The sequence below is a fragment of the Pseudomonas sp. Irchel s3h17 genome (assembly GCF_900187505.1).
Classification (GTDB): domain Bacteria; phylum Pseudomonadota; class Gammaproteobacteria; order Pseudomonadales; family Pseudomonadaceae; genus Aquipseudomonas.
Map to the genome: position 1 here is coordinate 57,672 of NZ_FYDL01000004.1, position 56,390 is coordinate 114,061.

Sequence of the window (56,390 nt, forward strand, 5' to 3'; positions counted from 1 at the left end):
CTTTGCCGATCAGCTGTTGGCCCAATACGTTGCCATCCACCAGGGCTTTCAGCGCCTGGTGCTGGACAACGGCCGGGTCACGCTGACGCTGTTGATCGGCGACGCACTGGAACAGTTGCCGCAACTCGACGCCCGGATTGACGCCTGGTTCCTCGACGGTTTTGCCCCGGCGAAAAACCCGGACATGTGGACCGCCGAACTGTTCGCCGAACTGGCACGCCTGGCCGCACCCGACTCGACCATCAGCACCTTTACCAGCACTGGCTGGGTACGGCGCCTGCTCAATGCCGCGGGCTTCAAGATGCGCCGCACGCCGGGCATCGGCCACAAATGGGAAATCCTGCGCGGTGGGTTCGTGGCCTGGCCCGAGGATACTCCCGCACCGGTGGCCGCCAAGCCGTGGTTTGCTCGCCCCACCCAGGTTGTCGATGAGCGCCGTGCCCTGGTGATCGGCGGCGGACTGGCCGGTTGCGCCACGGCATCCAGCCTCGCCGCGCGCGGCTGGCAGGTCAGTCTGCTGGAGCGTCACGAGGCTCTGGCACAGGAAGCCTCGGGCAATCCGCAGGGTGTGCTCTATCTGAAACTGTCGGCTCACGGCACCGCCCTCTCGCAATTGATCGTCAGCGGGTTCGGCCACACCCGACGCTTGCTCGAACACTTGCAGCGTGGTGTTGACTGGGCGGACTGCGGCGTACTGCAACTGGCGTTCAACGCCAAAGAGGCCGAGCGACAGGCGCAATTGGCCGCCGCGTTTCCCGCCGACCTGGTCCATCTGCTGGATTTGCCTGACGCCCAGGCTCGAGCGGGCATCGCTCTGGAACACGGCGGCCTGTATTACCCCGAAGGCGGCTGGGTGCATCCGCCGGCCTTGTGCCGATGGCAAGCCTCTCACCCCAATGTGCAAGTACTGACCCACCGCGACGCGTTGGAACTGCGCAAGGTCGATGACCACTGGCAAGCCTGGGACAACGCGTCACTGCTGGCCAGTGCACCGGTGGTGATCCTGGCCGGTGCCGCAGAGATCAAGCGCTTTGCCCAAAGTGCCGACTTGCCGCTCAAGCGCATTCGCGGGCAAATCACCCGCCTGCCACAAACGGCTGAAAGCCAGTGCCTGGCCACGGTGGTGTGCGCCGAAGGTTACGTCGCCCCGGCGCGGCTGGGCGAACACACCCTGGGCGCCAGCTTCGACTTCAACAGTGACGACCTGACACCCAGCACCGCCGAACACCTGGGCAACCTGGACATGCTCAGGGAAATCTCCGGTGACCTGGTCGGTCGCCTGCATGCCGACCAACTGGACCCGGAGCAACTCCAGGGCCGCGCGGCGTTCCGTTGCACCAGCCCCGACTACCTGCCCATCGTCGGCCCGCTGGCAGACAGCCAAGCCTTTAGCCGGGCCTATGCGGCCCTGGGCAAGGATGCCCGGCAAGTACCGGACGTACCTTGCCCATGGCTCGATGGCTTGTACGTCAACAGTGGCCACGGCTCTCGCGGGTTGATCACCGCGCCGCTGTCCGGTGAATTGCTCGCAGCCTGGCTGGACAATGAACCGCTGCCGCTGCCAAGAAGTGTTGCCGAGGCCTGCCACCCGAACCGCTTCGCCTTGCGCCGACTGATTCGCGGTACCTGAGCCGACCCAAGCGTTGCCCCATTGATAACCCGAGGCCCCTATGCTGATTCCCCACGACCAACTTGAAGTCGACACCCTGACCCGCCTGATCGAAGACTTCGTCACCCGTGACGGCACCGACAATGGCGACGACACCCCGCTGCAAACCCGTGTGCTACGGGTGCGTCATGCACTCAGCAAAGGCCAGGCCCTGATTGTCTTCGACCCTGAGAGCGAGCAATGCCAATTGATGCTCAAGCACGATGTGCCCAAGCACCTGTTTGACTGACACTCAGTCACGCTTGCCCTGGGCACGCTTGGCTTGCATCCGCTCGTAGATTTCGCAGCGGTGTACGTTGACGTGCCTGGGCGCCTCCACGCCGAATCGCACCGTGCCTCCGTTCACGGCGAGGACGCGCACAGAAATGGTGTCGCCAATGGAGATCAATTCGCCCACAACGCGGCTGAGTACAAGCATGGCTCTAGTCCTTGAGATGATCGGACAGTGAAGATGGCCGGCTGACGACCGCTCTTCAATGCCGAGGCCAGAAAACAGCTCACTCCTACACGTCGAGACGAATCACCCTACAGACACCCCCTGCACCGCCACGCGATCGACTCAAGGCGAAGTGAAGCGCGGGCCAAACAAAATGATGCTCGCGCCCAACACACAGAGCGCAACCCCCAGCCAGTCCGAGCCCAGCGGTCGAACCCGCTCGACCATGCCCAGCCAGCCAATCGAGGCGACGATGTATATCCCGCCATACGCCGCGTAGGCACGGCCGGCATAGGTCGACTCGACCTTGGTCAACAGCAGGGCAAACAGGGTCAGGCTGAGCAGCGCCGGGACGATCCACCAGGCGCTTTTACCCTGGCGCAGCCACATCCAGAAGGCGAAGCAACCGGCGATTTCAAACAGTGCGGCAAGGAAAAACCACAGGTAATTGAGCATGTACGTGTCTCATCGGGGTTGCCAGTTGCGGCAACCCTAACCACCCGGCCCCTGCCCTGCAAGCTCAGCTGACGCTCTGCCTGGCCTTAGGGTCTGTTGACGTTTGGTGGCGGCCGCGACGGATGCCCGCTTGGTGCAGGGCAAGGCGCGAGGAACGCGGTTTGGTTGTTCCAAATAAGTTCCGAGCAACGCAGCCCTGCACCAAGCGGGCCCCGTCCCTTCGGGTTGCGTGCCAACGTGGGCGAGGCTGCGTTGCGGGATTTGCCAAGGGAGCAACCATTGGCGGCATCCCGCGCCTTGCCTCGCCCACGTTGGCCCAGCAACGCGGCTCGCCACCAAACGTCAACAGACCCTAGTGCGCATCTTGTCGGCCATCTGGGTCATTTCGTTGTAGAGCAGCTGTGGGTTCTTCTGCTTGATCGCCCAGGCCATACGGCCCTGCTCATGCGGGAGGATCATGAACTCGCCCGCGGCCACGTGCTGATAGATGTAGTCGGCAATATCGCTGGCGGTGATGGGCGAACTTTCCAGCAACTTGCCCACCTGGGCCTTCATGGCCGGCGTCGGACCGCGGAAGGAGTCCAGCAGGTTGGTCTGGAAGAACGACGGGCAGACCACGTGCACACCGATCTCCTGCTGCGCCAGCTCGATCAGCAGGCTCTCGGACAACGCCACGACGCCCGCCTTGGCGACGTTGTAGTTACTCATGGCCGGACCTTGCATCAGTGCCGCCATCGAGGCGATGTTGATGATCTTGCCTTTGCTTTTTTCCAGCAGCGGCAAGAAGGCCTTGCAGCCCTTGACCACGCCCATCAGGTTGATCGCGATCTGCCAGTCCCAGTCCTCCAGGGACAGCTCGCTGAAAAAGCCGCCGGAGGCCACGCCCGCATTGTTGACGATCACATCGATGCCACCGAACCTGACTTCGCAGGCTTGGGCGAAGGCCGTCAACTGACTGTAGTCACGCACGTCGCAGCGCTGGATGAAACCATCACCACCGGCCTCGCGGACCAGCCTCAGGGTTTCTTGCAGGCCCGGCTCACTGACATCGGACAAGGCCAGCTGCCAACCTTCACGCGCCCAGCGCAGAGCGATTTCGCGACCCAGGCCGGACCCGGCGCCAGTGATCATCATGCGATTTTGCATAGGAAGTAGCCTTGTTGTTCTGGGAGAGATGCTCGCAGTGTAGCGAAGGATTTTCCTACACCCATGACCATCAAACTGCTGAATGCCCCAGGCAAACCTTGGCCATTGAATGTTGACGCCGAAGAAGGTTACGCGCGCCACTGACGGCCCATCCCGCAAAAATAGAAATAAGCGTTCGAACCAAAAGCAGTAAAGAAACTTTGAATTTTCACTAACCCGCGAAACTCGAAACAGTTAAGACACTCGGTTCAACCCCAATGACGGTCACAACTGGCCAATGAGGAACTCGACATGGGCACAATTCTTCTCATTATTCTGATCTTGCTATTGATTGGTGGTCTGCCGGTCTTTCCGCACTCCAGAAGCTGGGGATATGGTCCGTCCGGTGTCCTCGGCGTCGTCGTGGTCGTCCTGCTGGTGTTGCTATTGCTCGGTAGGATTTGACCGCCGACTCTATTCACAAGAGCAAAAAAAAGAGGCCCTTACGGGCTAATGCTAGTCAGTTAAGAGAAATAAAGCCGAACACGAAACCCGTGGCGAGGGAGCTTGCTCCCGCTGGGGCGCAAAGCGGCCCTGTTTTTGGGCTGCTACGCAGCCCAGCGGGAGCAAGCTCCCTCGCCACGGGTACTATGTTCGGCTGGTCTTTGGCTTAACTGATCGGCATTAGCCCTTACGGGCCTCTTTTTCAGTGCGGCTTACGCTTACTCAGGCGTGCCATCGACCACACCGGCGGTGTTATCGATCAGGCTCTTGGTCGCCGTCTGCAGGAACGCTTCCAGCTTTTGCTTCATCTGGGCGGTTGCCGGTGCATCCGGTACGACCTGGGCACCAGGATTGGCTCCGAGCTGGTACTGGTACATCTTCGGCGCCATGTCTTTTTCCTTCGGCAGCACCAGTACCTGATCGACGGTGATGATCGCCGTGGTCTGTTCGCTGCCCGACGGCTTGATCACGCCAAAACCGGTGTCGCCTTCAGGCAGGTTCAGCAGGTCACGTCCCCAGCACTGATGACGCACTTCGCCACCCAGGCGACCCATGATGGTCGGCACGATGTCGACTTGAGTACCGACGGTGTGGTCGAGCTTGCCGAACTTTTCCTGGATGCCGGGAGCAATCATCAGCATCGGCACGTTGAAACGTCCCAGGTCCATTTCGGTGATTTGACGCTCGTTGCCAAAACCGTGGTCGCCGACGATGACGAACAGGGTTTCCTTGAAGTACGGCTCTTTACGGGCCTTCTCAAAGAACTGACCCAGCGCCCAGTCGGAGTAGCGCATGGCGGTCAAGTGCTCGTCGAGGTTGCCACGGCCCGTGACTTTCTCCACCGGCAACGGGGTCGGCAACGCGTACGGGGTGTGGTTGGACAGGGTTTGCAGCAGCGCATAGAAGGGTTTGCCGCCTTCACGCGCCTTGAGCTCCACCAGGCCACGGTCGAACATGTCCTGGTCGGACACACCCCACGTCGGGTCGGAGAACACCGGGTTGATGTAATCGTTACGACCGACGAAGTTGGTCATGCCCTGGTTGCTGAAGAAGCCCGACTGGTTATCCCAGGCGAAATCACCGTTGTACACGTAGACGTCGTCGAACTTGCGCGCACTGAGCAGCTGCGGCAGGCCGGACAGCTTGTGGCTGCCTTCCGGCGTCTGCATCAGGTATTCGAAGCCTGGCAGGTTCGGGAAGCAGGCCATGGTGGCGAACATGCCCTGGTGGGTGTGGGTACCGTTGGAGAAGAAGCGGTCGAACAGCAGGCCTTCCTTGGACAGCTTGTCCAGGTACGGCGTGATATTGCCAGGCGCGCCCAGGGCACCGACCGAGTGACCGGCCATGCTTTCCATCAGGATCACCACGACGTTCTTGATCGGCAGGGTCTTGTCGGCAGGCGGCATGAAATCACGGCGCACAGCGGCGGTATCGGCATCCACCAGTTTTTCGTCCGGCATCACCAGCATGCCGCGGACAATCTCCTGGGCTTCAGGCTGTGGCAGGGTTGCCTTCCAGATGTTGTCGCGGTCTTCGGACATGCGGCTTTTCGCCGCCGCGACCAGTTGCAGCGTGCCATTGAGGCCCAGCTGGTTGGCGAAGTTCGAGTCGGTGGTGTACACGTCACCCCAACGCATCGGCGGGCCTTGACGCAGCGTGCCACGAGCGGCCGCAACGCAGATCAGCAGGCACACCATGAACACGGCAACGCGGGTGTACCACGGTGCCACCTGACGGGTGCTGACATTGCCACCGCTGAACGGGCCACGCGGACGGGTTGCACGGTCGGCGCCCTTGAACGCCAGGCTCAACAGCCAGGTGCCAATGACCCACGCCAGCAGGTAGCGCACCACCGGGAAGCCGTACCAGAGCATGCTCATCACGGTTTTCGGGTCTTCCTTCACATACTGGAAGACCAGGCCGTTGAGGCGCTGGTGGAACTCGCGGTAGAAGTCCATCTCCATCAGGCCGAGGAACAGCGCGATGCTGGAGACAATCGTCAGCCATGAGCGGAACAGGCCACGAGCGGCCATCGCCCGGGCACTGAACAGTGACAGCAACAGCGGAATGCAGAGGTAAATCACCAGACGCAGGTCGAAACGCAGGCCGTTGGCGAAGGCTTCGAGAAAGGTCGAAGCCGGTGTGTCCAGCATCATCTCCCGGTTGTAGACCAGCAGCGCCAGGCGCAGCAGGGAGAGCATCACCATCATGACCAGGGCGCAGAGCAGCGTATAAGCCAGATGGGATTTGACGGTCGGTTGCAGCAAGCGATTCGAAGCTCGCTGCTGACTCAGGGCGTCCGGGTTTGCCATGTCGTTTCAGGACCCATTGGAGGTTGAAGTTACAAAAAAGTAGTGGCGCCCAGCCCTCTCATTGCCATGCATAGCAGCAACTGGCCGGGACCTTGCGCGGAGTGCAAATGTTGCACGATCACCCACGGCTTTGCCATTTTTAACTGGCACACGCCCCAAAGTCCGGCCACGGAGGCCTTGAACCTAGGACAAGCTGAGTGTTTAACGTGAAAACGGCGCGGGCGAATTGTCTTGGAGCGATTGTGAAAATTTCGTGCAACGCATATCTGGAAACACAAAAAAGGGCCGCAAGGCTAATGCCAGTCAGTCAAGAGAAATAAAGCCGAACACGAAACCCGTGGCGAGTACTATGTTCGGCTGGTCTTTGGCTTAACTGATCGGCATTAGCCTCAAGGCCCTTTTTCATCATTACCGCTTAATCATTGCTTGGCTTGTTCACCGCTTGCAGCACGTATTGCGGCAAGGCGAAGGCGCCGATGTGGATTTCCGGGTTGTAGTAACGGGTGACGATGCCGCTGCCCGCGAAGCGCTGCTGCAAGGTTTCGCGGGACAGTTTGCGGTAGGCGGTGTTTTTCGCGCCCCAGGCAAAAGTCATGGCGCCGCCGATGTAGGTCGGGACGGCCGCCTGATAGAAGTGCCAGTCCGCAAACAGGCTACGCAAGCGACCGGCGGTGGTCTGGACTTCGCCCAGTTGCATGAATGGCGTGCCGTTCTGGGTCACCAGAATGCCGCCGTCGTTCAGGCAACGGTGGCAGGCCTGGTAGAAGTTCTCCGAGAACAGGACTTCACCCGGACCGATCGGGTCGGTGGAGTCGGAGATGATCACGTCGAACTTTTCCTGGGTGGTGGCCACAAACCGCATGCCGTCGTCGATCACCAGGTTCAAGCGCGGGTCATCGTAGGCGCCCTTGGAGTGGTTCGGCAGGAACTCCTTGCACATATCGACCACGGTACCGTCGATTTCGACCATGGTGATGTGCTCGACGCTGCGGTGCTTGGCCACTTCGCGCAGCATGCCACCGTCGCCACCGCCAATGATCAGCACGCGCTTGGCAGTGCCGTGGGCGAGGATCGGGACGTGGGTGAGCATCTCGTGGTAGATGAACTCATCGGCTTCGGTGGTCTGGATCACACCGTCCAGCGCCATCACCCGACCCATGCGCGGGTTTTCGAAAATGACCAGGTGCTGGTGCTCGGTACGCACTTCGTGCAGCAGCTTGTCCATGCGAAAACGCTGGCCGTAGCCTTCGTAGAGGGTTTCCAGGTACTCGTTGGTCGTGTTGGTGCTCATGGGAAGTCCCCCGGTGAATGCTGGTGGCAACGGACGGTTACCCGCCCATGATGGCCGATCGATCAGCTCGATTGGCCAGCAAAGGCGCGCATTCTACGACGCGGAACATGACAGGTCGAACCTTAGTCAGGCAGAAGACCATTCCAATGTGCAAACGGCCAAGGCGGGTGCCGGTTTGCTCGCGATGCAGACACTGCGGTTTATCTGTGGAACCGCGTTATCGCTCTTCGTGGGCACGCCCGCTCTCACAGGAAAAATGGGCGCCGTCAGATCCTCACGTTGCCTCTTGGCCCCGCGATAGCCCAGATGATCAAGCCCAGCACTGGCAGCACCAGAATCACCACGACCCAGATGATTTTCGTCCCGGCCCCGACGTTGCTTTTGAACACGTTGAGGATCGCCCAGATATCCAGCGCCAGGATAATCAGGCCAACCAGGCTATTGAAGGTGGAACCCATGGTGTCGCTCCCGAAAGAAGGCATTCCCCCTCAGGATAGCCGGGTCCTGCGAGGGCTCCGCTTTATTGCGCGTTAAACGTGGATCGCGACCTTCAATGCTTCCAGGGACGGCGCCGCGCTGATGCCGGCCTCGGCACACAGTTCCAGTACCCGCTCCACGTCTCGGCCGAAGACCAGCACGGCCTGGATCTCGTCATCGAGCGGCTGACTGAGGTTCACCAGGGTGTAGCCACCGTTTTCCGGGTTCATGCTGCCCATCTGAATCTGGATACGGTTGAGCGCCGTCAGCGCTTCGGTCTTGGCCAGTTGCTTGGGCTTGATGTTGAACGCCACATCGGGGCCGAACGAAGCGACGATCTGGGCGAATAGGTCCATGTAGGTGTCGGCCTGGAACAGCACGGTGTCCGGCAAACTGCCCACCACCACCCACTCACCCAGTGGAATCGGGAACGTGTCGTCGTAGTTGATATCCGGATTGGCCGTCAGGAAGGCGTCTGGATCGGCGTAAGCCTGGGTGGCTTCGTCGGCGATCTGCACAATCTGCGCCTCGCTCATGCAGCCGGAGCTGATTTTGCTGATGAGTTCGATGAGTGCGGCTTTCATGGCGGATCCTGTAGCGAGGGGAATGTCAGGGCGCGAAGGATAACGCACTCCAAGGCAGATACCGAGACCAGAAGTCAGGGCACCTACCCGTGGCGAAGGAGCTTGCTCCCGCTCGGGTGCGTAGCAGCCGTAAACGGGAACACTCGGAGTGTCAGATACCACCGGGTTTCAGAACTCAGGGTAGCTTCGCGCTGGAGCGCCAGCCCGGCCCAGCGGGAGCAGGCTCCCTCACCACAAAATCTCACTCACGCCAGTAAAGTGATCAGCCCAGCAGTTTCTGCAACTGCGCCGTGGTGTCGGTCGCGCCCATGGTCCTGGCCGCTTCCAGTGCGGTGATGCCGTTGGCGTCCTTGGCCTTGGGGTCGGCCCCCTGGCTGATCAGGTAGTCGACGATGGCCGGGCGGTTGAACATCGCCGCCATCATCAACGCCGTGCGCCCGTCAAAGGACGAACCTTCTACCTCGGCACCGCCTTCGACCAGCACCTTGACCATGTCCAGGTCGCCCTTGAAGGCAGCCCCGGCAATCGGGCTTTGGCCATTGTCGTTACGAACTTCCGGATCGGCCTTGTGCTCCAGCAACACTTTCACGGCATCGACATGACCGTGATAGGCGGCCAGCATCAGCAAGGTGTCACCCTTGTGGTTGCGCAGATTCGGTGGCAGGCCCTTGCTCAGCAGTGCGGCGAGCATCGCCGCGTCGCCGTCGCGGGCCTTGTTGAATACCTGTTCGGCAAACTCCGCGGCTTCTTCCGGGGTCATCTGGCGGGATTTGTCTGACATTGAGGGCTCCACATTCGGTCAATCGTAAAGCCGCTAGTGTCCTCAAGCGGCCTTGCACCTGTCACCCCTTTTTTCTCTCCCGCGACCATAGCCAGAATCAATAACGAAACTTGCCGCCATGGATATCCGCCAACACCTGTTCGGTGACTTGCACGTAGGTGTCAGAGCCCGGCAACCAGGCGTAGATCGGATCGTCGCCGGTTTTCCCCGGATCGAAGGCTTCGTCCTTGAGGCGGGTCTTCTGGTACTTGAAGGTCCCGGTGGTTTCCATTTTCACTTTCACCCGCAAAAACAACGGCACGGCATACGCCGGCATTTGCGCCCGGGCAAAACTCAACAACTCGCCAAAATCCAGGGTGGCCAGGGATTCGGCCGGCGTGATGGCGGCCATGCCGGCCCGACCGTTGGTGTTGTGGATTTCTACGCCGTAGGCCACCGCTTCGGCGATATGCGGATGCTGCAGCAGGATGTTTTCGACCTCGGTGGTCGAGACGTTCTCCCCCTTCCAACGGTAGGTATCGCCAAGACGGTCGACGAACTGAGCATGGCCGAAGCCGATGTTCCTCAGCAGATCGCCGGTGTTGAAGTAGCGGTCGCCTTTTTCAAACACATCATGGAGCACGACCTTCTCGGTTTTCTGCGGGTCGGTGTAACCGTCCAGCGGCGCCTTGTCATCGATCCTTGCCAGCAACAGGCCTTGCTGGCCCTTGCCGACCTTCTGCATGAAGCCCTTGCTGTTGCGGATCGGCGCGCAACCGTCGTGGGCGTATTCGACCAACTCCCAGGACATCAGCGAAAAACCGATGGTGTTGTCAAAATTCAGGATGTTGGTGAAGCCGATGTTGCCGTCACTGGCGGCATACAGCTCACAAATGTGGTTGATCCCGAAGCGCTGCTTGAACTCGCTCCAGACGCCGGGGCGCAGGCCGTTGCCGACCATCTTGACCACCTGGTTGTCACGGTCGTCGGCGCTGGCCGGTTGATCGATCAGATAACGGCACAACTCACCGACGTAACCGATGGTGGTCGCCCGGTATTTACGTACATCGTTCCAGAACTGACTGGCGCTGAATTTGCGCCGAATGGCAAAGCCCGACGCGCCGTTGATCGCCGACCCCCAACACACGCACAGCCCCGTGGCGTGGTACAGCGGCAAGGTGCAATAGACGATGTCCCCGGGACCCATGTCCAGCGCGATCATGCCGAAGCTGGCGGACGAGCGCATCCAGCGACCGTGCTTGAACACGCCGGCCTTGGGCAACCCGGTCGTGCCGGAGGTGTAGATATAGAAGCACGGGTCGTCGAGGTACACCTGTTGGCTGCTGAGCGGGTTTTCGCTTGAGCCATCGGCACTGACGCGCATCAGGTTGATGAAGCCGGCTGGCGCCTGGCCGGGGTCCCGGGACGTATCCTGGTCAGCCACCCACCAGGTCCTGGCGGCATCGATCGACACCCGGTCACGAATCGCCGAATAGGCCTCGACCAATTCCCCGCCGACCACGATGGCCACCGGGTTGACCAGATTCACGCTGTGCACCAGCGCCTGCTGGGTTTGCGAAGTATTGAGCATGGCACTGATGGCGCCGAGCTTGGCGACGGCCAGTACCGTGACCAGCAGTTCCGGACGGTTCTCGATGAAGATCCCGACCACGTCGCCCTTGCCGATACCCTGGGCATGCAAGTGATGGGCGATCCGGTTGGCCCACTGGTTGGCCTGGGCATAACTGAGGGTGACCGTGCCGTGCAGCAACGCCGCCCCCCCGGGATTGCGCTGCGTCGCCTGCTCAAAGGTAAACGCCAGGCCGCAGGGCTGGTCCGGCTGCTTGACGTTGGCGACTTTGAGCCCCTTGACCACCCGTGGCAGGGCTTTGACGATGGACGGTAGCTTACGGAGCATCATGCCCCAGGTAATCATGTCCTTGTGCGTGCTGCTCATGGTTGCTCCCGTATGACCCACTGCGTCGGGCCTGTTTTGTTATTGTCGGGCGAACATGCATGACGGGGTGTTCGGGCAACTTCATCCCGGTACGGAAAACGACAGGAAAACCCTCGGACACCTGGCTGCAGGCCAAAAAGTACGCCAGCGGTTCTGTCGCTGTACACGCGGTTTTTGAAATGTTTTGTATCCGGGAGAGTGTCACCGGCAATCACGCGGGAATGAATCACAGCGCCCGCCGCGCTCCGCGCAAAATGCAGGATGCACGATGGCCACTCATGCAAAATGCACGAAACCAAAAATCAGAGACTTTATTAACCTATTGATTTATATAGGTTTTATAAAAACAGAATGCTGGCACAATCGGTGCAGCTATCACTCCACGTGGCCCTTCATGCACACACGGAGCTGATAGACATGGACCTGATCCAAGAGAAGTTTTCCTCGCTGTTTTCCCACTTCGACGTCACGACGCAGGAGCGTCCCGACGGCGGCATATTGCTGACCTTGCGCAGCAGCGACGGCAGAGAGTTCAAGCGTTCGATTTCCTATGCGCAGTTGCATGCCGGCGATCAACTGTCCTGGGCGATCAGCGCCATACGTCGCGACCTGGCCGAACAGGCCAGCGAACTGCCGCAGATTTCCATGCTGCAGAGCCAGCAGCGCTTCGCCTTGCCGACCTATTATTCGGCCTGAGCAGTACCGCTTCCCGTTGGGTGGCCAGGCGTTGCGCCTGGCCGCCCTTTTTACGTCACAGGTGCGCCGGATCGATCTGGGCAAAGGTCGTGACGCTCACATGCCCCGCCAGCTCCCCCCCTTCGCGCACCAGGCCGCGGGTGGCCATGCCGGCCTCGCGGGCGGCGTCGAGTTCCTGCACGATGTCGGACAGGAACAGGATCTGCGCCGCTTCACAACCGATGGCCTGGGCAATGCGCTGGTAGGACTGCGCTTCACGCTTGGGGCCGGACGTGGTGTCGAAGTAACCGCTGAACAGCGGTGTCAGGTCGCCCGCCTCCGAACAGCCGAAGATCAGCTTCTGCGCCTGGATCGATCCCGAGGAATAAACAAACAGTTGATACCCTGCGTCGTGCCAGCGTTTCAGCGCGTCCACGGCGTCCGGGTACACATGCCCCTTCAACTGCCCGGCCTGGTAACCCTGCTCCCAGACCATGCCTTGCAACGCCTTGAGCGGCGTGGCCTTGCGGTCTTCGGCGATCCAGCCCAACAGAATCTCGATGACGCGCTCCACATCGGCATCGGGCTCGGCACTGTCCTGGCGCACCGCGTCCAGCTGGAGGGCCACGTCCGCGCGTTGCGCCTGCTGGCGGACAAACGCCGGCAGGTGCTGGGCGGCATAGGGGAACAACACATCGAACACAAAGCTCACCGCGCTGGTGGTGCCTTCGATGTCAGTCAGAATGGCTTTGATGGTCATGTGCTCAATCCTCCAGGCGCGGGAAGCGGCCGGCGATGTCGTCGCCGGTGAAGTTGGCCACCCAGCCTTCGGGATTGTTGAACAGGCGGATCGCCACGAAGTGCGGGTGCTCGCCCATGTCGAACCAGTGCCGGGTGCCAGCCGGGACCGAGATTAGGTCGTTTTTCTCGCACAGCACCGCGTACACGTAGTCATCGATGTGCAGGGTGAACAGGCCACGTCCGGCCACGAAAAACCGCACTTCGTCTTCACCATGCCGGTGCTCCTCAAGGAACTTGGCCCGCAGTTCGGCTTTTTGCGGGTGATCACTGTTCAGGCTGATCACGTCGACGGTGACGTAGCCGCCCTCGGTCATCAACTGGTCGATCTGCACCTGGTAGGCCGCAATCACCTCTTCCTGGCTGGCGCCGGGCTGGATCTTCGCCGCCGCTTGCCAACGGTCAAAGCGCACACCCTGCCCGGCCAGGGTCGAGGCGATGTCGTCAAAGTGGGTCAGGACCTTGTTTGGCAGGTCCGGGCTTGAGACGTGGTAAACAGACAAGCTGCTCATGCTGGCAATTCCTCGTTAGCGGCGCTGCCGTCCGTTTTTCTACAGACCGGTTGGGCAGCGCGGTTCATCAGGCGGTGGGCGACTTCAGTGAAGTCAGCCTTGACGGTGGGTCAGCGAGCGCACTTTCAGCTCGCACTCGAACAGAAATTCAAAGGCCTCGATCTGGCGCAAGGCATCGCTCATGCCGGCACCCCAGGTATAGAGGCCATGCCCGCGAATCAGGTAGCCGACACACTCAGGGTGAGCGTCCAGCCAAGGCTGCACCTTGGCCGCCAGGCGGGCAATGTCCTGATCGTTGTCGAAGATCGGCACCCGCACGCGCGACTCGTGGGTTGAAACGCCGCTGAAGGCTTTTTGCAGTTCGTAGTCTTCAAACTCGATGCAGTCCTGGGGCGTCAGGCGCGACAGTACCGTGGCATTCACCGAGTGGGTGTGCAGCACCGCGCCGATCTCCGGGCGCCAGCTGTACAGCTGAGTGTGCAACAGGGTTTCAGCGGATGGCTTCTTGCCCGGCTCCAGGCTGTTGCCCGCCAGATCGGTGGCCAGCATGTCATCCAGGCCCAGTTGGCCTTTATGCTTGCCGGAAACGGTCAACAGCGCTTCGTTGGCCGACAGCCGCGTCGAGTAGTTGCTGCTGGTGGCCGGCGACCAGCCGCGGCCATAGAGAAAACGCCCGGCGTCGATGATTTGCCGGGCGAGGTGTTCACGGGTAAGGCTCATGGCCTGTCCTCTTGCATGCGTGTGGCAATGATAACGGCTGCAGCCAGGGCTGCGAGACTGGCAATACTAAAGGTCAAGGTGGCGCCCAGGGCGTTCCAGCTGTAACCCGAATACAACGCGCCCAATGCACCGCCGGTGCCGGCCAGTGCCGCGTACAACGCCTGGCCCTGCCCTTGCTGGCGGGCGCCGAAACTACGTTGCACGAAATGGATGGCAGCGGCGTGAAAGCTGCCAAAGGTCGCCGCGTGCAGTATTTGCGCGAACAGCAGCACCCACAAAAATTCCGCGAATGAACCCAGCAACACCCAGCGCAAGGCCGCCAGCAGGAAACTGGCCATCAGCACCCGGCGCACCGAGAACCGCGCCAGGATCCTGCTCATGAACAAGAACACCAAGACTTCGGCCACTACGCCCAGGGCCCAGAGCAGGCCGATCACGCCGCGGCTATAGCCCAGATGTTCCAGGTGCAGGGTCAGGAAAGTGTAATAGGGCCCATGGCTCATCTGCATCAGCGCCACGCACCCGTAAAACGCCAATACGCCGGGGCTGCGCAGTTGCTTGAGGAAACCCTCCCCGGCCGGGCGATTGCCTTGCGCCGGCTGCGCGTTCGGCACCCACAGGCTGCTGACGACGATCCCGGCCATGATCAGCACCAGCGCCACCGGGTAGATGTCCAGGCTCAGCCACTGGAACAGCCGCCCCAACGCCACCACGGTGATGATGAAGCCAATCGAGCCCCACAAACGGATCTGGCTGTAGCGCGCGGCCTGGCCCTGCAAATGCGCCAGGGTGATGACTTCGAACTGCGGCAACACCGCGTGCCAGAAAAACGCATGCAGGGCCATGACCATCGCCAGCCAGGCGTAGCTTTTGCTGATGAAGATCAGCGAGAACGTCAGCAGCGTACAGACCGCACCGAAGCGCACGATGGCCAGGCGCCGGCCGGTGTAGTCACCGAGCCAGCCCCAGATATTGGGCGCGACGCAGCGCATGAGCATCGGAATCGCCACCAGCTCGCCAATGCGCGCAGCGGAAAAACCCAGGTGATCGAAATACAGCGCCAGGAACGGCGCGGTCGAACCGAGCAAGGCGAAATAGAACAGATAAAAGCTGGAGAGCCGCCAGTACGGGAGTGCCGCCACGGCCATCAGACCGCAGCGACGTCAGGGCATGGCTTCACAGCTGGCCCAGCACCGGAGTGCTGACGCGCACGTCGGCGTTTTGCCCGCGATGACGCAGCAGGTGGTCCATCAGCACGATCGCCATCATGGCCTCGGCAATGGGGGTAGCACGAATGCCGACGCACGGGTCGTGACGGCCCTTGGTGATCACCTCCACCGGGTTGCCGTGGATATCGATCGAACGGCCCGGCGTGGTGATGCTCGACGTCGGCTTGAGGGCCAGGTGCGCAACGATCGGCTGGCCAGACGAAATGCCGCCCAGGATGCCGCCGGCGTTGTTGCTGAGGAACCCTTCAGGGGTCATCTCGTCGCGGTGCTCGGTGCCGCGCTGGGCCACGCTGGCGAAACCGGCGCCGATTTCCACGCCCTTGACCGCGTTGATGCTCATCAGCGCGTGAGCCAGTTCGGCATCGAGGCGGTCGAAGATCGGCTCGCCCAGACCCGGCTTCACGCCTTCGGCCACCACGGTGATCTTCGCGCCGACCGAATCCTGGTCGCGGCGCAGCTGATCCATGTACGCCTCAAGCTCGGGCACTTTGTCCGGATCCGGGCTGAAAAACGCGTTCTGCTCGACCGAGTCCCAGGTCTTGAACGGGATTTCGATCGGGCCAAGCTGGCTCATGTAGCCACGGATCACGATGCCCTGGGTGGCCAGGTATTTCTTGGCAATCGCCCCGGCGGCCACGCGCATGGCGGTTTCGCGGGCGGAGCTGCGGCCGCCACCGCGATAGTCGCGCTCGCCGTATTTGTGCTGATAGGTGTAATCGGCGTGGGCCGGGCGGAACAGGTCCTTGATCGCCGAGTAGTCCTTGGACTTCTGGTCGGTGTTGCGGATCAACAGGCCAATGGAACACCCGGTGGTGCGACCTTCGAACACGCCGGAGAGGATTTCGACTTCGTCGGCTTCCTGACGCTGGGTGGTGTGGCGGCTGGTGCCCGGCTTGCGCCGGTCCAGGTCGCGCTGCAGGTCATCCAGGGACAACTCGAGGCCCGGCGGGCAGCCGTCGACAATGGCGACCAACGCCGGACCATGGCTTTCGCCCGCGGTGGTGACAGTGAACAGCTTGCCGTAGGTATTGCCGGACATGCAGGGCGCTCCGTGAAATCGCTGAACTAAGTGCGCGCCAGTATACGCAGGCTCACCAAGTAGTTCATCCTCGAACCTTATCGGTGCCCGTGAGTCCAACCGACACCTTGTGAATGATGGCGAGATAATGCTTCGAGTAATAGCCTTGAGCCTTACCCTGTTTACCGGCCTGCTTTCCAGTGTGGTCCAGGCCACCGTCCTGCAACGCCCCATCAGCCTGGAGACCGGCAACGGCGAGCTGTTCGGCTCGATGTTGCTGCCAAAATCCGACGCCCCGGTGCCGGTGGTGCTGATCATTTCCGGATCGGGCCCGACGGATCGCAATGGCAACAACCCGGAAGGCGGCAAAAACGACAGCCTCAAGCGCCTGGCCTGGGTGCTGGCCAAACACAACATCGCCAGCGTGCGCTACGACAAGCGTGGCGTGGCGGCGAGCCTGGCGGCCACCCCGGACGAACGCGACCTGACCCTTGAGGCCTACGTGGCGGACGCCGTGGCCTGGGGCCAGAAACTCAAGACCGACCCACGCCTGGGGCCGTTGATCCTGCTGGGGCACAGCGAAGGTGCGCTGATTGCCACGCTCGCCGCGCCCCAGGTGGATGCCGCCGGGCTGATCTCCGTGGCCGGCAGTGCCAGGCCGGTGGACCAGATCCTGCGCCAGCAGTTGAGTTACCGCTTGCCCCCGCAGCTGATGCTGCGCAGTAACGAACTGCTGGACAGCCTCAAGGCCGGGCAGGTGGATGACAATGTCCCGTCCGCCTTGCAAGTGATCTTCCGCCCCAGCGTGCAACCTTACCTGATCAGCCTGTTTCGCCAGGACCCGGCCGCGGCCTTCGCCAGGCTGAAAATGCCGGCACTGATCGTCCAGGGCAGCCACGACATCCAGGTGAGTGTCGGTGATGCGCAGATGCTCAAGGCCGCCAAACCCGACGCTGAGTTGGCAGTGATCGAGGGCATGAACCACGTGATGCGTATCGTGCCCATCGACGTCAAGCGGCAAGTGGCCTCCTACAAGGACCCGCAACTGCCCCTGGCCGCCGAGCTTGGCTCGCGCATTCTCAGCTTTATTGGCGGACTTCGTCCCAGTTAAGCCGGTTTTACCCTCCAGTCCTGGAAAAAGCGGCCGATAAGCCGATGTCGACCGTTGATGAACGGTCGACAAGCAGCGCTTGGACAGGACCTCACCGCTATGACTGATACCCAGAATTCACCCGACACCTCGCCAGCAGCAACGGCCACAGACGCGGTTGAGCTGCCGTGGCCGGACGTCCAGCCCGAGCACCACAGCATGCTGCGCCTGGCGCCGCTGAAAACCGACCGGGCGACCGGCGGGCGGCCATTGCGCTTTGTGGAGTTCGGCTATGCCGAGCGCAACAACCACGAGCGCAGCCTGCTACGCATGAGCATCACCCTGCCCGGCCAGCGGGTGCGCAAAGAGCAGAACCACCTGGATGTCTGGGTTGATCACGAGGCCCGACGTGTGCACTTCGAGCCAGCCAACGGCCTGCAGGTCGAGCCGATGAACCGCGGCATTGGGCGCTTCCTGGCGGCCCAGGGCATCACCTGGGCCAAGAAGAAATGGTCGAGCTACACCTTTGACGGCGTCGACCTGAACAACAAGGACGCCCTCAACGAAGACACCCGCCTGCGCCGCGATCACTTCCTGCGAGTACACGGTTTTGATGTGATCTACGCCGATGCCCAGCATTTGAAAGGCAGCGTCAAGGCCGGCAAGGTCGGCGACCTGCTAGCCGACTGGAACGCCGAAAAGCTGCAGTTCGTGGAGATCCTCGAAGCCGCGCAGATGCTGCAGCAAGCCGAGCAGAACCTGGCCGAACAGGAAGTCAAACTGCAAAAGCAAGAAGAGAAAGTCAGCCAGTACAAACGTGAAGACACCGGGCTGCGCTTCACCATCACCTGCCTGGTGGCGTTTTCGGTGTTCCAGGCGGGATTGCTGATCTGGATTGCTACGCACCGCTAGAAACCGCTGGTCGCGGTGATTTTTGTGGCGAGGGAGCTTGCTCCCGCTGGGCTGCGCAGCAGCCCCCTCTGTCTCAGCAATGAGATAACAGGATTGCGAGCGCTTCGCACTCGAGCGGGAGCAAGCTCACTCGCCACGTTGACCGTGTTAAATCCTGGCAGCAAACAGCGCCTGGTGCTCACGGCACTGCTCGGCGCTGAGCATGAACACGCCATGGCCGCCTCGCTCGAAGTCCAGCCAGGCGAAGTCGACTTCCGGGTACAACGCCTCGACGTGCACCTGGCTGTTGCCCACTTCAACGATCAACAAACCTTTCTCGGTCAAGTGATCGGCTGCCTCGGCCAGCATCCGCCGAACCAGGTTCAAGCCATCGTCGCCGCAGGCCAGGCCCAGTTCCGGCTCGTGCTGGTACTCGTCCGGCATATCGGCAAAGTCCTCGGCGTCCACGTAGGGCGGGTTGGACACGATCAGGTCGAAACGCTGCCCGGGCAAACCGTCGAAGCCATCGCCCTGAACGGTGTACACCCGCTCATCGACGCCATGGCGCTCAATATTTTGATTAGCCACTTCCAGCGCTTCGAACGACAGGTCCGCCAGCACCACTTCGGCCTTCGGGAACTCGTAGGCGCAGGCAATGCCGATGCAACCGGAACCGGTGCACAGGTCGAGAATGCGCGCCGGTTCGGTGCCCAGCCACGGCGTGAAGCGGTTTTCGATCAGCTCGCCAATCGGCGAACGCGGGATCAAGACACGCTCGTCGACGATGAACGACATGCCGCAGAACCAGGCCTCACCCAACAGGTAGGCGGTCGGGATGCGCTCGTCGATACGCCGCTTGAGCAACCGTTGCAGATTGACCAGTTCGTCTTCTTCGAGCGCGCAGTCCAGATAGCTGTCGGCGATTTCCCAGGGCAGGTGCAACGCACCCAGCACCAGCTGTCGGGCTTCGTCCCAGGCGTTGTCGGTCCCATGGCCGAAAAACAGATCCTCCCCATGAAAACGACTGACGGCCCAACGAATATGGTCGCGCAACGTGCGCAGACGGGAAGTGATCACGGGGTAGACTCCTGAAAAAACGACTGGCGATTCTACCAGTCTTGACCGGCACCGACGATGCAAGAAAATCAAAGGCGCCGAAGTAGGATTAATCCGTATTTTCAGCTTTTGTATTGAACATCCGCCCAGCTCTTGAGAGGCTGCAGGCCAGCAACGACGGTGCCTACGATGGTAGCGGTTCACAGAACCGCTCTGCCAGAGGACAATGGCGCAAAAGCCCCACTCGAAGGAGCCCCAGAATGTCCGTTCCAAAGACGATGTTTCAACTCAGCGGTCGTGGTTACGCGCCAGCCAACCTGGCCCACGCGACGCTGGTGATCATCGATGCCCAGAAAGAGTACCTTAGCGGCCCGTTGGCCCTGTCCGGCATGGATGCTGCCGTCGACAACATCAAGCAACTGCTTGCGGCCGCCCGCTCCGCCGGTCGGCCGATCGTGCATGTCCGTCACCTGGGCACTGTCGGTGGCCTGTTCGACCCGCAGGGCGAACGCGGCGAGTTCATTCCCGGGATGGAACCCCTGGCCGACGAAACCATCATCGGCAAACTGCTGCCGAGCGCGTTCCACGGCACGCCGCTGGAAAAGCGCCTGCAAGACCTCGGTTCCCTGGACCTGATCGTGTGCGGTTTCATGAGTCACTCCAGCGTCAGCACTACCGTGCGTGCCGCCAAGAACCTGGGCTTTCGCTGCACCCTGGTCGAAGATGCCTGCGCCACCCGGGACCTGCCGTTCAAAGGCGGCGTACTGAGTGCCGAGCACGTTCAGCAGACCGAAATGGCAATCATGGCTGACAACTTCGCCACCCTGGCGCTGACCAAAGACCTGATCTGATCGCCCTGGAATGAGCGGCCCTTGGCGCCGCTCATCCACAAAGGCCTCTCATTCCCTATAATTGAATTAGCCTCAGGAACCACCCGGTCATCTCCCGGTCGAAGGGCCGATACCCATTGAGGAAGATCGGAATGAAGATATCCGATGGATTTGACGCTCGCCGCTTGCGACCCAAGGGTCCGCGCAACTGGCGCTTTCGCATCGCCGCAGCCTTCTCTGCCCTGCTCGCCGCGTTCGGCGTGCTGCTGGCAATGGCCGGTGCCGCCAGCCTGTTGGGCCACCCACCCGCACTGGGTGAACTGAACGCCAGCCCGGTGGGCGCGGCGGTGATTCTCGGGCTGGGCCTGTTCCTGCTCTACGCAGGCGTTGCACTGTGGCGCCGCTGCCGGCGCCGGATGCGTCAACCCAACGGGCTGAACATCGCGCCGCACTTGATGAAAAAACATGATTGAGTCGCGCCCACTGCGTTTTGACGCGCCCGATTCACCTCGACTTGGGTAAACTGGCCGCCCTTCGCGGAGGCTGACATGCAAGACGACGATTTTTCCCTGTTCAAAAGCGCGATCCAAGGCGTCAAGCCGATCAAGCACGATCGCGCCGAAACCGGCAAACCCAAGGCTGACCGCGCGCAGATTGCCAAGCTGCGTCAGGCGGCGACCATCCGTACCGACGTTGCCGCGGTAGACGGCCTGTCCGACCAGTTCGTGATCGACGTCGGCCCGGAAGACGAGTTGATGTGGGCGCGTGACGGAGTGCAGGAAAGCCAGATGCGCAAGCTCAAGATCGGGCAGATCCCGTTCGAAGGCAGCCTCGACCTGCACGGCATGAACGTCGAAAAGGCCCGCGAAACACTCTGGGCGTTTCTCGCCGAAGCGACAAAATTCGAAATCCGCTGTGTGCGCGTGACCCACGGCAAGGCTGTCCGCCTGGACGGCAAACGGCCGATGATCAAAAGTCATGTCAACACCTGGCTGCGCCAGCATCCGCAAGTGCTTGGCTTCACCTCCTGCCAGGCCCGACACGGCGGCGCCGGAGCGGTTTATGTGATGCTCAAGCGCACCATGATGGAAGGTCGCGACGAGTAAAGCTGACGCGTCGCGCTTGCAGCGCCGTGCCGGCCACCGTACCCTTGCCCTTTGCGTAAAATCCCACAGGTAGTTTCATGTCCCTGGAACAGAATTACACGGCGATCCTCGGCCAGCTGGGCGAGGACGTCTCCCGCGAAGGTCTGCTCGACACGCCAAAGCGTGCCGCCAAAGCCATGCAGTACCTTTGCCGCGGTTATGAACAATCGCTTGAAGAAGTCACCAACGGTGCCTTGTTCAGCTCCGACAACAGCGAAATGGTGCTGGTCAAGGACATCGAGCTCTACTCGTTGTGCGAACACCACCTGCTGCCTTTCATCGGCAAGGCGCATGTCGCCTACATTCCGAGTGGCAAGGTGCTGGGCCTGTCGAAAGTCGCGCGGATCGTCGATATGTACGCCCGCCGCCTGCAGATTCAGGAAAACCTCAGCCGCCAGATCGCCGATGCGGTCCAGCAGGTTACTGGTGCCCTGGGTGTTGCCGTCGTGATCGAGGCCAAGCACATGTGCATGATGATGCGCGGTGTGGAGAAACAGAACTCGACGATGATCACCTCGGTGATGCTCGGTGAGTTCCGCGAAAACGCGGCCACCCGCAGCGAGTTTCTCAGCCTGATCAAGTAACGCGCGGCACGAAGAAAACCGGCATTCATCGCCGGTTTTTTTTCACCTGCGAAAAATCAGGTAAGCTGCGCGCCTTTCCTCTTCACCCCGTGAGGCTTGTCCCGTGTTAGTCAAAGCGCTTCGTGTCGGCCTCGGCCAGTTGATCATCTTCATCGATTTCGTCACCCGCCCTGGCAAGAAGCAGCGCCCGGCTGCCGCTCAGGCCCAGGTCGAGCAAGCCGCCAAAGGCCTGACCCTGTATCAGTTCCACGCCTGCCCGTTCTGCGTGAAAACCCGCCGCACCCTGCGCCGCCTGAATGTGCCGGTGGCCCTGCGTGATGCGAAGAACAACGAGCAGGATCGCCAGGCCCTGCTGGATCAAGGCGGCAAGATCAAGGTGCCGTGCCTGCGTATCGAAGAAAACGGCCAGACCACCTGGATGTACGAGTCCAAGGTGATCATCGAGTATCTGGACAAGCGATTTGCGACAGCCTGATAGCACTGTGCTGCACTGACGCCTGCGGAATCGGCCGGACGGCACGGTCACCGCACATTTCAGACAACAATAAACCGGCCCTTTGGCCTAATGCCATTCAGTTAAGAAAACAAAGCCGAACACGAAACCCGTGGCGAGGGAGCTTGCTCCCGCTGGGCTGCGTAGCAGCCCCAAAAGAGGGCCGCTTTGCGCCCCAGCGGGAGCAAGCTCCCTCGCCACGGTTCTGTGTTCGGCTGGTCTTTGACTTAACTGATCGGCATTAGCCCGTTGGCCGGTTTTTTCGTTTCCGCCCTCCCCCCCAGGCCGCTTGCGCAGCCTGGGCCTGGCGCCGGGGAAAACACCAGCATCGAAAGACTGAGCATTTCTGACGCCTGTTCTGGCGCTTTCGCGGGCACCGAAGCGCCGCCCGCCCCCACAGCAAACACGTCTAGATCGGCGATATATCCCTATTGCCAAACTTCTCGTCGACAAAATCAAAAACATTATTTGCTTTCTTTGTATACAAAAGCATAATTCGCTTCGTGCGAGTTCCTGACCTTATAGTCAACAAATTCGCAAGTACCTCAAAGAGCCGCTGCCCCCCTTGCGTGTCCGGCTCTGGAAATAACAATAAAACTCTTGAGGAGTACTCGCTGTGGAAAGCCGCAAATCCGAAGCATCGACGCTGGATCTCTCGCCGCCTTTACGCACTGGCTGGCTGGAGCGTCTGTTTAAACTCAGCTTGCATGGCACCACGGTGAAGACCGAGCTGATTGCAGGTCTTACTACCTTCATCACCATGGCCTACATCATTTTCGTCAACCCCAACATCATGGCCGATGCCGGGATCGACCACGGTGCAGCCTTCGTCGCGACCTGCATCGCCGCGGCACTCGGTTGCCTGCTGATGGGCCTGTACGCCAACTGGCCGGTTGGCCTGGCACCGGGCATGGGCTTGAACGCATTCTTCACCTACACCGTGGTCGGCACCATGGGCTACAACTGGGAAACCGCACTGGGCGCAGTGTTCGTGTCCGGTGTGTTGTTCATGATTCTGACGTTCTCCCGGATCCGTGAATGGCTGCTCAATAGCATTCCGGTGAGCCTGCGCTTCGCCATGGGCGCCGGTGTGGGCCTGTTTCTGGGGCTGATCGGCTTGAAGACCGCCGGCATCGTTGTCGACAGTCCGGCGACCTTGATCAAACTCGGCTCCCTGCGCGAGCCTGGCCCGCTGCTCGCGGCCATCTGCTTCCTGATGATCGCGGTGCTGAGCTACCACCGCGTATTCGGTGCAATCCTCATCAGTATCATCACTGTGACCCTGGCCGGTTGGGGCCTGGGCCTGGTGCATTACGAAGGGATCATGTCCGCGCCACCCAGCCTGGCCCCGACCTGGATGGCCATGAACGTTGCCGGCGTGTTCAACGTCAGCATGATCAGCGTGGTGCTGGCGTTCCTCTTCGTGCACATGTTCGACACCGCCGGCACCCTGATGGGCGTGGCCCAGCGCGCCAATCTGGTCGGTGAAGACGGCAAGATCGAAAACCTCTCCCGCGCCATGAAGGCCGACAGTGCTTCCAGCGTATTTGGTGCGGTGGTCGGAGTTCCACCGGTCACCAGCTATGTGGAAAGTGCCGCGGGCGTGGCCGCGGGTGGTCGGACAGGTCTTACCGCAGTGACCGTCGGTGTGCTATTTATTGCTGCCATGTTCTTCGCACCGCTGGCCGGGATGATTCCCGCCTACGCCACCGCTGGCGCACTGATTTATGTGGCGATGCTGATGATGGGCGGCATGGAGCACATCAAATGGAGCGATGCCACCGACAGCATTCCAGCGATCGTCACCGCAATCATGATGCCGCTGACCTTTTCGGTAGCCGATGGTATCGCCCTGGGCTTTATCACCTACGTGGTGCTCAAGGCCGGTACCGGTAAACACAAGGAAATCTCGGTCAGCCTGTGGGTCCTGTGCGCGATTTTCATCGCCAAGTTCATTTTCTTGTAGGTAGGACGCACCGTCGGCTGCGGCGAAACACCCGCAGCCTGGTGCTTTAAACGCCTCACCCGGTCGGGTGGGGCTTTTGCATAAATGGAGGAAAGTAATGAGTCTGGAAACCTGGCTGCTGTTCAGCGGCGCTGCCCTGGTGGTCATCCTGATCCCGGGCCCCTTGTCGTTGCTGATGATCAGCAACAGCCTGAATTACGGCTTGCGCCGTTCCTACCCGGCGTTTCTCGGCGGGGTGTTCGCCTCGATCTGCCTGTTGAGCGCATCGGCGCTGGGCCTCGGCGCCCTGCTGCTGGCGTCGGAGCAGTTGTTCAGCGCCCTGAAGATTGTCGGTGCGCTGTACCTGTTCTACCTCGCGTGGCAGAGCTGGCAGCAATCACGGCAACCGGCTCACGCCACTGAAGTCCCGCAAGCGGCAGCGGTCCCGCGCTTTCGGGCGCTGTTCGGACGCGCGTTTGTACTGGGCGCGAGCAATCCGAAGGACATCCTGTTCTTTGCCGCCTTCCTGCCGCAGTTCCTCACGGCACAACAACCCTTCCTGCCGCAGTTGCTGATCATGATCCTTACCTGGACCGTGCTCGACCTGTGCTGCAAGCTGGCCTACGGCCTGGGTGCCCACGGCGCGGCGCGCTACCTGCGGAGCGGCAAGGGCCAGAGCTGGTTCAACCGGGTCAGTGCCGGGTTGTTCAGCGGAGCAGGTGCTGCTTCGTTGTTGAGCCGCTAAAGAGCAGAAACATCGCGGACAAGTCGGATCGTCGACTTGCCCGCGAAGACGCCAGACCAGAAAGCCCATTTCTCAAGGACGAAAAAAAGCCCGCAGTGTGAGCGGGCGAAAGACCAAAGAAGCTTTTTGCGCAGATTCTTGGGGGAGATCTAGCTTCCTCTGTAGGTCGAATAGCTATACGGCGAGATCAGCAACGGCACATGGTAGTGATCCTGCTCTGCCGAGATGCCGAAGCGCAGCACCACCACATCCAGAAACGCAGGTTCCGGCAGCTGTACACCGCGAGCGCGGTAGTAGTCGCCCGCATGAAACTGCAGCTGATAGACCCCGGAGCGGTAGTCATCGCCTTGCAACAAGGGCGCATCGCAACGGCCGTCGCTGTTGGTCAGTGCGCTGGCGACCAATTCCAGCTGCGAACCTTCAACGCGGTACAACTCGACCTTGATCGAGCTGCCCGGGCAACCGTGTGCTGCGTCCAAAACGTGTGTAGTCAAACGTCCCATTGATTCTGCGCGCCTGCCTGCGTGCACGGCAGCCAGGCTTCGCGCCTCCCGGAGTCAGTTAAAAAGGAGACCGCACCCTTTCGGAGCACCGAAAGCGGCGGCGAGCGACTGATTAAGACACTTTTCAAAAAAATTGTACACAATAAAAACGACATATTTCTACGCACCCCGACCCACCTGGCTTTCGTACCAATCATCCGCCAGACCCTGTATTGCAACGACCCCCCGTCCAATAGCTGACCACTCAGGCAGGTTTCTTGCAGAAGCCTCTGGAGAAAGCCGTTGATGAAAAATGCAAAAAATCAGGCTTACAAAGTCAATATAAAGTTGTATACAATCACACCATCGCTGTGACGCCAGCCTGCCACCTCACCACCAGGCCGCCACACCACCCTTATCGCGAATAAGCAAACTCGAACAAGAAGGAAGACTGCAGTGAGCGCTGATTACCCACGCGACCTGATCGGTTACGGCAGTAACCCTCCCCACCCACACTGGCCGGGCAATGCCCGCATCGCCCTGTCCTTCGTGCTCAATTACGAGGAAGGCGGCGAGCGCAACATCCTGCACGGTGACAAGGAGTCGGAAGCCTTCCTCTCGGAAATGGTCTCGGCGCAGCCGTTGCAAGGCGCGCGCAACATGAGCATGGAATCCTTGTACGAGTATGGCAGCCGTGCCGGCGTCTGGCGGATCCTGAAACTGTTCAAGGAATTCGACATTCCACTGACCGTCTTCGCCGTCGCCATGGCCGCCCAGCGCCATCCGGACGTGATCCGCGCGATGGTCGAGGCCGGTCACGAAATCTGCAGCCACGGCTACCGCTGGATCGACTACCAGTACATGGACGAAGCGCAAGAGCGCGAGCACATGCTCGAAGCCATCCGCATCCTCACCGAAATCACTGGCGAGCGTCCGCTGGGCTGGTACACCGGTCGCACCGGCCCCAACACCCGCAAGCTGGTGATGGAAGAAGGCGGTTTCCTCTACGACTGCGACACCTACGACGACGACCTGCCCTACTGGGAACCGAACAACCCGACCGGCAAGCCGCACCTGGTGATCCCCTACACCCTGGACACCAACGACATGCGCTTTACCCAGGTCCAGGGTTTTAACAAGGGCGACGACTTCTTCGAATACCTCAAGGACGCCTTCGACGTGCTGTACGCCGAAGGTGCCGAGGCCCCGAAAATGCTCTCGATCGGCCTGCACTGCCGCCTGATCGGCCGTCCGGCGCGCCTGGCCTCGCTCAAGCGCTTTCTCGAATACGCTAGAAGTCATGAACAGGTGTGGTTCAGCCGTCGCGTTGACATCGCTCGTCACTGGCAAGCAACCCACCCGTACCAAGGGCCTGCACAATGAGCCACTTCCAAACCCTGAAGCCATCGACCCTGAGCCGCGACGCGTTCGTCAACGCCTTCGCCGATATCTATGAACACTCGCCATGGGTCGCCGAAAAGGCGTTCGACCTGGGCCAGGACGCTTCGATCGACGAGATCGAAACCCTGCACCAGCGTATGAGCGACATCCTGTTGAGCGCCGATCATGACCGCCAGTTGGCCCTGATCAACGCTCACCCGGACCTGGCAGGCCGTGCGGCCGTCCAGGGCCAATTGACCGAAGCCAGCACGAACGAACAAGCCGGCGCCGGTATCCACCAATGCTCGAGCGATGAGTTCCAGCGCTTCACCGAGCTGAACGACGCCTATAAAGCCAAGTTCAAGTTTCCCTTCATCATGGCGGTAAAAGGCAGCAACCGGCATCAGATCCTCGCAGCGTTCGAAACGCGCATCCACAACCCGGTCGACATCGAGTTCAAATGCGCGCTGGCGGAGATCAACAAGATCGCCCTGTTCCGATTACTGACCCTATAGCAAGCCTGGCCTTTGTGAATTCATGAACGCCGAATTCACTCCGGGCCCTGCAAGCATCCCAAGCCACTTACTTAAAGGCAGACAAGAAGAATGAAAGCTTACGCCGTACCTTTCGAGAAGTTCGTCAACCTGGCCGACGCCCGCCTGGGCACCAAAATCATCTCGGTCACCGATGACTGGTTCGCAGACGCCAACCGTCTGTTCCAACCGACCCCGGCCGTCTGGAAGGAGGGCGTGTTCGACGACAACGGCAAGTGGATGGACGGCTGGGAGTCGCGCCGCAAGCGCTTCGAAGGCTACGACAGCGCGGTGATCCGCCTGGGCGTACCGGGCTCGATCAAGGGCGTGGACATCGACACTTCATTCTTCACCGGCAACTTCCCGCCGTCTGCCTCCCTGGAAGCCTGCTTCCTGGCGAGCGGCGAGCCGAACGAAAGCACCCAGTGGGTTGAAGTGCTGTCGGCCGTCGAGTTGCAAGGCAACAGCCACCACTACCACGAAATCAACAACGACCAGGCGTTCAGCCACCTGCGTTTCAACATCTACCCGGACGGTGGCGTAGCCCGTCTGCGCGTGTATGGCGTTCCGTTCCGCGACTGGTCGGCGGTGGGCGACAACGAACAGGTTGACCTGGCTGCCGCCCTGAACGGTGGTCGCGCCCTGGCCTGCTCCGATGAACACTTCGGCCGCATGAGCAACATCCTCAACCCGGGCCGTGGCATCAACATGGGCGATGGCTGGGAAACCGCCCGTCGTCGCACCCCGGGCAATGACTGGGTCATCGTCGCGCTGGGTCATCCGGGCGAGATCGAGAAAATCGTCGTCGACACCCTGCACTTCAAGGGCAACTACCCGGACACCTGCTCGATCCAGGGCGCGTTCGTCAAGGGCGGTACCGACAGCCAGATCGAAACCCAGTCGCTGTTCTGGCGTGAACTGCTGCCAAGCCAGAAGCTGGAAATGCACGCCGAACACACCTTCGCCGAGCAGATCAAGGCCCTGGGCCCGATCACCCACATCCGCCTGAACGTGTTCCCGGACGGTGGTGTGAGCCGCCTGCGTGTTTTGGGCAAGGTCGCTAAATAAGCGCAGAACCCTGTGGCGAGGGAGCTTGCTCCCGCTGGGCTGCGAAGCGGCCCCAAAAAAACGGGAGCGCTGCGCACTCCAGCGGGAGCAAGCTCCCTCGCCACAAACAGCAGAACAGACAACAACGAATTCAAGGTAAGAAGAACAGCATGCGCACATTGACGATTGAACCGCTGACCAAAGAAGCCTTCGCCCCTTTCGGTGATGTCATCGAAACCGACGGCAGCGATCACTTCATGATCAACAACGGTTCGACCATGCGCTTCCACAAACTGGCGACGGTGGAAACCGCTACGCCGGAGGACAACGCGATCATCAGCATTTTCCGCGCCGACGCGCAGGACATGCCGCTGACCGTTTGCATGCTGGAGCGTCATCCGCTGGGCAGCCAGGCTTTCATTCCGCTGCTCGGCAACCCCTTTCTGATCGTGGTCGCGCCACTTGGCGATGAACCTGTATCAGGCTTGGTCCGCGCCTTCGTCACCAACGGCAGGCAGGGCATTAATTACCATCGCGGCGTCTGGCACCACCCGGTGCTGACGATCGAAAAGCGGGATGACTTCCTGGTGGTTGATCGCAGTGGCACAGGCAATAACTGCGATGAGCATTTTTTCAAAGAGGATGAGCGTTTGATCCTTGCCCCCCACCAATAAGAGAAGAGTCCGATCACTCGACAACAGAGAGACGGGCGAGAGGTAAAGACTGTGGAAGCACATCTGTTGGAATGGCTGAACCTGAGCGTACGCTGGGTTCACATGATCACTGGCGTGGCCTGGATCGGCGCGTCGTTCTATTTCGTCTGGCTGGAAAACAACCTCAACCGGGTCAACCCGAAGAACGGCCTGGCCGGCGATCTCTGGGCGATTCACGGTGGCGGGATCTACCACCTGGAAAAATACAAGCTGGCTCCACCGACCATGCCGGACAACCTGCACTGGTTCAAATGGGAAGCCTACTTCACCTGGCTATCGGGGATCGCGCTGCTGTGCGTGGTGTTCTACTCCAACCCGACCCTGTACCTGCTGGCCCCTGGCAGCAGCCTGAGCGGTCCCGAAGGCGTACTGCTGGGTCTCGGCTCGCTGTTCGTCGGCTGGTTCGTCTACTCCTTCCTGTGCGACTCGGCCCTGGGCAAACGCCCTGCCCTGCTAGGTGGCATCCTGTTCGTACTGATCATTGCCGCCGCCTACGGCTTCAGCAAAGTGTTCAGTGGACGGGGTGCCTACCTGCACGTTGGCGCCATCATCGGCACCATCATGGTCGGCAACGTGTTCCGCATCATCATGCCGGCGCAACGTGCCCTGGTAGCGGCGATTGCCGAGAACCGCACGCCGGATCCGGCCCTGCCGGCCAAAGGCTTGCTGCGTTCGCGTCACAACAACTACTTCACCTTGCCGGTGCTGTTCATCATGATCAGCAACCACTTCCCGAGCACCTACGGCAGCCAGTACAACTGGTTGATCCTGGCCGGGATCGCAGTGTTGGCCGTGTTGGTACGTCACTACTTCAACACCCGTCACGACAGCCACAAGTTTGCCTGGACCCTGCCGGTGGCAGCGGTGGGCATGATCAGCCTGGCGTACGTCACCGGTCCTGCGCCGATGATCAACCCCGACGTGGCCAAGTCTGCGGCAAAGATCGAGTACCAGCCGCTGCCGGAAACCGCTGTCGGTGGTGGCGCAAAACCCGCTGAAACCGCACCGGCCGCCGCCCCTGCGCCAGCACCCGCCCAGGCATCCAACACAGGTCCTGCCTTCGACAAGGTGCACAGCGTGATTCAGGAACGTTGCTCGGTCTGCCACTCGGCCAAGCCCACCAGCCCGCTGTTCAGCGCGGCACCGGCTGGCGTGATGTTCGATACCCCGGAACAGATCCGCCAGAACGCCGCGCGCATTCAGGCCCAGGCCGTGGCCACCCAGATCATGCCACTGGGCAACATCACCCAGATGACCCAGCAGGAACGTGACCTGATCGGCGCCTGGATCGCACAGGGGGCGCGGACCCAATAAATGCAGCAAAAGCCCGTGATCAGCGTAATGCTGTTCAGTTAAGAAACGCTTGAAGCGAGTGAGAGACTCGTGGCGAGCGAGCTTGCTCGCGCTGGGGCGCGAAGCGCCCCCAACAAAGTGACTGCGGTCTTTCTGAACGAACTCGGCGATAGTTTTTGGGGCTGCTGCGCAGCCCAGCGCGAGCAAGCTCGCTCGCCACGGGGGGATGTATTGAGCAGCCCTATCGTTAACTGAACAGCATTGCGTGATTAGCGGGCTTTTGTGGCGAGGGAGCTTGCTCCCTCGCCACAAGAAATGATGCAAAGACAGCGGCTCGCACCGCCGCCGCTGTTCAATCACAAGAACAAAAAGATCCGAGGTGTTGCATGTCCCTGTCACCCGAAGCGCGCTGACGCTGAACCTGTTGTTCAACATTCTCGGTGGGAGCGAACGCGCGGCCATCAACGATTGTCACGCAAACGCCCATTGACCGATCGACGGGCGACGCAATGGCCGCCCTTTCACCGTTCGACCCGCAACACGACGTACACGCATGACAGGCAGACCGGCAGCCGATCCGGTCGCAGTCGGCAGCTGCCTGCGCTTTAAAAATAAGAATAATCAGGGAGCAACACCATGCTACGTACACCTTCAAGCCTGCTCTTGAGCGGCACACTGTTCGCAACTACCCAGGCCATGGCCGGGGACTTGCTGCTGTGGCAGACCAACAGCCTGAGCTATCTGTACGGCAAGAATTTTGCGATCAACCCCTCGATCCAGCAGACGGTGACCTTCGAGCACGCCGACCGCTGGAAGTACGGCGACACCTTTCTGTTCGTCGACAAGATTTTCTACAACGGCCAGCAAGACCCCAACAAAGGTCCCCACAGCTTTTACGGCGAGTTCAGCCCACGCCTGTCCGCGGGCAAGATCTTCGACCAGAAACTGCAATACGGCCCGATCAAGGACGTGCTGCTGGCCATGACCTATGAATACGGCGAAGGCGAAAGCGAGGCCTACCTGATCGGCCCGGGCTTCGACCTCGCCGTACCCGGCTTCAACTACGTCACGCTGAACTTTTACCGCCGCCAGACCGAAGGCCCGCGCCCCGGCGACGGCGTCTGGCAGATTACGCCGACCTGGTCCTACACCATCCCTGTCGGCCGCTCCAACGTCCTGATCGACGGATACCTCGATTGGGTGGTGGACAACGACCAGAACTCGCGCGGCACGTACCACGCCAACCTGCACCTCAATCCACAGATCAAGTACGACCTGGGCAAGGCGCTGAACGGCCGCGAGAAACAGCTCTATGTCGGTGCCGAGTACAGCTACTGGAAAGACAAGTACGGCGTCGAGCACAGCTCGAACCTGGACACCAACCAAAACACCGCCAGCCTGCTGGTCAAGGTGCACTTCTAGAATGGCCCGCAACGATGCCCCAGGCCTGTTATCGGTGCTCCGTTGCGAGGCGCTTGAGCCATGGCGCGGGAGCCAGTATTCTCCGCGGCCGTCTGAATCTGGTCTAAAAAAAAGCCCGGATCAAAATCCTGACCAGAAAGCCAACTTATCCCGGCCCTGGACGGTCACGAGGCAGAGTCAACTAAACGCCGAATGGACGCTTGACCGACTGTTTTCGAACAGCCGGGCTGGCGTTCTTTTGCTTTTTAAAAGCCTTGGCCCAGCATTTGCCGGGCGCTCTGAAGCTGATCGATTGGATGATTTTTGCAGCATCGAGAAAAGGCGCCACACCAGAGCGCCGTCTGACAAAAAAAACGTGGAACCACCTACTTTGGGAGCAACCGAATGAAACGTATGTGCGCTAGCCTGATGCTCGCGGGATCCTTGCTGGCAGGGGGCCAGGCAATGGCCGAAGATCTGCTGCTATGGCAGAACAACAGCCTGAGTTATCTCTACGGCAAAGACTTTCAAGTCAACCCGCGTATCCAGCAGACCGTAACGTTCGAGCACGCCGATGCCTGGAAGTACGGCGACAACTTCTTCTTCATTGACAAGATTTTCTACAACGGTAAAGAGGATGCCTTCGCGGGTGAGAACAGCCACTACGGCGAACTCCAGCCGCGCCTGTCGTTCGGCAAGATCTTCGACCAGAAATTCGAATTCGGCCCGATCAAGGACGTCCTGCTGGCCATGACCTATGAGTTTGGCGAAGACGACACCGAGTCCTACCTGATCGGTCCAGGCTTCGACCTGGCGATTCCGGGCTTTGACTACTTCCAGCTGAACTTCTACAACCGCCATACCGAAGGCGACCGCCCGGGTGACGATGTCTGGCAGGTCACTCCGGTCTGGTCCTACACCATTCCAATGGGCAGCTCTGACGTACTGATCGACGGCTTCATGGACTGGGTGGTCGACAACGACGTGAACGACAAAGGCGAATACCACGCCAACCTGCACTTCAACCCACAGATCAAGTACGACCTGGGCAAGGCGCTGCATTTTGGCGAGAAACAGCTGTACGTGGGTGTCGAATACGACTACTGGAAAAACAAGTACGGTATCGAAGACAGCCAAGGCTTCAAGACCGACCAGAGCGTGACCAGCTTCCTGGTGAAAGTGCACTTCTGATCCGGTTCAGCCAGATCGAGTCTCCGGCCGCCCCCTGCACAAGCGCATCGAGTGCAAGGGGCCATGCCGGCGGTGATGGATCATTCCCCTGCGCTACGCGGGAATGATCTACATCTAAAAAACTGATTAAACCATCACAAAATTCGCAACCATTGATCGATATGACTGGCATAGCATGCAGCCATTCCACTCTTTCAAGGGATTGCACCCATGACTTCATTTCGCACAGTACTCAGCCTGCACACCGGCCAACCCGCCTCTGATGGTGCCGGGGTCAAACTCACTCGCGTCTTCGGTGGCCCGGGGGTCGAACGCTTCGATCCGTTTCTGATGCTCGATGAATTCGGCTCGGAAAATCCCGACGACTATATCGCGGGCTTCCCACCTCACCCACACCGTGGTTTCGAAACCGTGACCTATATGCTCGAAGGCCGGATGCGCCATGAAGACCACCTGGGCAACGTCGGTTTGCTGCAAAGCGGTGGCGTGCAATGGATGACGGCGGCCAAAGGCATCATCCACAGTGAAATGCCGGAGCAGGAACAAGGCGTGATGCGTGGCTTCCAACTGTGGCTGAACTTGCCGGGCAAGCACAAACTCGACCCGGCCGGTTATCGCGACATTCCACCGGCCGAGCTGCCACGCGTGAAAACCGCGCAAGGTGTCGAGGTGGTGGTGATCGCAGGCCTGTTCGAAGAGGGTGCAGTCAAACAGGCTGGCGCGGTACAACGGCCAGACACTGAACCCCACTACCTCGATTTACACCTGCCAGCCGGCAGCCACATCACGCCAGAACTGCCGGACGGGCATCGGGCGCTGCTGTATGTCTATGAAGGCAGCATCCAACTGCCGGGTCATCCGCACAGTGTGGGCGCCAGTAAACTGGTCCGTTTGTCGGATAAAGGGACAGTACACCTGAGCAGCCAGTCAGGAGCACGCGTGCTGTTGATGGCTGGCAAGCCACTGGGTGAGCCGATCGTGCAGTACGGGCCGTTCGTGATGAATACCCGGGACGAGATCGAACAGGCACTCCGGGACTTTCGTGATGACCGACTGACTGCCTGAGGTATTCCACGCCTGCAACCGGGCCATCGCGAGCCAGCTAGCGATGGCCGCACACCGTACTCAAGCCGGGATGGCAGGCTCCTGCAGCCGCAAAAACCGGCACAACTCATCGCGCTTGGCCAAGGCATCGCGCCGGCCAAGCTCGATCAGCTCACTGCAATATCCGGATTCGAACAGCAAATAACTCAACACCCCGGCACCGCTGGTCTTGGTCGCACCCGGCCCGCGCAGGAACAGGCGCAACGCCGCCGGCAGCTCCTGGCGGTGACGCGCGGCGATCTCGTCGATCGGCTGGCTCGGCGCAATCACCAGCACCTCCACGGGCGCCACCCCCAGCTTGCGGGCCGAACTGCCCGGGGGCATCACATGGCTGAACTGGTTCAAGCGCTGCAGCAACTCGATGTCGCTCTCCAGGCTGTCAATGAACGTACTGTTGAGCATGTGCCCGCCGATCTGTGCCAGCGACGGCTGCTGTCCACTGTAGGTGCGTTGCAAGGGGTTATCCGGGTCGACACCGCGCGGATTGCCGCTGACCCCCACCACCAGCACCCTGTTGGCGCCCAGGTGCAACGCCGGGCTGATGGGGGCCGACTGCCGCACGGCCCCGTCGCCGAAATACTCGCTTTCGATTTTCACCGGGGCAAACAACAACGGGATCGCCGAACTGGCGAGCAAATGATCAACGGTCAATTGCGTCGGCACACCGATGCGTCGATGGCGCAGCCAGGCATCGATGCTTCGTCCCCCTTGATAGAAGGTCACGGCCTGCGCGGACTCGTAGCCGAACGCGGTGAGCGCCACGGCGTGCAATTGCTTTTGGGCGATGGCCTGGTTGATCCCGGACAGGTCCAGCTTGGCGTTGAGCAGTTCGCGCAGCGGTGAACTGTCGAGCAGTGCCACCGGGACCTTGGCACCGATCCCCAGCAAGCTGTGAATGACAAAGCGACTGGCCTGGCGGATCACCCCTGGCCAGTCGCTGCGCAGCACCTGTCGGCTGCGAAAGCCTTGCCAGAATGCGGTCAGGCGTTCGACCGCCGCGGTAAAGTCCGTCGCCCCGCTGGCCAGGCTCACCGCATTGATGGCCCCGGCCGACGTGCCGACGATCACCGGAAACGGGTTGGCTGCCCCTGGAGGCAGCAATTCGGCAATGGCCGCCAGCACACCCACCTGATATGCCGCACGAGCCCCACCGCCGGAAAGAATCAGTCCTGTAACCGGCTCAGCTGAACTCATCGCAACACTCCATGGCGCCAGGGGGCTTCAATCCGGCGGGGTCGGCTCAACCACGCTTGTCATACAGTTTCGGCTCGCCTCGGGGGCGGCTCTTGAAGCGTCGGTGAGCCCAGAGATACTGCTCCGGGCACGCACTGACGGCGCGTTCGATCCACTGGTTGATGCGGATGCAATCCACTTCGTCGCTTTCCCCGGGGAAATCGCTGAACGGCGCATGGATCACCAGGCGATAACCACTGCCATCGGCCAGACGCTCCTGGGTGAACGGCACCACCAACGCCTTGCCCAGCTTGGCGAACTTGCTGGTGGCCGGAACCGTGGCCGCCATGATCCCGAACAAGGGCACGAAGATACTCTGCTTGGCGCCGTAATCCTGGTCCGGTGCGTACCAGATCGCCCTGCCCGAGCGCAGCAACTTGAACATGCCACGCACGTCTTCGCGTTCGATGGCCAGCGAGTCGAGGTTGTGCCGCTCGCGGCCCCGACGCTGGATGAAATCGAACAGCGGGTTTTTATGTTCGCGGTACATGCCGTCGATGGTGTGTTGCTGGCCGAGCAAGGCCGCACCGACTTCCAGGGTGGTGAAGTGCAGGGCCATCAGGATGACTCCCCGGCCCTCACGTTGAGCCTGCTTGAGGTGCTCCAGGCCTTCGATGTGGGACAGGCGCGCCAGACGCTCGCGTGGCCACCACCAACTCATGGCCATTTCAAAGAAGGCGATACCGGTGGAGGCGAAGTTTTCCTTGAGCAACCGCTTGCGTTCGGCCGGTGTTTTTTCCGGAAAACACAACTCAAGGTTGCGCTTGGCAATGCGGCGGCGGTCACCCGCGACCCGATACATACCGGCACCGAGTACGCGACCGATGCGCAGCAACCACGGATACGGCAACTGAACGACCAGCCACAGCAGCCCTAGACCGCACCATAGCGGCCAAAAGCGTGGCGAAAGAAATGCAGCTCGAAATTGCGGGCGATCCATTAACGATTCCGGAAAGACAATGGCCGCGCATTCTACAACGGTTCGACCCGGCTTGCGGCCTGCGGGCGTTCTCGTTATAAGTCTCGGCACTTTTAGTGACAAGCCGTTTTATGCCGACCATGAGCCAAACCGACCCGCTAGACCAAGATCCCGTGTTCCAGTTGAAGGGCAGCATGCTCGCCATTACGGTGCTGGAACTGGCCCGCAACGACCTGGAAAACCTCGACCGTCAACTGGCGGCGAAGGTTGCTCTGGCCCCCAACTTCTTCAGCAATGCCCCGCTGGTGCTGGCCCTGGACAAGCTCCCGGCCAGCGAAGGCGCCGTGGACCTGCCCGCGCTGATGCGTGTTTGTCGCCAGCATGGCCTGCGCACACTGGCCATCCGCGCCAGCCGCATCGAAGACATTGCGGCGGCGATTGCGGTCGACCTGCCAGTCTTGCCACCGTCCGGCGCCCGCGAACGGCCGCTCGACCCGCTGGAAGGCGAAATCAGGAAAAAACCGGAAAAACCGCCGGAGCCCACGGTCAAACCGACGCGAATCATCACTTCGCCAGTACGGGGTGGCCAGCAGATTTACGCCCAGGGTGGCGATTTGGTAGTGGTTTCCTCGGTCAGCCCGGGGGCGGAACTTCTCGCCGATGGCAACATCCATGTATACGGCCCGATGCGCGGTCGTGCGCTGGCCGGTGTAAAAGGTGACACCAAGGCACGGATTTTCTGTCAGCAAATGAGCGCTGAACTGCTGTCCATCGCCGGCCATTACAAGGTTTCCGAGGACCTGCGCCGTGATCCGCTATGGGGCACTGGCGTACAAGTCAGCCTGTCGGGCGACGTGTTGAACATCATTCGGCTTTAACGGATACTGCCGCATTTTCCAAGCATCTCTAAAACGTAGTGAAAACGGCTCAAACGAAGTAGGAAAAAGGCACAAGGCTGTGTTTACCGGAGGTAAACCCCGCCCCAGGCCGAATTCCAGCCAAGGCTGTCCGACTGCAGTAGTTTTCAAGAGATGTTTTTCGGGGCTAAAAGTCCTTTTTCCTTAGGGGTAAAACACCTTGGCCAAGATTCTCGTGGTTACATCCGGCAAGGGTGGTGTGGGTAAAACCACCACCAGCGCCGCTATCGGTACCGGCCTCGCTCTGCGTGGTCACAAAACAGTCATCGTCGACTTCGACGTCGGCCTGCGTAACCTCGACCTGATCATGGGTTGCGAGCGTCGTGTGGTGTATGACTTCGTCAACGTGGTCAACGGCGAAGCCAACCTGCAGCAGGCCCTGATCAAGGACAAGCGCCTTGAGAACCTCTACGTCCTGGCCGCCAGCCAGACCCGCGACAAAGACGCGCTGACCGTCGAAGGCGTGGAAAAAGTCCTGATGCAACTCAAGGAAGACTTCGAGTTCGTGGTCTGCGACTCCCCGGCCGGTATCGAGAAAGGTGCCCACCTGGCCATGTACTTCGCCGATGAAGCGATCGTCGTGACCAACCCGGAAGTGTCCTCTGTACGTGACTCCGACCGCATGCTGGGCCTGCTGGCCAGCAAGTCCCGTCGCGCCGAAAGAGGCGAAGAGCCGATCAAGGAACACCTGCTGATCACCCGTTACCATCCAGAGCGCGTGAGCAAGGGCGAAATGCTCGGCGTCGAAGACGTCAAGGACATCCTCTCGGTGACCTTGCTCGGCGTGATCCCAGAATCCCAGGCGGTGCTCAAGGCATCCAACCAGGGGATTCCGGTGATCCTCGATGACCAGAGCGATGCTGGCCAGGCCTACAGCGATACCGTTGATCGCCTGTTGGGTAAAGACCGCGAACACCGGTTCCTTGATGTCGAGAAGAAGGGATTCTTCGAGCGTCTGTTTGGAGGTAGATAATGAATCTTTTTGACTTCTTTCGTGCCAACAAAAAAGTAAACACCGCATCGGTAGCGAAAGAGCGTCTACAGATCATCGTGGCGCACGAACGCGGCCAACGCAGCTCCCCTGATTACCTGCCAGCCCTGCAGAAGGAGTTGGTCGAGGTGATCCGCAAGTACGTCAATATCGGGTCCGATGATGTGCACGTCGCACTGGAAAACCAGGGCAGCTGCTCGATTCTGGAACTCAATATCACCCTGCCAGATCGCTGAGTCGATCCGGCTGGAGCCACGGCAGTTAGAACACCTGCTGATCTAATGTGGGAGCGGGCTTGCCCGCGAAGGCGTCGGTACAATCAACATTGATGTTGGATGTTCCGCCCTCTTCGCGGGCTAGCCCGCTCCCACACGTTTGTTACGAGGCTGTTTTAATGCCGCTGTCGAATATCCGCATCATCCATCAGGACGCCGCCGTACTGGTGGTGAACAAGCCTACCCTGCTGCTCTCGGTGCCCGGTCGCGCCGATGACAACAAGGACTGCCTGATCACCCGCCTGCAAGAGAATGGCTACCCGGAAGCCCGCATTGTCCATCGACTGGACTGGGAAACGTCAGGGATCATCCTGCTGGCACGCGACCCGGATACCCATCGCGAACTGTCTCGGCAGTTTCATGACCGTGAAACCGAAAAAGCCTACACCGCGCTGTGCTGGGGCCAACCGGAACTGGACAGTGGTAGCATCGATTTGCCACTGCGCTACGACCCGCCGACCAAGCCACGGCATGTGGTGGATCATGAGTTCGGCAAACATGCGCTGACCTTCTGGCGCGTGCTGGAGCGCTGTGGCGACTGGTGTCGCGTGGAACTGACCCCCATCACCGGCCGTTCGCACCAGTTGCGCGTACACATGCTGTCCATCGGTCATCCACTGCTGGGCGACGGGCTCTATGCCCACCCACAGGCCCTGGCGGCCTGGCCGCGGTTATGCCTGCATGCCAGCATGCTCAGCTTTACCCACCCGCAAAGTGGCGAACGCCTGCGCTTTGAGTGCCCGGCACCGTTCTAAGAGCCTTGAACCTTGCTCGTGGAACCCATCGACACCTGAAGGACCCCGGACCGATGACGCTTAACTCACTCCTATTGTCGACGCCCCTCGAGAAAGCCCCGCAACAGCTGCTTTATCTCGTCTACGGCGACAAAGACGTGTACCGGCGCGAAGCCAAGTTCAGCATGCTCACCGCCCTTTCCCAACTCAAACGGGGCGAGTCACTGTGCATCAGGGTCATGACCGATCGCCCGCAGGACTATGCGGGCTGGCCGGTCGACACCATCCCCTTGAGCGAGCAGACCCTCACGGCCTGGCAGGGCGAAAACGGTTATCACCATCGACGCAAGGCCTGCGCCATCGCCGAAGGGCTGAAACTGGCGAAAAAGACCCTGTTCGTCGACACCGACACCCTGTTTCTGGACACCCCTCATCGCCTCTTCGAGCGGATCGGGCCAGGACAGTATGTGATGGACCGCTTTGAGTACGACTGGAGCCATGTGTGCGAGCGCCCGGACTATGTGAAGCTGGGCAAGTGCCTGCTCGCCCATGGCATCTCTGCGCAAAACAGCTTCAAGTTGTACAACAGCGGCCTGTGTGGCGTTACCGACGACGATCCCCCCTGCTTGAAACGACCGTGCGCCTCATCGACGAATGGACCCGGGACTCGTTCGATATCCATACGATCGAGCAGATTGCCCTGTCATTCACGATGCGCGGCAAGCCGGTGCAAGAGGCGAAGAAGTTCGTTTATCACTACTTCGCCGAGAAACGCTTTTTCCATGCCATGCAAAAGCACTTCTTCACCCGACATGGCGAAGCGTTCCGCCCCGAACTCCCCGTGCTCTGCACCGAAGTGCCACGCTGCAAACCATTTCCCTCGCCCTGGCAGCGCCTGCGGATCAAATGGAAGTTGCGCAACACGCGTGGCAACGTGAAAAAAGTCGGCCGCAACCTGCTGTATGGCAGCGCCGCTCCCGATCACCCGTACTACGAAGTCTGTCGGCATGAGTGGTGGGAATCCGCCTCCCGGGAGATTCTGCGCTGGGACGAAAGCGCGCAGAAAAAATTCTTCGGGAACGAAAAAGGTCGCTGGCCAAAACACCTGCCCAAGCCTGCAAAGTCGGCCGATGAACAGACCATCATTGCCTATCTGCGCAAGCGCTTGACACATTGATCCGCTGTCGCGAGTCCGTTGCCGTGCCGCCAAAGCACTTGCCCAAAGCCTTGGGCCAATACGTTAAACTCGCGACACCGCTGTCTGGAGCTACTTATGCGCGAAGAGTTGAACCAAGGCCTGATCGACTTCCTCAAGGCCTCCCCTACCCCGTTCCATGCCACCGCCAGCCTTGTCCAGCGCCTGGAAGCGGCGGGCTATCAGCGCCTCGATGAGCGCGAGCCCTGGACCACCGAAGCCAACGGCCGTTATTACGTGACCCGCAACGACTCCTCGATCGTTGCCATCAAGATGGGCCGCAACTCCCCGCTGTACGACGGCATCCGCATGGTCGGCGCCCATACCGACAGCCCCTGCCTGCGGGTCAAGCCGCAACCGGAACTGCAACGCCAGGGATTCTGGCAGTTGGGCGTCGAAGTCTATGGTGGCGCGCTGCTCGCCCCGTGGTTTGACCGCGACCTGTCGCTGGCCGGCCGTGTGACCTTCCGCCGTGACGGCAAGGTCGAAAGCCAGCTGATTGACTTCAAGACACCGATTGCCACCATTCCCAACCTGGCCATCCACCTCAACCGTGATGCCAACCTGGGCTGGGCCATCAACGCACAGACCGAGCTGCCGCCGATCCTCGCGCAGTTTGCCGGTGACGAGCGCGTGGACTTTCGCGCGGTGCTCACCAATCAGCTCGCCCTGGAACATGGGCTGAACGCCGACGTGGTGCTCGACTACGAGCTGAGTTTCTACGACACCCAGGGCGCTGCCGTGATCGGCCTGCATGGTGACTTCATTGCCGGCGCGCGCCTGGACAACCTGCTGTCGTGCTACGCCGGCCTGCAAGCATTGCTCAATGCCGAGACCGACGAAACCTGCGTGTTTGTTGCCAACGACCACGAAGAAGTCGGCTCCTGCTCGGCCTGCGGCGCCGACGGCCCGATGCTGGAGCAGACCCTGCGGCGCCTGCTGCCTGAAGGCGAAGAGTTCGTCCGCACCATTCAGAAATCCCTGCTGATTTCGGCCGACAACGCCCACGGCGTACACCCCAACTACGCCGACAAGCACGACGCCAACCACGGCCCGAAACTCAACGCCGGCCCGGTGATCAAGGTCAACAGCAACCAGCGTTACGCCACCAACAGCGAAACCGCCGGGTTCTTCCGCCACCTGTGCATGGCCGAAGAAGTCCCGGTGCAGAGCTTTGTGGTCCGCAGCGACATGGGTTGTGGCTCGACCATCGGCCCGATCACCGCCAGCCACCTGGGCGTGCGCACCGTGGATATCGGCCTGCCGACCTTCGCCATGCACTCGATCCGTGAGCTGTGCGGCAGTCATGACCTGATCCACCTGGTGAAAGTGCTCAGCGCGTTCTACGCCTCTCGCCAATTACCTTGAGCCTGGGGGTGGCGAGGGACCGCGTTCCCTCGCCCCATCCAGCACCCGGACTACTTGAGCCATCAGTGACAAACATCAATCTGTCCCGCACGAAAGCCACCTAAACTCAAACCTGTACATTTCTAAGGCCATCGCCATGATCTCGATGTCTCTGTTCAACGCCCTGCTCATCCCTATCCTGACGGGCATGATCCTGCTGGCCATCGGCTTCAACTTTCGCGACAAAAACGCCGGCGTGTTTGCAATGTGGGTCGGCATGCTGATCATCCTCGCCACCGTCGTGATCAAGATCCTCGCCAAACTCAACGAATAAAGGCGCACTGCGCTCGCATTGATATTGCCCCCCTCGTACACTCGGTCAACCTTTACCTGTCGAGGTTGACCGCCCCGTGTTCGCTCGCCTGCTTGCCCTGCCGTCCACTCTGTTGATTTGCCTGCTGATGTGGCTGCCCATGGCGCCCGCCCATGCGGTCGGCTTGCCGGGCCTGCTTGGCGGCTCGGCCAAGGCCCAGCCCGAGGCCACGGAACCTTTGGGGCAATCGCTGGACGAGGTGATCAAGGCGCTGGAAAACGATCAGCAACGGACCCGGCTGCTGGCTGACCTGAAGAAGTTGCGCGACGCCACCAAGCAAGCCCAGCCGCCCGCCGAAGATGGGGTGCTCGGCCTGATCGGCAGTACCCTGGGCAACCTCGAACAACAGTTTTACGGCGACGCCAGTCCACTCGCGCGCTGGTCCGCCGAGTTCGACCTGGCCAAGGAAGAATTCAACGCGCTGCTACTGCCCGCCAGTGAATGGCTGCCCATCGTCTTTGCCTTCGCCCTGATCCTGATGCTCTGGAGCCTGTTGGCGGCCGCATTGATCTGGCTCAGCCATCGTTTACGCACGCGCTTCGGCCTGACCGAAGAATTGCCGCAACACCCCAAGACCTGGGACCTGCTGCGGTTCGCCCTGCGCAAACTCGGCCCCTGGCTGATCGCCCTGTTGATCACGGTGTACATGAGCTACGCGCTGCCATCGTCATTGGGGAAATACCTGGCCATGGTGCTGGCCTATGCGCTGGTGGTCGGCACCTGCTTCTCGGCCGTCTGCGTCATTGCATTTTCCCTGCTCGACGGCCCGCACCGCCACCGCGCCCTGTACATCCTGCGGCATCAGGCTTTCCGCCCACTGTGGCTGATCGGCAGCTTTGCCGCCTTCGGCGAAGCCCTGAACGATCCGCGACTGGTCACCAGCCTCGGTGTCCACCTGGCCCACAGCACCGCGACCCTGGCCAATGTGCTGGCCGCCTTGTTCACCGGCCTGTTCATCCTGCGTTTTCGCCGGCCCATCGCCCACCTGATCCGCAACCAACCCCTGGCCAGGCGCCTGACCCGCCGGGCATTGAGTGACACCATCGATATTCTCGGGACCTTCTGGTATTTGCCCGCATTGGTGCTGGTGGGGGTCTCGCTGTTTGCCACCTTCCTGTCAGCCGGCGATACCAGCACGGCGTTGCGCCAATCGCTGATCTGTACCGTGCTGCTGGTGGTGTGCATGGTCGTCAACGGCCTGGTCCGCCGCCAGGCGCTCAAGCCGCAACGCAGTGCCAAGCGCCACGCCCTGTATTCGGAGCGCCTCAAGGGTTTCGTCTACACCCTGGTGCACCTGATGGTATGGCTGGCGTTCATCGAACTCGGCCTGCGGGTCTGGGGCCTGTCACTGTTCCGCTTCACCGAAGGCGAAGGCCACGATGTCAGTGTCAAACTGTTCAGCCTGGCCGGCACCCTGATCTTCGCCTGGCTGATCTGGATCCTCAGCGACACCGCCGTGCACCACGCCCTCACCCGCTCGCGCAAGGGCCTGGCCAACGCCCGCGCCCAGACCATGATGCCGCTGATCCGCAACGTGCTGTTCGTCGCGATCTTCATCGTTGCGCTGATCGTCGCCCTGGCCAATATGGGCATGAACGTCACGCCACTGCTGGCCGGTGCCGGCGTGATCGGCCTGGCCATCGGTTTCGGTGCGCAGTCGTTGGTGGCCGACCTGATCACCGGATTGTTCATCATCATCGAAGACTCCCTGGCCATCGACGACTACGTCGACGTCGGCGGCCACCTGGGCACCGTCGAAGGCCTGACCATCCGCACCGTGCGCCTGCGGGACATCGACGGCATCGTCCATACCATCCCGTTCAGCGAAATCAAAAGCATCAAGAACTACTCACGGGAATTCGGCTACGCCATCTTCCGCGTGGCCGTGCCCTCCAACATGGAAATCGACGACGCCATCAAACTGATGCGCGAAGTCGGCCAGAAAATACGCACCGACCCCCTGCAACGACGCAACATCTGGTCGCCCCTGGAAATCCAGGGCGTGGAAAGCTTCGAATCCGGCAACGCCATCCTCCGCGCCCGATTCAAGACCGCACCGATCAAACAGTGGGAAGTGTCGCGGGCCTTCAACCTGTCCCTCAAACGCCACCTCGACGAAGCCGGGCTGGACCTGGCGACACCGAGGATGAACATTCAAGTGATGACCGCCGGTGGCGGGCAAGCGAAGGAATAAACCCTGAAAACGGACGCCGAGCGTTCAGCGCGGCCACCCACCCGCACAAACAACCAACCAACCAAAGCGGGCTGCTCCGCAGCCCAGCGGGAGCAAGCTCCCTCGCCACAAAAAGCAAAACAACACACCTCTATACCTTCACACCTGTGCACCCCACACCTGCATACCTGCACACCTGTGCACTTCACACCTGCATACCTGCAAACCTGCGCACTTCACACCTGCATACCTGCAACCTGCGCACTTCACACCTGCAAACCTGCAAACCTGCGCACTTCACACCTGCAAACCTGCAAACCTGCGCACTTCACACCTGCAAACCTGCAAACCTTCGCACTTCACACCTGCAAACCTGCAAACCTGCGCACTTCACACCTGACTACCTCACACACATACCTGCACACCTACCCCCACACTCAACAGGCCGAGCGTTAGCTCGCCTGCCGCTCTTGATCTTGCTTTGGCTTTTGATCTTGATCCGCCCGCCCCATCGGCAGGCCGAGCGCAGGCGTTCATCAGGGGAATGGCGCGCAGCGCCCCTCGACGCCGTCGAGGACATCGCATGGAGGTCGGCGCAGCAGACCGGAGGGCGATGCCCCCTGAAGAATGCCGGAGCGAGGGAACCCCGAGCCTTGGCGAGGGGCCGGACGCTAGGGGCGAAGCGTTTTTTTGCTTACTTTTTTTAGGCGCTTGTAAAAAAAGTGAGTCGCCGTCAGGCGAAACCATAAGTCGCCGTGACCGCAGCAACGGATATGTCCCCCCGCAAAAGAGAGGCCGACTGTCAGGGAAAAACCCCGTCACCACTCAAACCACATCAACCCCCACATGAATCGCATCATGCCGCCAAAACTCCAGGTCACAATCAATCAACCGCTCATACTGATCATAATTAACGCGAGCAATCCGCAACCCCGGACTCCCCAGCGACACCCGCAACGCCGCCGCCGCATCCACCGGTAACGACGTCGGCACAATCTCGAACCGCACCCGCCCATAATGCAAATCGTAATGCCGCGCATACAGCTCAGTAATCGACTGATTCAAATCGAACTCGAGAATCCCCGGGAAAAACTGCGGATTCAGGTAATGCTCCACATACAGCACCAACCGCCCATCAATGCGCCGGGACCGGCAGATCTGAATCACACTCGACAGCGCCGGTAGCTGCAACCAGCCACACACCGCCGCCGACGCCGGCTGCAAACGCGCCGAGATCACCTCGGTCGATGGCTCCCGCCCCTGGGCACTGACCATCGCGTGAAAATGGCTGCGCTGCATCAGGTTGTAGGCCAGGCGCGGGGGCGATACAAACCAGCCGCGACGCTCCTCACGATAAATCTGCCCTTGGGCTTCGAGCTGCAACAGCGCCTCACGCACCGTGATGCGCGTGGTGCCGAACAGCTCGCTGAGCTTGCGCTCGGCCGGCAGCTTGCTCGCCGGTGCCAGCAAGCCATGATCGATCTGTTCCTGCAGGACCTGACCGATGGCTGTCACCGCCTTGATTGCCTCTTCACGCATCAACGTTACCTATCTGGACTAGTCCAACACTGATTCAGGGCGGGAACGCGCCAAAAGACGCCTCCTCAAACGTAGCGCAAGCCTAGGCAATCCATATGACTGATCCATGACAAAGCCGCCGGATGGCGACGCAAGGTCTGTGCAAATTAACGGCCAAGTCCTTGAAAACCGGGAGCGTAACCATGGTCTACGCTTACCTCGCGAGCCTTGCGCCCAAGCGAAAGAAAAGCGGGACTGCGCAAGGCCGACATCAAAGTGTCATCCAGCGCACCTAAATTGGCTCAGGTATTGCTGACCTAGACCAACCCAACCGCAAACGTTCGATAAAACGCAGCGTTGAATACGCCCAAAGGAGCTTTCGATGAAACAGCTTTTCCTGGCATCACTGTTAGGCTCGACCATTGCCATGTGCACCAGTGCCATGGCCGCTGATACCGATCTGAAAACCCTGGAAGCCGCTGCGCGCGCTGAAGGCGCCGTGAACAGCGTCGGCATGCCCGATGACTGGGCCAACTGGAAAGGCACCTGGGCTGACCTGGCCAAGACCTACGGCCTCAAACATATCGACACCGACATGAGTTCGGCCCAGGAGATCGCCAAGTTCGCCGCCGAAAAAGACAACGCCAGCGCCGACATCGGCGACGTCGGTGCGGCGTTTGGTCCGATCGCGGTCAAGCAAGGCGTGGTGCAGCCATACAAGCCAAGCACCTGGGATCAGGTTCCGGCCTGGGCCAAGGATAAGGACGGCAATTGGGCACTGGCCTACACCGGCACTATCGCGTTCATCGTCAACAAGAAGCTGCTGCACGGTTCCGAAGCACCCACCCAGTGGGCTGACCTCAAGACGGGTAAATACAAGGTATCCATCGGTGACGTAAGCACCTCCGCACAAGCGGCCAACGGCGTGCTGGCCGCCGCCATTTCCAAAGGCGGCAACGAGAAGAACATTCAACCGGCGCTGGAGCTCTTCGCCGATATCGCCAAGCAAGGCCGCCTGTCGATGGCCAACCCGACGATTGCCACCATGGAAAAGGGTGAAATTGAAGTCGGCGTGATCTGGGACTTCAACGGCCTGAGCTACAAGGCCAAGATGGCCAATCCGGATGATTACGTGGTGCTGATCCCGTCCGATGGTTCGGTGATTTCCGGCTACACCACCATCATCAACAAGTACGCGAAGAACCCGAACGCAGCCAAACTGGCCCGCGAATACATCTTCAGCGACGCCGGCCAGATCAACCTGGCCAAAGGCAATGCCCGTCCGATTCGCGCCGAGCACATCAAGCTGCCGGAAGACGTGAAAGCCAAGCTGCTGCCTAACGAGCAGTACAAAAACGTGACCCCGATCAAAGACGCAGATGCATGGGAAAAGACCTCCAAGGCTCTCCCTCAGATGTGGCAGGAAGAAGTCATTATCAACATGCAGTAATGCTGTAACTGCAGGAGCTGCCGCAGGCTGCGGCAGCTCCTACGACGATTTGATCCAGTTTCGCTTTCGGAGTCATCGCCCCTATGAAGCACAACGTCATCCTTGTCGTGCTCGACGGCCTCAACTACGAGGTTGCCCGGCACGCCATGGGGCACTTGCAGGCCTACATCGGCGCAGAACGCGCGGCACTCTATAAACTGGAGTGCGAACTGCCTTCCCTGTCCCGACCGCTTTACGAATGCATCCTCACCGGCGTACCACCGATCGAGAGCGGCATCGTCCACAACAACATCTCGCGCCTGTCCAATCAGCGCAGCATCTATCACTACGCCACCGAGGCCGGCCTCACGACCGCTGCGGCGGCCTATCACTGGGTCAGTGAGCTGTACAACCGTTCGCCGTTCGTGGCGGCACGGGATCGACACACCGACGACACGGCGCTGCCGATCCAGCACGGCCACTTCTACTGGAACGATCACTACCCCGACTCACACCTGTTCGCCGATGCCGAACACCTGCGTCTGCGCCATGCACCCAATTTCATGCTGGTGCACCCGATGAACATCGACGATGCCGGGCACAAGCACGGCCTCGATACCCCGCAATACCGTAACAGCGCCCGCTCGGCCGACATCATCCTGGCCGACTACCTGCAAGGCTGGCTCGACGCTGGCTACCAGGTACTGGTGACCGCCGACCACGGCATGAACAACGACCGCTCCCACAACGGCCTGCTCGCCGAGGAACGGGAAGTGCCGTTGTTCGTCCTTGGCGATGCCTTCAGCCTCGATGCCGGCGCCGCCCCCAGACAGACCGACATCTGCGGCACCGTCTGCGAACTGCTGGGTGTGGCCCACGACAAACCTGTGTGCAGGGAGCTGCTGAAGTGAACTCCATGACTCGCGGCAAATGGCTGGCCGCCCTGTGCCTGGTGCCCTTCGCGCTGTTCTTTATCGTGTTCCAGATCGCCCCGCTGACCTGGGTGATGATCAACAGCCTGCAATCGGAGGAGTTCGGCTGGGGCCTGGCCAACTTCAGCAAGATTTTCAGCTCGAAGTTTTACCTGCAAGCGATCCAGTACAGCCTGGAGATCAGCTTCTGGTCCAGCGTGTTCGGCATCGTCATTGCAATCCTGGGCAGCTACTCGCTGCGCCGGGTCGACTCGAAACTGCGCAATTTCGTCAACGCCTTCGCCAACATGACCAGCAACTTCGCCGGCGTGCCCCTGGCCTTCGCCTTCATCATTCTGCTGGGCTTCAACGGCAGTATTACCATCATGCTCAAGCAGGCCGGGATCATTCAGGACTTCAACCTGTATTCCAAAACCGGGCTGATCATTCTCTACACCTACTTCCAGATTCCCCTGGGCGTCTTGCTGCTGTACCCGGCATTCGACGCCCTGCGCGAAGACTGGCGTGAATCGGCGGAACTGCTGGGTGCCAACGGCTGGCAATTCTGGCGGCACATTGGCCTGCCGGTGCTGACCCCGGCCCTGCTCGGGACCTTCGTGATCCTGCTGGCCAATGCCCTGGGTGCCTACGCCACCGTCTACGCCCTGACCACCGGCAACTTCAACGTGCTGCCGATCCGCATCGCGGCAATGGTCTCGGGTGACATTTCCCTGGACCCGAACATGGCCAGTGCCCTGGCGGTCGTGCTGGTGAGCCTGATGACCCTGGTGACCGTGGTCCATCAGCTGCTGTTGAAGAGGAGCTACCATGTCTCGCGTTGAATCCGGCTCTGTCGCCGTGTACCACCGCGTGGTGGTTTACCTGCTGTTTGCCATTCTGCTACTGCCACTGGCCGGCACCCTGATCTACTCGATCGCCAGCAGTTGGTCGGCGACGATCCTGCCCAGCGGCTTTACCTTGAAGTGGTACATCCAGCTGTGGAGCGACCCGCGCTTTCTCGCGGCCTTCGGTCAATCACTGCTGGTCTGCGTAGGGGCGCTGATACTGTCCGTGGTGCTGATCCTGCCGCTGCTGTTCGTGGTGCACTACCACTTTCCAAGACTCGACGCGTTGATGAACATCCTGATCCTGCTGCCCTTTGCCGTGCCACCGGTGGTGTCTTCGGTGGGGCTGTTGCAGCTCTATGGCTCGGGGCCTTTCGCGATGGTCGGTACGCCGTGGATTCTGGTGGGGTGCTACTTCACCGTCGCCTTGCCGTTCATGTACCGGGCGATCACCAACAACCTGCAAGCAATCAACCTGCACGACCTGATGGATGCCGCCCAACTGCTGGGCGCCAGTACCTGGCAGGCGGCGTTCCTGGTGGTGCTGCCGAACCTGCGCAAAGGCCTGATGGTGGCACTGCTGCTGTCGTTCTCGTTCCTGTTCGGCGAGTTCGTGTTCGCCAACATCCTCGTCGGCACTCGCTACGAAACCCTGCAGGTCTACCTCAACAACATGCGTAACAGCAGCGGTCACTTCACCAGCGCGCTGGTGATCTCCTACTTCTTCTTTGTGCTGGTTCTGACCTGGGCTGCCAATATCTTGAACAAGGACAAAAGCCAATGAGCTTCGTCAGCGTCCAACACTTGCAAAAAAGCTACGCCGGCACCGCCGTGTTCAGCGACATCAACTGCGAAATCCAGAAAGGCGAATTCGTCACCCTGCTCGGTCCGTCCGGGTGCGGCAAATCCACCCTGCTGCGCTGCATCGCCGGGCTGACCGAGGTGGACGGTGGCCAGATCCTGCTCGAGGGCCAGGACCTGGTGCCCCTCAGCCCTCAGAAGCGCGGGATCGGCATGGTGTTCCAGAGCTATGCGCTGTTCCCCAACATGACCGTGGAGCAGAACGTCGCCTTCGGTTTGCGCATGCAAAAGGTCAACGCCGATGACAGTCGCAAGCGCGTACTGGAAGTGCTGCAACTGGTGGAGCTGACCGACTTCGCCGCGCGCTACCCCCATCAACTGTCCGGCGGCCAATGCCAGCGCGTGGCCCTTGCCCGCTCGCTGGTCCCCCGCCCGCGCCTGTTGCTGCTCGATGAGCCGTTGTCGGCGCTGGATGCGCGGATCCGCAAACACCTGCGCGAGCAGATCCGACAGATCCAGCGCGAACTGGGGCTGACCACCATCTTCGTCACACACGATCAGGAAGAAGCCCTGACCATGTCTGACCGGATTTTCCTGATGAACCAGGGAAAGATCGTACAGAGCGGCGATGCCGAGACGCTCTACACTGCACCCGTCGATGCGTTCGCCGCCGGCTTCATTGGCAACTACAACCTGCTCGACGCGGCCAGCGCCAGCCAACTGCTGCAACGGCCCATCAACAGCCGCATCGCGATTCGCCCCGAAGCCATCGAGCTGAGCCTCGATGGCCAGCCGGATGCGTTGATCCGCAGCCACAGCCTGCTGGGCAATGTGATTCGCTATCGGATCGAAGCGCGCGGTGTGGAACTGGTGGTGGATGTACTGAACCGCTCGGCGGCCGACCTGCATGCCGACGGTCAGCGCCTGGCACTTTCCATCGATCCCACTGCCCTGTGTGAGGTAGCCTGATGTTCTGGCGGCGCCCACCGATTCTGAAGAGAGAGTTGCACTGATGGCCCTGGCAATTTTTGATCTGGACGAAACCCTGATCCACGGCGACTGCGCCACCCTCTGGAGTGAACAGATGGGTCGCCTGGGCTGGGTCGACCCTGAGTCGTTCATGCGCCAGAACAACGCGCTGATGGACGCCTACAGTCACGGCAAGCTGCGAATGGAGGAGTACATGGCGTTCAGCCTGGAACCCTTGATCGGCCGGACACCGGAAGAAATCCGGCACCTGGTCGAGCCCTGGGTGGAAGACTTCATCGAGCCCATCATCTTCAGCGACGCCACCCGGACCATTGCCACCCACCGCAAGGCCGGCGACCGGATCCTGGTCATCTCCGCCTCGGGCACCCACCTGGTCGGGCCGATTGCCGATCGCCTGGGTATCGACGAGATTCTCGGCATCGAGCTGGACGTGCGGCAAGGGGTCTACAGCGGCCAGACCGTTGGCACCCTGACCTACCGCGAAGGCAAGATCGTGCGCCTGCTGGAATGGCTGGACGCCGAAGAGGAAAACCTTGAAGGCGCGAGCTTTTATTCGGACTCACGCAACGACCTGCCGTTGCTGCTCAAGGTCGACCATCCCCATGTGGTCAACCCGGACCCGGTACTGCAAGAACACGCCGAAAAGGCCGGCTGGCCGATCCATCTCTGGAAGTAAGCAAACCCTGTGGCGAGGGCGCCTGCTCCCGCTCGGTCACGCAGCGGCCGGTTTTGGGAGCGCTTCGCGCTCCAGCGGGAGCAAGCTCCCTCGCCACCTTCAGGCCAGGCTCTCGTCGATCACCAGCACCAGCTTGCCCGACACCTGGTTGCTCGCCAGCTCGGCAAACGCCGCTTCGGCGTCCTGGATCGGGAAGGCCCTGGCCAGTTGCGGGCTCAGGCGCCCTTCGGTGAACAGTGGCCAGACATGCGCGCTCAGATCGCTGAACAGATCAGCCTTGAACTGATCGTCGCGATTGCGCAAGGTCGAACCCACCAGCTGGATCCGCTTGGCCAGAACTTGCGCCAGGTCCAGCCGGGTCTCGCGACCGCCCATCAAGCCGATCAACACCCAACGTCCATCACGCGCCAATACCTTCAGGTTCAACTCGGCATAGTTGGCCCCCACCGCGTCGAGAATCACGTCGAAGGGCCCCAGCTCGCTCAAGCCTTCCAGGCCATCGGTGCGCACGACGCCACCTTGCGCGCCCAGCGCCTGGCAGTAGGCCAGGCGGTCGGTGGAACCGACACTGACCCAGCACGGGTTGCCAAACGCCTTGCACAGCTGAATGGCGGCTGAACCAACACCACTGGCCCCGGCATGCAACAACACCTTTTCACCCGGCTTGAGTGCCGCCAGCTGAAACAGGTTCAACCAGGCCGTGCTATACACCTCGGGCAAGGCTGCCGCTTCGGTCAGCGACAAGCCCTCTGGCACCGGTAATACGTGACGAGCGTCGACCACCACCTCTTCAGCCATCCCGCCGCCGGCCAGTAGCGCACACACACGATCACCGACCTGCCAGGAAGATCCCGGGCCGACCTCACTGATCACCCCGGAACACTCCAGCCCCAACACCTGGCTGGCCCCGGGGGGCGCAGGGTAGAGCCCGGCCCTCTGCAGCAAGTCCGCCCGATTCAAGCCCGCAGCCGCCACGCGAATGCGAACCTGCCCCACATCACAGACCGGTGTTGGCGCTTCAACCCACGCCACATGTCCGTCAACGCCTTGCAATGCCTTCACAGTGCCTCCATAGTGAGTCTGGACTGAGCCCGGTGCTATAGCACCGGGTTTTTTGCATTATGCGACCGGTTCTTGTGGAACCGGCGACTTCAAAGACGGCCTAATATGCGTTATCAATTGTCCCCGCGTCGAATCGGCATGAAGCATTTGTTCTCCAGCACCGCACTCGCTCTATTCATTGGCCTGGGCAGCTTGTCGCTCGCGCCCGATACGTTCGCAGCCAATAGTTGGGACAAGCTTCAGCCCGGTCGTGACGAGGTGATTGCCAGCCTGAACGTCGTCGAGTTGCTCAAGCGCCATCATTACAGCAAGCCGCCCCTGGATGACGCCCGTTCGCTGATCATCTATGACAGCTACCTGAAGCTGCTGGATCCGTCGCGCAGCTACTTCATGGCCAGCGATATCGCCGAATTCGACAAATGGAAAACCCAGTTTGACGACTTCCTCAAAAGCGGCGACCTGAACGCCGGGTTCACGATCTACAAGCGTTATCTGGACCGCGTCAAAGCGCGTCTGGAGTTCGCCCTGGTCGAGCTGAACAAAGGTGTCGACAAAATCGACTTCACCCCCAAGGAAACCTTGCTGATCGATCGCAAGGACGCTCCGTGGCTCACCTCCACTGCCGAGCTCGACGACCTGTGGCGCAAACGCGTCAAGGACGAAGTGCTGCGCATGAAGATCGCCGGCAAGGACTCGAAACAGATTCAGGAAACCCTGACCAAGCGCTACAAGAACCAGCTGTCGCGCCTGGGGCAGACCCGCGCGGAAGATATCTTCCAGGCGTACATCAATACGTTCGCCATGTCCTACGACCCGCACACCAACTATCTGTCACCGGATAACGCGGAAAACTTCGACATCAACATGAGCCTGTCCCTCGAAGGCATCGGCGCCGTGTTGCAGAGCGACAACGATCAGGTAAAAGTCGTGCGCCTGGTACCGGCAGGTCCGGCCGACAAGACCAAGATGGTCGCCCCGGCCGACAAGATCATCGGCGTTGCCCAGGGCAACAAAGAGATGGTCGACGTGGTCGGCTGGCGCCTGGACGAAGTGGTCAAGCTGATCCGCGGGCCAAAAGGGACCGTGGTGCGCCTAGAAGTGATTCCGGCCAGCAACGCACCGAACGACCAGACCAGCAAGATCGTGCCGATCACCCGCGAAGCGGTGAAGCTCGAAGACCAGGCCGTGAAAAAGTCCGTGCTGAACCTCAAGCAGGACGGCAAGGACTACAAGCTGGGCGTCATCGAGATCCCGGCCTTCTACCTGGACTTCAAGGCGTTCCGTGCCGGTGATCCGGACTACAAGAGCACCACCCGCGACGTCAAGAAACTGCTGACCGAACTGCAGAAGGAAAAAGTCGACGGCGTCGTCATCGACCTGCGCAACAACGGTGGCGGTTCCCTGCAGGAAGCCACCGAACTGACCAGCCTGTTCATCGACAAGGGCCCGACCGTGCTGGTCCGCAATGCCGATGGCCGGGTCGACGTGTTGGAAGACGAAAACCCTGGCGCCTTCTACAAAGGCCCGCTGGTGTTGCTGGTCAACCGTCTGTCTGCGTCCGCCTCGGAGATTTTTGCCGGCGCCATGCAGGATTACCACCGTGCGATGATCATCGGCGGCCAGACCTTCGGCAAAGGCACCGTGCAGACCATTCAGCCGCTGAACCATGGCGAACTGAAACTGACCCTGGCCAAGTTCTACCGGGTTTCCGGCCAGAGCACCCAGCATCAGGGCGTACTGCCGGACATCGACTACCCGTCGCTGATCGACACCAAGGAAATCGGCGAAAGCGCCCTGCCCGAAGCGATGCCGTGGGACACCATTCGGCCTGCGATCAAGCCTGCCGTCGACCCGTTCAAGCCCTTCCTCGCCCAGCTCAAGGCCGAGCATGACGCGCGCACGGACAAGGACGCAGAGTTCGTGTTCATCCGTGACAGACTGGCACTGGCCCAGAAGCTGATGACGGAAAAAACCGTCAGCCTCAACGAGGCCGAACGCCGGGCTCAGCACGCTGACATCGAGGCCAAGCAGTTGGCGATGGAAAACCTGCGTCGCAAGGCCAAGGGTGAAGCGCCGCTCAAAGAGTTGAAGAAAGAAGACGAAGACGCCATCGCCGCCGAGCCAGACAAGACCAAGCCGGAAGACGATGCCTACCTGAGCGAAACCGGGCGGATTCTCCTGGATTACTTGAAGCTGAACACGGCGGTCGCCAGCGCCAAGAAGTGATGGCAATTCAATGTTGACGCTCCCCCTGGAACGTCATCAAACAGTCATCGATCTGTCGTGAAATACAGGACTGGGTCTGCCTTCCAACAAAGGCGGACCCGGTCCTTTTTTTATCGCCAGAGATTGCCATGACCACCACCGAACAGCTGAGTGCCTTGAGTTCAATTCTGGCTCAAGGGGCCTTGCACAGTCTGTTCCAGCCCATCGTTTCGCTCTCTGAACGACGCATTCTCGGTTATGAGGCCCTCAGCCGAGGCCCCTCCAACACCCCCCTGCACTCCCCGCTCGCCCTGTTCTCCGTGGCCCGCCAGGCCGGGCGCCTCAGCGAACTGGAGATCGCCTGCCGGCACAGCGCCTGCCGCCGCTTCAGTGAGCAACGGTTGCCAGGCAAGCTGTTTCTCAACATCTCCCCCGAATCCCTGCTCGAAACCGGCCATCAGCCCGGCAGAACCCTGCAAATGCTCCAGGAGTTCGGCATCCCGCCGAGCCAGGTGGTCATCGAGTTGACCGAACAAACACCGACCGATGATTTCCAGCTGCTGCAAAACGCGCTGCATCACTATCGGTCGATGGGATTTTCGATTGCCCTCGATGACTTGGGGGCCGGCTATTCCAGCCTGCGGCTGTGGTCGGAACTACGTCCGGAGTATGTGAAGATCGACCGGCATTTCATCGACGGCATTCACCTGGACGCCCTCAAGCGCGAGTTCGTCGGCTCGATCCTGCAAATCGCCAAAGCCTCGCGGGCCCAGGTAATTGCCGAAGGTATCGAGTTACCGGAAGAACTCGCGGTGCTGAGCGAAATGGGCGTCGACCTGGTCCAGGGCTACCTGGTGTGCCGCCCGCAGGAACATCCACCACAGGAAGCCCGCAACCTGCTGCCCAGGCATGACAGCAGTACCGTGGCGCTCAACGATGATCTGCGCGACCTCAGCGCCTTGCTCAACGAGCAACCCGCCGTGCGCCACGACACGCCAACGGCCAACGTGCTCGAAGCCTTTCGCCGCCAAGCCAACCTGAACTCGCTGGCGGTGCTCGACGAGCAGAGCCACCCCTGCGGCATCGTTCACCGCCATTCGCTCTCGGACGCACTGCTCAAGCCGTTTGCCACCGACCTGTTCGCCCGCAAACCCATCAGCCGCCTGATGAACGATGATTTCCTCGCCGTGGAGTTCAGCCAGTCGCTGCAACAGGTCAGCCGCCTGATCACCAGCCGCGCTCGCCAGCGCATCGAAGAAGACTTCATTATCACCCTCAACGGTCGCTACCTGGGGCTGGGACGGGTGATCGACGTGCTTAAACTGATAACCGAACTGAAGATCCAGCAGG

At 60.7% G+C, this 56,390-nt stretch carries 56 protein-coding genes and 1 pseudogene (2 of these 57 cut by a window edge); 37 read left to right on the top strand and 20 right to left on the bottom strand.

Features of this window, described 5'->3' with window-relative positions:
• Together mnmC and CKW25_RS06270 are read left to right on the top strand one after the other, a co-directional pair.
• Window positions 1-1,630, top strand: partial view of a bifunctional tRNA (5-methylaminomethyl-2-thiouridine)(34)-methyltransferase MnmD/FAD-dependent 5-carboxymethylaminomethyl-2-thiouridine(34) oxidoreductase MnmC gene (gene mnmC, locus CKW25_RS06265; RefSeq protein ID WP_095078325.1) — the 3' portion only. 350 nt of this gene lie to the left of the window's left edge; the window shows 1,630 of its 1,980 coding nt (coding positions 351-1,980); its start codon lies beyond the left edge, outside the window; its stop codon occupies window positions 1,628-1,630.
• 40 nt (window positions 1,631-1,670) lie between these two features.
• Window positions 1,671-1,898, top strand: a complete 228-nt coding sequence (locus tag CKW25_RS06270) for a YheU family protein (protein WP_095078326.1) — start codon at window positions 1,671-1,673, stop codon at window positions 1,896-1,898.
• A 3-nt stretch (window positions 1,899-1,901) separates the two neighbouring features.
• On the opposite strand, the gene csrA is transcribed toward CKW25_RS06270, so the two are convergent.
• From csrA to CKW25_RS06285, 3 genes are all read right to left on the bottom strand, one after another.
• On the bottom strand, window positions 1,902-2,087 hold the full coding sequence (gene csrA, locus CKW25_RS06275) for a carbon storage regulator CsrA (protein ID WP_095078327.1): 186 nt from the start codon (window positions 2,085-2,087) through the stop codon (window positions 1,902-1,904).
• Window positions 2,088-2,228: 141 nt separating this feature from the next.
• Window positions 2,229-2,561, bottom strand: coding sequence for a YnfA family protein (locus CKW25_RS06280; protein ID WP_095078328.1), 333 nt, complete (start codon window positions 2,559-2,561; stop codon window positions 2,229-2,231).
• 342 nt (window positions 2,562-2,903) lie between these two features.
• Window positions 2,904-3,707 carry an SDR family oxidoreductase gene (locus CKW25_RS06285; protein WP_095078329.1) on the bottom strand — a complete coding sequence of 268 codons (804 nt, stop codon included), beginning with the start codon at window positions 3,705-3,707 and terminating at the stop codon, window positions 2,904-2,906.
• 291 nt (window positions 3,708-3,998) lie between these two features.
• Here CKW25_RS06285 and CKW25_RS06290 point away from each other — a divergent pair, with 291 nt between their 5' ends.
• Window positions 3,999-4,151 (top strand): DUF3309 family protein, encoded by a 153-nt coding sequence (locus CKW25_RS06290; RefSeq protein WP_095078330.1) that lies wholly within the window; start codon window positions 3,999-4,001, stop codon window positions 4,149-4,151.
• A gap of 257 nt (window positions 4,152-4,408) precedes the next feature.
• Here the strand turns inward: CKW25_RS06290 and CKW25_RS06295 are convergent, their stop codons facing one another.
• The 6 genes from CKW25_RS06295 to CKW25_RS06320 all read right to left on the bottom strand — a co-directional run bounded on the left by CKW25_RS06295 (window position 4,409) and on the right by CKW25_RS06320 (window position 11,571).
• Window positions 4,409-6,502: an LTA synthase family protein gene (locus tag CKW25_RS06295; RefSeq protein ID WP_095078331.1), complete on the bottom strand. Its 2,094-nt coding sequence runs from the start codon at window positions 6,500-6,502 to the stop codon at window positions 4,409-4,411.
• Between the two features lie 415 nt (window positions 6,503-6,917).
• Entirely contained in the window at window positions 6,918-7,793 is an 876-nt protein-coding gene (gene speE, locus CKW25_RS06300; RefSeq protein ID WP_095078332.1) for a polyamine aminopropyltransferase, read from the bottom strand.
• A 266-nt stretch (window positions 7,794-8,059) separates the two neighbouring features.
• The gene (locus CKW25_RS06305) at window positions 8,060-8,251 is read right to left on the bottom strand and encodes a PLDc N-terminal domain-containing protein (RefSeq protein WP_095078333.1); all 192 of its coding nucleotides are present in this window, start codon (window positions 8,249-8,251) and stop codon (window positions 8,060-8,062) included.
• A 72-nt stretch (window positions 8,252-8,323) separates the two neighbouring features.
• Complete coding sequence (locus CKW25_RS06310; protein WP_095078334.1) at window positions 8,324-8,854, bottom strand: hypothetical protein; 531 nt, start codon at window positions 8,852-8,854, stop codon at window positions 8,324-8,326.
• 262 nt (window positions 8,855-9,116) lie between these two features.
• Window positions 9,117-9,635, bottom strand: coding sequence for an ankyrin repeat domain-containing protein (locus tag CKW25_RS06315; protein WP_095078335.1), 519 nt, complete (start codon window positions 9,633-9,635; stop codon window positions 9,117-9,119).
• A gap of 97 nt (window positions 9,636-9,732) precedes the next feature.
• Window positions 9,733-11,571, bottom strand: a complete 1,839-nt coding sequence (locus CKW25_RS06320) for a long-chain-acyl-CoA synthetase (protein ID WP_095078336.1) — start codon at window positions 11,569-11,571, stop codon at window positions 9,733-9,735.
• Window positions 11,572-11,988: 417 nt separating this feature from the next.
• Between CKW25_RS06320 and CKW25_RS06325 the strand changes: the two genes are divergently transcribed.
• A complete protein-coding gene (locus CKW25_RS06325) occupies window positions 11,989-12,267 on the top strand; it encodes a DUF3509 domain-containing protein (RefSeq protein WP_095078337.1) in 279 nt (92 codons plus the stop codon).
• Window positions 12,268-12,322: 55 nt separating this feature from the next.
• On the opposite strand, the gene mtnC is transcribed toward CKW25_RS06325, so the two are convergent.
• The 5 genes from mtnC to aroC form a co-directional block, all read right to left on the bottom strand.
• Entirely contained in the window at window positions 12,323-13,006 is a 684-nt protein-coding gene (mtnC, locus tag CKW25_RS06330; protein ID WP_095078338.1) for an acireductone synthase, read from the bottom strand.
• A 4-nt stretch (window positions 13,007-13,010) separates the two neighbouring features.
• Window positions 13,011-13,556 (bottom strand): acireductone dioxygenase, encoded by a 546-nt coding sequence (locus CKW25_RS06335; protein ID WP_095078339.1) that lies wholly within the window; start codon window positions 13,554-13,556, stop codon window positions 13,011-13,013.
• 93 nt (window positions 13,557-13,649) lie between these two features.
• Window positions 13,650-14,276: a methylthioribulose 1-phosphate dehydratase gene (locus tag CKW25_RS06340; protein WP_095078340.1), complete on the bottom strand. Its 627-nt coding sequence runs from the start codon at window positions 14,274-14,276 to the stop codon at window positions 13,650-13,652.
• On the bottom strand, window positions 14,273-15,424 hold the full coding sequence (locus CKW25_RS06345; protein WP_172736425.1) for an MFS transporter: 1,152 nt from the start codon (window positions 15,422-15,424) through the stop codon (window positions 14,273-14,275). The genes CKW25_RS06340 and CKW25_RS06345 overlap by 4 nt, the downstream gene beginning before the upstream one ends.
• Before the next feature lie 28 nt (window positions 15,425-15,452).
• Complete coding sequence (gene aroC / locus CKW25_RS06350) at window positions 15,453-16,544, bottom strand: chorismate synthase (RefSeq protein ID WP_095078341.1); 1,092 nt, start codon at window positions 16,542-16,544, stop codon at window positions 15,453-15,455.
• Between the two features lie 79 nt (window positions 16,545-16,623).
• Here aroC and CKW25_RS06355 point away from each other — a divergent pair, with 79 nt between their 5' ends.
• The gene (locus CKW25_RS06355; protein WP_095078342.1) at window positions 16,624-17,634 is read left to right on the top strand and encodes an alpha/beta hydrolase; all 1,011 of its coding nucleotides are present in this window, start codon (window positions 16,624-16,626) and stop codon (window positions 17,632-17,634) included.
• 99 nt (window positions 17,635-17,733) lie between these two features.
• The gene (locus CKW25_RS06360) at window positions 17,734-18,525 is read left to right on the top strand and encodes a hypothetical protein (RefSeq protein WP_095078343.1); all 792 of its coding nucleotides are present in this window, start codon (window positions 17,734-17,736) and stop codon (window positions 18,523-18,525) included.
• A gap of 147 nt (window positions 18,526-18,672) precedes the next feature.
• On the opposite strand, the gene prmB is transcribed toward CKW25_RS06360, so the two are convergent.
• Window positions 18,673-19,581 carry a 50S ribosomal protein L3 N(5)-glutamine methyltransferase gene (prmB, locus tag CKW25_RS06365; RefSeq protein ID WP_095078344.1) on the bottom strand — a complete coding sequence of 303 codons (909 nt, stop codon included), beginning with the start codon at window positions 19,579-19,581 and terminating at the stop codon, window positions 18,673-18,675.
• A 239-nt stretch (window positions 19,582-19,820) separates the two neighbouring features.
• Here prmB and CKW25_RS06370 point away from each other — a divergent pair, with 239 nt between their 5' ends.
• The 7 genes from CKW25_RS06370 (at window position 19,821) to CKW25_RS06400 (ending at window position 25,302) form a co-directional block, all read left to right on the top strand.
• Entirely contained in the window at window positions 19,821-20,411 is a 591-nt protein-coding gene (locus CKW25_RS06370) for a cysteine hydrolase family protein (RefSeq protein ID WP_095078345.1), read from the top strand.
• 131 nt (window positions 20,412-20,542) lie between these two features.
• Window positions 20,543-20,863: a hypothetical protein gene (locus tag CKW25_RS06375; protein ID WP_095078346.1), complete on the top strand. Its 321-nt coding sequence runs from the start codon at window positions 20,543-20,545 to the stop codon at window positions 20,861-20,863.
• 75 nt (window positions 20,864-20,938) lie between these two features.
• A complete protein-coding gene (locus CKW25_RS06380) occupies window positions 20,939-21,496 on the top strand; it encodes a Smr/MutS family protein (RefSeq protein ID WP_095078347.1) in 558 nt (185 codons plus the stop codon).
• 77 nt (window positions 21,497-21,573) lie between these two features.
• Window positions 21,574-22,119 carry a GTP cyclohydrolase I FolE gene (folE, locus tag CKW25_RS06385; protein ID WP_095078348.1) on the top strand — a complete coding sequence of 182 codons (546 nt, stop codon included), beginning with the start codon at window positions 21,574-21,576 and terminating at the stop codon, window positions 22,117-22,119.
• Between the two features lie 103 nt (window positions 22,120-22,222).
• On the top strand, window positions 22,223-22,594 hold the full coding sequence (locus CKW25_RS06390; RefSeq protein ID WP_095078349.1) for a glutathione S-transferase N-terminal domain-containing protein: 372 nt from the start codon (window positions 22,223-22,225) through the stop codon (window positions 22,592-22,594).
• A 634-nt stretch (window positions 22,595-23,228) separates the two neighbouring features.
• Complete coding sequence (locus CKW25_RS06395; RefSeq protein ID WP_095078350.1) at window positions 23,229-24,578, top strand: NCS2 family permease; 1,350 nt, start codon at window positions 23,229-23,231, stop codon at window positions 24,576-24,578.
• Window positions 24,579-24,675: 97 nt separating this feature from the next.
• Window positions 24,676-25,302, top strand: a complete 627-nt coding sequence (locus tag CKW25_RS06400) for a LysE family translocator (RefSeq protein WP_095078351.1) — start codon at window positions 24,676-24,678, stop codon at window positions 25,300-25,302.
• Window positions 25,303-25,451: 149 nt separating this feature from the next.
• On the opposite strand, the gene uraH is transcribed toward CKW25_RS06400, so the two are convergent.
• Window positions 25,452-25,805 carry a hydroxyisourate hydrolase gene (gene uraH / locus CKW25_RS06405; protein WP_095078352.1) on the bottom strand — a complete coding sequence of 118 codons (354 nt, stop codon included), beginning with the start codon at window positions 25,803-25,805 and terminating at the stop codon, window positions 25,452-25,454.
• A 435-nt stretch (window positions 25,806-26,240) separates the two neighbouring features.
• Between uraH and puuE the strand changes: the two genes are divergently transcribed.
• The 8 genes from puuE (at window position 26,241) to CKW25_RS06450 (ending at window position 34,407) form a co-directional block, all read left to right on the top strand.
• Window positions 26,241-27,167, top strand: coding sequence for an allantoinase PuuE (gene puuE / locus CKW25_RS06415; RefSeq protein WP_095078353.1), 927 nt, complete (start codon window positions 26,241-26,243; stop codon window positions 27,165-27,167).
• On the top strand, window positions 27,164-27,679 hold the full coding sequence (gene uraD / locus CKW25_RS06420) for a 2-oxo-4-hydroxy-4-carboxy-5-ureidoimidazoline decarboxylase (RefSeq protein ID WP_095078354.1): 516 nt from the start codon (window positions 27,164-27,166) through the stop codon (window positions 27,677-27,679). Before puuE ends, uraD begins: the two co-directional genes overlap by 4 nt.
• Before the next feature lie 90 nt (window positions 27,680-27,769).
• Window positions 27,770-28,765 carry an allantoicase gene (gene alc / locus CKW25_RS06425; protein ID WP_095078355.1) on the top strand — a complete coding sequence of 332 codons (996 nt, stop codon included), beginning with the start codon at window positions 27,770-27,772 and terminating at the stop codon, window positions 28,763-28,765.
• A gap of 149 nt (window positions 28,766-28,914) precedes the next feature.
• The gene (locus tag CKW25_RS06430; RefSeq protein WP_008005655.1) at window positions 28,915-29,418 is read left to right on the top strand and encodes an ureidoglycolate lyase; all 504 of its coding nucleotides are present in this window, start codon (window positions 28,915-28,917) and stop codon (window positions 29,416-29,418) included.
• 51 nt (window positions 29,419-29,469) lie between these two features.
• Window positions 29,470-30,771, top strand: coding sequence for a urate hydroxylase PuuD (locus CKW25_RS06435; RefSeq protein WP_095078356.1), 1,302 nt, complete (start codon window positions 29,470-29,472; stop codon window positions 30,769-30,771).
• A 615-nt stretch (window positions 30,772-31,386) separates the two neighbouring features.
• Window positions 31,387-32,172, top strand: coding sequence for an outer membrane protein OmpK (locus CKW25_RS06440; protein ID WP_095078357.1), 786 nt, complete (start codon window positions 31,387-31,389; stop codon window positions 32,170-32,172).
• A 384-nt stretch (window positions 32,173-32,556) separates the two neighbouring features.
• Window positions 32,557-33,342, top strand: a complete 786-nt coding sequence (locus CKW25_RS06445) for an outer membrane protein OmpK (RefSeq protein ID WP_095078358.1) — start codon at window positions 32,557-32,559, stop codon at window positions 33,340-33,342.
• Between the two features lie 210 nt (window positions 33,343-33,552).
• Window positions 33,553-34,407 carry a pirin family protein gene (locus tag CKW25_RS06450; protein WP_095078359.1) on the top strand — a complete coding sequence of 285 codons (855 nt, stop codon included), beginning with the start codon at window positions 33,553-33,555 and terminating at the stop codon, window positions 34,405-34,407.
• A 60-nt stretch (window positions 34,408-34,467) separates the two neighbouring features.
• Here CKW25_RS06450 and CKW25_RS06455 read toward each other — a convergent pair whose 3' ends face one another.
• A complete protein-coding gene (locus CKW25_RS06455; protein ID WP_095078360.1) occupies window positions 34,468-35,640 on the bottom strand; it encodes a patatin-like phospholipase family protein in 1,173 nt (390 codons plus the stop codon).
• Window positions 35,641-35,686: 46 nt separating this feature from the next.
• Entirely contained in the window at window positions 35,687-36,619 is a 933-nt protein-coding gene (locus CKW25_RS06460) for a lipid A biosynthesis lauroyl acyltransferase (RefSeq protein WP_095078361.1), read from the bottom strand.
• Between the two features lie 119 nt (window positions 36,620-36,738).
• On the opposite strand from CKW25_RS06460, the gene minC reads away from it, so the two are divergent.
• The 8 genes and pseudogenes from minC (at window position 36,739) to CKW25_RS06495 (ending at window position 44,624) form a co-directional block, all read left to right on the top strand.
• On the top strand, window positions 36,739-37,476 hold the full coding sequence (gene minC / locus CKW25_RS06465; protein WP_095078622.1) for a septum site-determining protein MinC: 738 nt from the start codon (window positions 36,739-36,741) through the stop codon (window positions 37,474-37,476).
• A gap of 199 nt (window positions 37,477-37,675) precedes the next feature.
• On the top strand, window positions 37,676-38,488 hold the full coding sequence (minD, locus tag CKW25_RS06470; protein WP_095078362.1) for a septum site-determining protein MinD: 813 nt from the start codon (window positions 37,676-37,678) through the stop codon (window positions 38,486-38,488).
• Window positions 38,488-38,742 carry a cell division topological specificity factor MinE gene (gene minE / locus CKW25_RS06475; protein ID WP_095078363.1) on the top strand — a complete coding sequence of 85 codons (255 nt, stop codon included), beginning with the start codon at window positions 38,488-38,490 and terminating at the stop codon, window positions 38,740-38,742. The genes minD and minE overlap by 1 nt, the downstream gene beginning before the upstream one ends.
• Before the next feature lie 158 nt (window positions 38,743-38,900).
• Window positions 38,901-39,536 (top strand): RluA family pseudouridine synthase, encoded by a 636-nt coding sequence (locus CKW25_RS06480; protein WP_071553988.1) that lies wholly within the window; start codon window positions 38,901-38,903, stop codon window positions 39,534-39,536.
• A 53-nt stretch (window positions 39,537-39,589) separates the two neighbouring features.
• Window positions 39,590-40,692: pseudogene (locus CKW25_RS06485) on the top strand (hypothetical protein).
• Window positions 40,693-40,788: 96 nt separating this feature from the next.
• A complete protein-coding gene (locus tag CKW25_RS06490) occupies window positions 40,789-42,078 on the top strand; it encodes a M18 family aminopeptidase (protein ID WP_095078364.1) in 1,290 nt (429 codons plus the stop codon).
• A gap of 136 nt (window positions 42,079-42,214) precedes the next feature.
• Complete coding sequence (locus tag CKW25_RS26630; protein ID WP_172736429.1) at window positions 42,215-42,391, top strand: hypothetical protein; 177 nt, start codon at window positions 42,215-42,217, stop codon at window positions 42,389-42,391.
• A 76-nt stretch (window positions 42,392-42,467) separates the two neighbouring features.
• Window positions 42,468-44,624 carry a mechanosensitive ion channel family protein gene (locus tag CKW25_RS06495; RefSeq protein WP_095078365.1) on the top strand — a complete coding sequence of 719 codons (2,157 nt, stop codon included), beginning with the start codon at window positions 42,468-42,470 and terminating at the stop codon, window positions 44,622-44,624.
• An 804-nt stretch (window positions 44,625-45,428) separates the two neighbouring features.
• Here the strand turns inward: CKW25_RS06495 and CKW25_RS06500 are convergent.
• Window positions 45,429-46,142: a UTRA domain-containing protein gene (locus tag CKW25_RS06500; RefSeq protein ID WP_095078366.1), complete on the bottom strand. Its 714-nt coding sequence runs from the start codon at window positions 46,140-46,142 to the stop codon at window positions 45,429-45,431.
• Window positions 46,143-46,503: 361 nt separating this feature from the next.
• On the opposite strand from CKW25_RS06500, the gene CKW25_RS06505 reads away from it, so the two are divergent.
• The 6 genes from CKW25_RS06505 to CKW25_RS06530 all read left to right on the top strand — a co-directional run bounded on the left by CKW25_RS06505 (window position 46,504) and on the right by CKW25_RS06530 (window position 51,773).
• Window positions 46,504-47,571, top strand: a complete 1,068-nt coding sequence (locus CKW25_RS06505) for an ABC transporter substrate-binding protein (protein WP_095078367.1) — start codon at window positions 46,504-46,506, stop codon at window positions 47,569-47,571.
• Between the two features lie 83 nt (window positions 47,572-47,654).
• Window positions 47,655-48,461 carry an alkaline phosphatase family protein gene (locus CKW25_RS06510; RefSeq protein WP_095078368.1) on the top strand — a complete coding sequence of 269 codons (807 nt, stop codon included), beginning with the start codon at window positions 47,655-47,657 and terminating at the stop codon, window positions 48,459-48,461.
• A gap of 5 nt (window positions 48,462-48,466) precedes the next feature.
• Window positions 48,467-49,303, top strand: a complete 837-nt coding sequence (locus tag CKW25_RS06515) for an ABC transporter permease subunit (protein ID WP_172736440.1) — start codon at window positions 48,467-48,469, stop codon at window positions 49,301-49,303.
• Entirely contained in the window at window positions 49,290-50,090 is an 801-nt protein-coding gene (locus tag CKW25_RS06520) for an ABC transporter permease (protein ID WP_095078370.1), read from the top strand. Before CKW25_RS06515 ends, CKW25_RS06520 begins: the two co-directional genes overlap by 14 nt.
• A complete protein-coding gene (locus CKW25_RS06525) occupies window positions 50,087-51,076 on the top strand; it encodes an ABC transporter ATP-binding protein (protein ID WP_095078371.1) in 990 nt (329 codons plus the stop codon). Before CKW25_RS06520 ends, CKW25_RS06525 begins: the two co-directional genes overlap by 4 nt.
• A 43-nt stretch (window positions 51,077-51,119) precedes the next feature.
• On the top strand, window positions 51,120-51,773 hold the full coding sequence (locus CKW25_RS06530) for an HAD family phosphatase (RefSeq protein ID WP_095078372.1): 654 nt from the start codon (window positions 51,120-51,122) through the stop codon (window positions 51,771-51,773).
• Between the two features lie 99 nt (window positions 51,774-51,872).
• On the opposite strand, the gene CKW25_RS06535 is transcribed toward CKW25_RS06530, so the two are convergent.
• Window positions 51,873-52,835, bottom strand: a complete 963-nt coding sequence (locus CKW25_RS06535) for an NAD(P)H-quinone oxidoreductase (protein WP_095078373.1) — start codon at window positions 52,833-52,835, stop codon at window positions 51,873-51,875.
• Window positions 52,836-52,973: 138 nt separating this feature from the next.
• Here CKW25_RS06535 and CKW25_RS06540 point away from each other — a divergent pair, with 138 nt between their 5' ends.
• Both CKW25_RS06540 and CKW25_RS06545 read left to right on the top strand, forming a co-directional pair.
• A complete protein-coding gene (locus CKW25_RS06540; RefSeq protein ID WP_172736442.1) occupies window positions 52,974-55,061 on the top strand; it encodes a carboxy terminal-processing peptidase in 2,088 nt (695 codons plus the stop codon).
• 128 nt (window positions 55,062-55,189) lie between these two features.
• A protein-coding gene (locus CKW25_RS06545) for a bifunctional diguanylate cyclase/phosphodiesterase (RefSeq protein ID WP_095078375.1) crosses the window boundary here: on the top strand, window positions 55,190-56,390 show its 5' portion. 557 nt of this gene lie beyond the right edge of the window; the window shows 1,201 of its 1,758 coding nt (coding positions 1-1,201); its start codon is at window positions 55,190-55,192; its stop codon lies beyond the right edge, outside the window.

What these genes read in the sequence shown, in the direction of transcription:
- CKW25_RS06270 (WP_095078326.1), top strand. Translation starts at nt 1,671, where the DNA reads ATGCTGATTCCCCACGACCAACTTGAAGTCGACACCCTGACCCGCCTG.
- csrA (WP_095078327.1), bottom strand. Translation starts at nt 2,087, where the DNA reads ATGCTTGTACTCAGCCGCGTTGTGGGCGAATTGATCTCCATTGGCGAC.
- CKW25_RS06280 (WP_095078328.1), bottom strand. Translation starts at nt 2,561, where the DNA reads ATGCTCAATTACCTGTGGTTTTTCCTTGCCGCACTGTTTGAAATCGCC.
- CKW25_RS06285 (WP_095078329.1), bottom strand. Translation starts at nt 3,707, where the DNA reads ATGCAAAATCGCATGATGATCACTGGCGCCGGGTCCGGCCTGGGTCGC.
- CKW25_RS06290 (WP_095078330.1), top strand. Translation starts at nt 3,999, where the DNA reads ATGGGCACAATTCTTCTCATTATTCTGATCTTGCTATTGATTGGTGGT.
- CKW25_RS06295 (WP_095078331.1), bottom strand. Translation starts at nt 6,502, where the DNA reads ATGGCAAACCCGGACGCCCTGAGTCAGCAGCGAGCTTCGAATCGCTTG.
- speE (WP_095078332.1), bottom strand. Translation starts at nt 7,793, where the DNA reads ATGAGCACCAACACGACCAACGAGTACCTGGAAACCCTCTACGAAGGC.
- CKW25_RS06305 (WP_095078333.1), bottom strand. Translation starts at nt 8,251, where the DNA reads ATGGGTTCCACCTTCAATAGCCTGGTTGGCCTGATTATCCTGGCGCTG.
- CKW25_RS06310 (WP_095078334.1), bottom strand. Translation starts at nt 8,854, where the DNA reads ATGAAAGCCGCACTCATCGAACTCATCAGCAAAATCAGCTCCGGCTGC.
- CKW25_RS06315 (WP_095078335.1), bottom strand. Translation starts at nt 9,635, where the DNA reads ATGTCAGACAAATCCCGCCAGATGACCCCGGAAGAAGCCGCGGAGTTT.
- CKW25_RS06320 (WP_095078336.1), bottom strand. Translation starts at nt 11,571, where the DNA reads ATGAGCAGCACGCACAAGGACATGATTACCTGGGGCATGATGCTCCGT.
- CKW25_RS06325 (WP_095078337.1), top strand. Translation starts at nt 11,989, where the DNA reads ATGGACCTGATCCAAGAGAAGTTTTCCTCGCTGTTTTCCCACTTCGAC.
- mtnC (WP_095078338.1), bottom strand. Translation starts at nt 13,006, where the DNA reads ATGACCATCAAAGCCATTCTGACTGACATCGAAGGCACCACCAGCGCG.
- CKW25_RS06335 (WP_095078339.1), bottom strand. Translation starts at nt 13,556, where the DNA reads ATGAGCAGCTTGTCTGTTTACCACGTCTCAAGCCCGGACCTGCCAAAC.
- CKW25_RS06340 (WP_095078340.1), bottom strand. Translation starts at nt 14,276, where the DNA reads ATGAGCCTTACCCGTGAACACCTCGCCCGGCAAATCATCGACGCCGGG.
- CKW25_RS06345 (WP_172736425.1), bottom strand. Translation starts at nt 15,424, where the DNA reads ATGGCCGTGGCGGCACTCCCGTACTGGCGGCTCTCCAGCTTTTATCTG.
- aroC (WP_095078341.1), bottom strand. Translation starts at nt 16,544, where the DNA reads ATGTCCGGCAATACCTACGGCAAGCTGTTCACTGTCACCACCGCGGGC.
- CKW25_RS06360 (WP_095078343.1), top strand. Translation starts at nt 17,734, where the DNA reads ATGACTGATACCCAGAATTCACCCGACACCTCGCCAGCAGCAACGGCC.
- CKW25_RS06370 (WP_095078345.1), top strand. Translation starts at nt 19,821, where the DNA reads ATGTCCGTTCCAAAGACGATGTTTCAACTCAGCGGTCGTGGTTACGCG.
- CKW25_RS06375 (WP_095078346.1), top strand. Translation starts at nt 20,543, where the DNA reads ATGAAGATATCCGATGGATTTGACGCTCGCCGCTTGCGACCCAAGGGT.
- CKW25_RS06380 (WP_095078347.1), top strand. Translation starts at nt 20,939, where the DNA reads ATGCAAGACGACGATTTTTCCCTGTTCAAAAGCGCGATCCAAGGCGTC.
- folE (WP_095078348.1), top strand. Translation starts at nt 21,574, where the DNA reads ATGTCCCTGGAACAGAATTACACGGCGATCCTCGGCCAGCTGGGCGAG.
- CKW25_RS06400 (WP_095078351.1), top strand. Translation starts at nt 24,676, where the DNA reads ATGAGTCTGGAAACCTGGCTGCTGTTCAGCGGCGCTGCCCTGGTGGTC.
- uraH (WP_095078352.1), bottom strand. Translation starts at nt 25,805, where the DNA reads ATGGGACGTTTGACTACACACGTTTTGGACGCAGCACACGGTTGCCCG.
- uraD (WP_095078354.1), top strand. Translation starts at nt 27,164, where the DNA reads ATGAGCCACTTCCAAACCCTGAAGCCATCGACCCTGAGCCGCGACGCG.
- alc (WP_095078355.1), top strand. Translation starts at nt 27,770, where the DNA reads ATGAAAGCTTACGCCGTACCTTTCGAGAAGTTCGTCAACCTGGCCGAC.
- CKW25_RS06430 (WP_008005655.1), top strand. Translation starts at nt 28,915, where the DNA reads ATGCGCACATTGACGATTGAACCGCTGACCAAAGAAGCCTTCGCCCCT.
- CKW25_RS06440 (WP_095078357.1), top strand. Translation starts at nt 31,387, where the DNA reads ATGCTACGTACACCTTCAAGCCTGCTCTTGAGCGGCACACTGTTCGCA.
- CKW25_RS06445 (WP_095078358.1), top strand. Translation starts at nt 32,557, where the DNA reads ATGAAACGTATGTGCGCTAGCCTGATGCTCGCGGGATCCTTGCTGGCA.
- CKW25_RS06450 (WP_095078359.1), top strand. Translation starts at nt 33,553, where the DNA reads ATGACTTCATTTCGCACAGTACTCAGCCTGCACACCGGCCAACCCGCC.
- CKW25_RS06455 (WP_095078360.1), bottom strand. Translation starts at nt 35,640, where the DNA reads ATGAGTTCAGCTGAGCCGGTTACAGGACTGATTCTTTCCGGCGGTGGG.
- CKW25_RS06460 (WP_095078361.1), bottom strand. Translation starts at nt 36,619, where the DNA reads ATGGATCGCCCGCAATTTCGAGCTGCATTTCTTTCGCCACGCTTTTGG.
- minC (WP_095078622.1), top strand. Translation starts at nt 36,739, where the DNA reads ATGAGCCAAACCGACCCGCTAGACCAAGATCCCGTGTTCCAGTTGAAG.
- minE (WP_095078363.1), top strand. Translation starts at nt 38,488, where the DNA reads ATGAATCTTTTTGACTTCTTTCGTGCCAACAAAAAAGTAAACACCGCA.
- CKW25_RS06480 (WP_071553988.1), top strand. Translation starts at nt 38,901, where the DNA reads ATGCCGCTGTCGAATATCCGCATCATCCATCAGGACGCCGCCGTACTG.
- CKW25_RS06490 (WP_095078364.1), top strand. Translation starts at nt 40,789, where the DNA reads ATGCGCGAAGAGTTGAACCAAGGCCTGATCGACTTCCTCAAGGCCTCC.
- CKW25_RS26630 (WP_172736429.1), top strand. Translation starts at nt 42,215, where the DNA reads ATGATCTCGATGTCTCTGTTCAACGCCCTGCTCATCCCTATCCTGACG.
- CKW25_RS06500 (WP_095078366.1), bottom strand. Translation starts at nt 46,142, where the DNA reads ATGCGTGAAGAGGCAATCAAGGCGGTGACAGCCATCGGTCAGGTCCTG.
- CKW25_RS06505 (WP_095078367.1), top strand. Translation starts at nt 46,504, where the DNA reads ATGAAACAGCTTTTCCTGGCATCACTGTTAGGCTCGACCATTGCCATG.
- CKW25_RS06510 (WP_095078368.1), top strand. Translation starts at nt 47,655, where the DNA reads ATGAAGCACAACGTCATCCTTGTCGTGCTCGACGGCCTCAACTACGAG.
- CKW25_RS06515 (WP_172736440.1), top strand. Translation starts at nt 48,467, where the DNA reads ATGACTCGCGGCAAATGGCTGGCCGCCCTGTGCCTGGTGCCCTTCGCG.
- CKW25_RS06520 (WP_095078370.1), top strand. Translation starts at nt 49,290, where the DNA reads ATGTCTCGCGTTGAATCCGGCTCTGTCGCCGTGTACCACCGCGTGGTG.
- CKW25_RS06525 (WP_095078371.1), top strand. Translation starts at nt 50,087, where the DNA reads ATGAGCTTCGTCAGCGTCCAACACTTGCAAAAAAGCTACGCCGGCACC.
- CKW25_RS06530 (WP_095078372.1), top strand. Translation starts at nt 51,120, where the DNA reads ATGGCCCTGGCAATTTTTGATCTGGACGAAACCCTGATCCACGGCGAC.
- CKW25_RS06540 (WP_172736442.1), top strand. Translation starts at nt 52,974, where the DNA reads ATGAAGCATTTGTTCTCCAGCACCGCACTCGCTCTATTCATTGGCCTG.